At 39.5% G+C, this 56,521-nt stretch carries 66 protein-coding genes, 3 tRNA genes and 3 pseudogenes (1 of these 72 cut by a window edge); 60 read left to right on the top strand and 12 right to left on the bottom strand.

The features are described from left to right. Window positions 1–261: pseudogene (locus COJ96_RS28480) on the top strand (hypothetical protein); the annotation flags it as partial. Continuing rightward, window positions 258–872, top strand: coding sequence for a M23 family metallopeptidase (locus COJ96_RS06780; protein WP_098572207.1), 615 nt, complete (start codon window positions 258–260; stop codon window positions 870–872). The pseudogene COJ96_RS28480 and the gene COJ96_RS06780, both read left to right, overlap by 4 nt. Before the next feature lie 13 nt (window positions 873–885). On the opposite strand, the gene COJ96_RS06785 is transcribed toward COJ96_RS06780, so the two are convergent. Beyond that, window positions 886–1,107 (bottom strand): helix-turn-helix domain-containing protein, encoded by a 222-nt coding sequence (locus COJ96_RS06785; RefSeq protein ID WP_098572208.1) that lies wholly within the window; start codon window positions 1,105–1,107, stop codon window positions 886–888. Between the two features lie 130 nt (window positions 1,108–1,237). Between COJ96_RS06785 and COJ96_RS06790 the strand changes: the two genes are divergently transcribed. From COJ96_RS06790 to COJ96_RS06875, 22 genes are all read left to right on the top strand, one after another. After that, on the top strand, window positions 1,238–1,510 hold the full coding sequence (locus COJ96_RS06790) for a hypothetical protein (RefSeq protein WP_098572209.1): 273 nt from the start codon (window positions 1,238–1,240) through the stop codon (window positions 1,508–1,510). Between the two features lies 1 nt (window position 1,511). Then, a complete protein-coding gene (locus COJ96_RS06795; RefSeq protein ID WP_098572210.1) occupies window positions 1,512–1,727 on the top strand; it encodes a hypothetical protein in 216 nt (71 codons plus the stop codon). Continuing rightward, window positions 1,727–2,026, top strand: coding sequence for a hypothetical protein (locus COJ96_RS06800; RefSeq protein ID WP_098572211.1), 300 nt, complete (start codon window positions 1,727–1,729; stop codon window positions 2,024–2,026). The genes COJ96_RS06795 and COJ96_RS06800 overlap by 1 nt, the downstream gene beginning before the upstream one ends. A gap of 67 nt (window positions 2,027–2,093) precedes the next feature. Continuing rightward, on the top strand, window positions 2,094–2,333 hold the full coding sequence (locus tag COJ96_RS06805; RefSeq protein WP_098572212.1) for a hypothetical protein: 240 nt from the start codon (window positions 2,094–2,096) through the stop codon (window positions 2,331–2,333). A 1,070-nt stretch (window positions 2,334–3,403) separates the two neighbouring features. Continuing rightward, on the top strand, window positions 3,404–3,622 hold the full coding sequence (locus COJ96_RS06810; RefSeq protein ID WP_098572213.1) for a helix-turn-helix domain-containing protein: 219 nt from the start codon (window positions 3,404–3,406) through the stop codon (window positions 3,620–3,622). A 2-nt stretch (window positions 3,623–3,624) separates the two neighbouring features. Then, entirely contained in the window at window positions 3,625–3,924 is a 300-nt protein-coding gene (locus COJ96_RS06815) for a hypothetical protein (RefSeq protein ID WP_098572214.1), read from the top strand. Between the two features lie 373 nt (window positions 3,925–4,297). Next, the gene (locus tag COJ96_RS06820; RefSeq protein ID WP_098572267.1) at window positions 4,298–5,167 is read left to right on the top strand and encodes a hypothetical protein; all 870 of its coding nucleotides are present in this window, start codon (window positions 4,298–4,300) and stop codon (window positions 5,165–5,167) included. Window positions 5,168–5,184: 17 nt separating this feature from the next. After that, window positions 5,185–5,469 carry a hypothetical protein gene (locus COJ96_RS06825; RefSeq protein ID WP_098572215.1) on the top strand — a complete coding sequence of 95 codons (285 nt, stop codon included), beginning with the start codon at window positions 5,185–5,187 and terminating at the stop codon, window positions 5,467–5,469. A gap of 50 nt (window positions 5,470–5,519) precedes the next feature. Next, window positions 5,520–6,560, top strand: a complete 1,041-nt coding sequence (locus COJ96_RS06830) for a hypothetical protein (protein ID WP_098572216.1) — start codon at window positions 5,520–5,522, stop codon at window positions 6,558–6,560. Window positions 6,561–6,628: 68 nt separating this feature from the next. Further along, the gene (locus COJ96_RS06835) at window positions 6,629–6,841 is read left to right on the top strand and encodes a helix-turn-helix domain-containing protein (protein WP_098572217.1); all 213 of its coding nucleotides are present in this window, start codon (window positions 6,629–6,631) and stop codon (window positions 6,839–6,841) included. A 35-nt stretch (window positions 6,842–6,876) separates the two neighbouring features. Next, window positions 6,877–7,053 carry a hypothetical protein gene (locus COJ96_RS28485; RefSeq protein ID WP_180230004.1) on the top strand — a complete coding sequence of 59 codons (177 nt, stop codon included), beginning with the start codon at window positions 6,877–6,879 and terminating at the stop codon, window positions 7,051–7,053. Next, entirely contained in the window at window positions 7,040–7,177 is a 138-nt protein-coding gene (locus COJ96_RS28490) for a hypothetical protein (protein WP_180230005.1), read from the top strand. The genes COJ96_RS28485 and COJ96_RS28490 overlap by 14 nt, the downstream gene beginning before the upstream one ends. Window positions 7,178–7,289: 112 nt before the next feature. Further along, the gene (locus COJ96_RS06840) at window positions 7,290–7,859 is read left to right on the top strand and encodes an HNH endonuclease (protein ID WP_142332970.1); all 570 of its coding nucleotides are present in this window, start codon (window positions 7,290–7,292) and stop codon (window positions 7,857–7,859) included. Next, window positions 7,837–8,061: a hypothetical protein gene (locus COJ96_RS06845; protein WP_098572218.1), complete on the top strand. Its 225-nt coding sequence runs from the start codon at window positions 7,837–7,839 to the stop codon at window positions 8,059–8,061. The genes COJ96_RS06840 and COJ96_RS06845 overlap by 23 nt, the downstream gene beginning before the upstream one ends. A gap of 283 nt (window positions 8,062–8,344) precedes the next feature. Continuing rightward, window positions 8,345–8,524 carry a hypothetical protein gene (locus tag COJ96_RS06850; RefSeq protein WP_098572219.1) on the top strand — a complete coding sequence of 60 codons (180 nt, stop codon included), beginning with the start codon at window positions 8,345–8,347 and terminating at the stop codon, window positions 8,522–8,524. Then, window positions 8,525–8,677 carry a hypothetical protein gene (locus COJ96_RS28495; protein WP_180230006.1) on the top strand — a complete coding sequence of 51 codons (153 nt, stop codon included), beginning with the start codon at window positions 8,525–8,527 and terminating at the stop codon, window positions 8,675–8,677. After that, window positions 8,674–9,072 (top strand): hypothetical protein, encoded by a 399-nt coding sequence (locus COJ96_RS06855; RefSeq protein ID WP_098572220.1) that lies wholly within the window; start codon window positions 8,674–8,676, stop codon window positions 9,070–9,072. Before COJ96_RS28495 ends, COJ96_RS06855 begins: the two co-directional genes overlap by 4 nt. Next, window positions 9,065–9,199, top strand: a complete 135-nt coding sequence (locus tag COJ96_RS29165) for a hypothetical protein (protein WP_257148456.1) — start codon at window positions 9,065–9,067, stop codon at window positions 9,197–9,199. The genes COJ96_RS06855 and COJ96_RS29165 overlap by 8 nt, the downstream gene beginning before the upstream one ends. 1 nt (window position 9,200) lies before the next feature. Continuing rightward, window positions 9,201–10,079, top strand: a complete 879-nt coding sequence (locus tag COJ96_RS06860; protein ID WP_098572221.1) for a hypothetical protein — start codon at window positions 9,201–9,203, stop codon at window positions 10,077–10,079. 179 nt (window positions 10,080–10,258) lie between these two features. Then, on the top strand, window positions 10,259–10,564 hold the full coding sequence (locus COJ96_RS06865) for a hypothetical protein (RefSeq protein WP_098572222.1): 306 nt from the start codon (window positions 10,259–10,261) through the stop codon (window positions 10,562–10,564). Next, the gene (locus tag COJ96_RS06870; RefSeq protein WP_098572223.1) at window positions 10,554–12,008 is read left to right on the top strand and encodes a hypothetical protein; all 1,455 of its coding nucleotides are present in this window, start codon (window positions 10,554–10,556) and stop codon (window positions 12,006–12,008) included. Before COJ96_RS06865 ends, COJ96_RS06870 begins: the two co-directional genes overlap by 11 nt. A 140-nt stretch (window positions 12,009–12,148) precedes the next feature. Then, a complete protein-coding gene (locus COJ96_RS06875) occupies window positions 12,149–12,478 on the top strand; it encodes a DUF4064 domain-containing protein (protein ID WP_098572224.1) in 330 nt (109 codons plus the stop codon). 28 nt (window positions 12,479–12,506) lie between these two features. On the opposite strand, the gene COJ96_RS06880 is transcribed toward COJ96_RS06875, so the two are convergent. The 3 genes from COJ96_RS06880 to COJ96_RS06890 all read right to left on the bottom strand — a co-directional run bounded on the left by COJ96_RS06880 (window position 12,507) and on the right by COJ96_RS06890 (window position 14,732). Continuing rightward, the gene (locus COJ96_RS06880) at window positions 12,507–13,541 is read right to left on the bottom strand and encodes a tyrosine-type recombinase/integrase (RefSeq protein WP_098572225.1); all 1,035 of its coding nucleotides are present in this window, start codon (window positions 13,539–13,541) and stop codon (window positions 12,507–12,509) included. A 175-nt stretch (window positions 13,542–13,716) separates the two neighbouring features. Then, window positions 13,717–13,790: transfer RNA gene (locus tag COJ96_RS06885), tRNA-Arg, on the bottom strand. A 198-nt stretch (window positions 13,791–13,988) separates the two neighbouring features. After that, window positions 13,989–14,732: a YwaF family protein gene (locus tag COJ96_RS06890; RefSeq protein WP_098572226.1), complete on the bottom strand. Its 744-nt coding sequence runs from the start codon at window positions 14,730–14,732 to the stop codon at window positions 13,989–13,991. Between the two features lie 206 nt (window positions 14,733–14,938). Here COJ96_RS06890 and mutS point away from each other — a divergent pair, with 206 nt between their 5' ends. After that, a complete protein-coding gene (mutS, locus tag COJ96_RS06895) occupies window positions 14,939–17,539 on the top strand; it encodes a DNA mismatch repair protein MutS (protein ID WP_180230007.1) in 2,601 nt (866 codons plus the stop codon). A 12-nt stretch (window positions 17,540–17,551) separates the two neighbouring features. Beyond that, the gene (gene mutL, locus COJ96_RS06900) at window positions 17,552–19,483 is read left to right on the top strand and encodes a DNA mismatch repair endonuclease MutL (protein WP_098572227.1); all 1,932 of its coding nucleotides are present in this window, start codon (window positions 17,552–17,554) and stop codon (window positions 19,481–19,483) included. 91 nt (window positions 19,484–19,574) lie between these two features. On the opposite strand, the gene COJ96_RS06905 is transcribed toward mutL, so the two are convergent. Next, window positions 19,575–19,796 (bottom strand): hypothetical protein, encoded by a 222-nt coding sequence (locus COJ96_RS06905; protein ID WP_098572228.1) that lies wholly within the window; start codon window positions 19,794–19,796, stop codon window positions 19,575–19,577. A 297-nt stretch (window positions 19,797–20,093) separates the two neighbouring features. Next, window positions 20,094–21,101 carry a rod-share determining protein MreBH gene (mreBH, locus tag COJ96_RS06910; protein ID WP_098572229.1) on the bottom strand — a complete coding sequence of 336 codons (1,008 nt, stop codon included), beginning with the start codon at window positions 21,099–21,101 and terminating at the stop codon, window positions 20,094–20,096. Between the two features lie 307 nt (window positions 21,102–21,408). Here mreBH and miaA point away from each other — a divergent pair, with 307 nt between their 5' ends. The 3 genes from miaA (at window position 21,409) to spoVK (ending at window position 23,773) form a co-directional block, all read left to right on the top strand. Next, complete coding sequence (gene miaA / locus COJ96_RS06915; protein ID WP_098572270.1) at window positions 21,409–22,365, top strand: tRNA (adenosine(37)-N6)-dimethylallyltransferase MiaA; 957 nt, start codon at window positions 21,409–21,411, stop codon at window positions 22,363–22,365. A gap of 26 nt (window positions 22,366–22,391) precedes the next feature. Then, window positions 22,392–22,622, top strand: coding sequence for an RNA chaperone Hfq (gene hfq / locus COJ96_RS06920; RefSeq protein ID WP_026566590.1), 231 nt, complete (start codon window positions 22,392–22,394; stop codon window positions 22,620–22,622). A 203-nt stretch (window positions 22,623–22,825) separates the two neighbouring features. Continuing rightward, entirely contained in the window at window positions 22,826–23,773 is a 948-nt protein-coding gene (gene spoVK, locus COJ96_RS06925; RefSeq protein ID WP_098572230.1) for a stage V sporulation protein K, read from the top strand. Window positions 23,774–23,828: 55 nt separating this feature from the next. Here spoVK and COJ96_RS06930 read toward each other — a convergent pair whose 3' ends face one another. Further along, complete coding sequence (locus COJ96_RS06930) at window positions 23,829–24,434, bottom strand: trimeric intracellular cation channel family protein (protein ID WP_098572231.1); 606 nt, start codon at window positions 24,432–24,434, stop codon at window positions 23,829–23,831. A 168-nt stretch (window positions 24,435–24,602) separates the two neighbouring features. On the opposite strand from COJ96_RS06930, the gene hflX reads away from it, so the two are divergent. From hflX to COJ96_RS06955, 5 genes are all read left to right on the top strand, one after another. Further along, on the top strand, window positions 24,603–25,889 hold the full coding sequence (gene hflX / locus COJ96_RS06935) for a GTPase HflX (protein ID WP_180230008.1): 1,287 nt from the start codon (window positions 24,603–24,605) through the stop codon (window positions 25,887–25,889). Window positions 25,890–25,900: 11 nt separating this feature from the next. Next, window positions 25,901–27,172 carry a methionine gamma-lyase family protein gene (locus COJ96_RS06940; RefSeq protein ID WP_098572233.1) on the top strand — a complete coding sequence of 424 codons (1,272 nt, stop codon included), beginning with the start codon at window positions 25,901–25,903 and terminating at the stop codon, window positions 27,170–27,172. 153 nt (window positions 27,173–27,325) lie between these two features. After that, window positions 27,326–27,703 (top strand): MerR family transcriptional regulator, encoded by a 378-nt coding sequence (locus tag COJ96_RS06945; RefSeq protein ID WP_180230015.1) that lies wholly within the window; start codon window positions 27,326–27,328, stop codon window positions 27,701–27,703. 37 nt (window positions 27,704–27,740) lie between these two features. Then, a complete protein-coding gene (glnA, locus tag COJ96_RS06950) occupies window positions 27,741–29,075 on the top strand; it encodes a type I glutamate--ammonia ligase (protein WP_098572235.1) in 1,335 nt (444 codons plus the stop codon). A 514-nt stretch (window positions 29,076–29,589) separates the two neighbouring features. Next, window positions 29,590–29,844 carry a hypothetical protein gene (locus tag COJ96_RS06955; protein ID WP_098572236.1) on the top strand — a complete coding sequence of 85 codons (255 nt, stop codon included), beginning with the start codon at window positions 29,590–29,592 and terminating at the stop codon, window positions 29,842–29,844. Between the two features lie 69 nt (window positions 29,845–29,913). On the opposite strand, the gene COJ96_RS06960 is transcribed toward COJ96_RS06955, so the two are convergent. Together COJ96_RS06960 and lexA are read right to left on the bottom strand one after the other, a co-directional pair. Then, window positions 29,914–30,204 (bottom strand): DUF4257 domain-containing protein, encoded by a 291-nt coding sequence (locus COJ96_RS06960; protein ID WP_098572237.1) that lies wholly within the window; start codon window positions 30,202–30,204, stop codon window positions 29,914–29,916. Window positions 30,205–30,403: 199 nt separating this feature from the next. After that, complete coding sequence (gene lexA, locus COJ96_RS06965; RefSeq protein WP_098572238.1) at window positions 30,404–31,027, bottom strand: transcriptional repressor LexA; 624 nt, start codon at window positions 31,025–31,027, stop codon at window positions 30,404–30,406. A gap of 159 nt (window positions 31,028–31,186) precedes the next feature. On the opposite strand from lexA, the gene yneA reads away from it, so the two are divergent. From yneA to COJ96_RS07005, 8 genes are all read left to right on the top strand, one after another. After that, entirely contained in the window at window positions 31,187–31,513 is a 327-nt protein-coding gene (gene yneA / locus COJ96_RS06970; RefSeq protein WP_098572239.1) for a cell division suppressor protein YneA, read from the top strand. 12 nt (window positions 31,514–31,525) lie between these two features. Beyond that, a complete protein-coding gene (locus tag COJ96_RS06975; RefSeq protein ID WP_098572240.1) occupies window positions 31,526–32,173 on the top strand; it encodes a YneB family resolvase-like protein in 648 nt (215 codons plus the stop codon). A 78-nt stretch (window positions 32,174–32,251) separates the two neighbouring features. Next, the gene (locus tag COJ96_RS06980; RefSeq protein WP_098572241.1) at window positions 32,252–32,482 is read left to right on the top strand and encodes a DUF896 domain-containing protein; all 231 of its coding nucleotides are present in this window, start codon (window positions 32,252–32,254) and stop codon (window positions 32,480–32,482) included. Window positions 32,483–32,659: 177 nt separating this feature from the next. Continuing rightward, the gene (tkt, locus tag COJ96_RS06985) at window positions 32,660–34,666 is read left to right on the top strand and encodes a transketolase (protein ID WP_098572242.1); all 2,007 of its coding nucleotides are present in this window, start codon (window positions 32,660–32,662) and stop codon (window positions 34,664–34,666) included. A gap of 246 nt (window positions 34,667–34,912) precedes the next feature. Then, window positions 34,913–35,353, top strand: a complete 441-nt coding sequence (gene sirA / locus COJ96_RS06990; RefSeq protein ID WP_026566602.1) for a sporulation inhibitor of replication protein SirA — start codon at window positions 34,913–34,915, stop codon at window positions 35,351–35,353. A gap of 71 nt (window positions 35,354–35,424) precedes the next feature. Next, entirely contained in the window at window positions 35,425–35,637 is a 213-nt protein-coding gene (locus tag COJ96_RS06995) for a YneF family protein (RefSeq protein WP_373561664.1), read from the top strand. Between the two features lie 229 nt (window positions 35,638–35,866). Next, entirely contained in the window at window positions 35,867–37,618 is a 1,752-nt protein-coding gene (locus COJ96_RS07000) for an ABC transporter transmembrane domain-containing protein (RefSeq protein ID WP_098572243.1), read from the top strand. Window position 37,619: 1 nt separating this feature from the next. Further along, window positions 37,620–39,410, top strand: a complete 1,791-nt coding sequence (locus COJ96_RS07005; protein WP_098572244.1) for an ABC transporter ATP-binding protein — start codon at window positions 37,620–37,622, stop codon at window positions 39,408–39,410. A 55-nt stretch (window positions 39,411–39,465) separates the two neighbouring features. On the opposite strand, the gene COJ96_RS07010 is transcribed toward COJ96_RS07005, so the two are convergent. Continuing rightward, window positions 39,466–39,642: an aspartyl-phosphate phosphatase Spo0E family protein gene (locus COJ96_RS07010; protein ID WP_098572245.1), complete on the bottom strand. Its 177-nt coding sequence runs from the start codon at window positions 39,640–39,642 to the stop codon at window positions 39,466–39,468. 280 nt (window positions 39,643–39,922) lie between these two features. On the opposite strand from COJ96_RS07010, the gene COJ96_RS07015 reads away from it, so the two are divergent. Further along, window positions 39,923–40,630 (top strand): cytochrome c biogenesis CcdA family protein, encoded by a 708-nt coding sequence (locus COJ96_RS07015; RefSeq protein WP_098572246.1) that lies wholly within the window; start codon window positions 39,923–39,925, stop codon window positions 40,628–40,630. Window positions 40,631–40,806: 176 nt separating this feature from the next. Then, complete coding sequence (locus COJ96_RS07020) at window positions 40,807–41,286, top strand: CcdC family protein (RefSeq protein WP_098572247.1); 480 nt, start codon at window positions 40,807–40,809, stop codon at window positions 41,284–41,286. A gap of 73 nt (window positions 41,287–41,359) precedes the next feature. On the opposite strand, the gene COJ96_RS07025 is transcribed toward COJ96_RS07020, so the two are convergent. Continuing rightward, window positions 41,360–41,785, bottom strand: a complete 426-nt coding sequence (locus COJ96_RS07025) for a DUF2621 domain-containing protein (RefSeq protein WP_098572248.1) — start codon at window positions 41,783–41,785, stop codon at window positions 41,360–41,362. Between the two features lie 300 nt (window positions 41,786–42,085). On the opposite strand from COJ96_RS07025, the gene COJ96_RS28500 reads away from it, so the two are divergent. From COJ96_RS28500 to COJ96_RS07065, 10 genes and pseudogenes are all read left to right on the top strand, one after another. Next, window positions 42,086–42,182: transfer RNA gene (locus COJ96_RS28500), tRNA-Sec, on the top strand. Between the two features lie 169 nt (window positions 42,183–42,351). After that, window positions 42,352–42,630 (top strand): type 2 periplasmic-binding domain-containing protein, encoded by a 279-nt coding sequence (locus COJ96_RS07030; RefSeq protein WP_098572249.1) that lies wholly within the window; start codon window positions 42,352–42,354, stop codon window positions 42,628–42,630. A 167-nt stretch (window positions 42,631–42,797) separates the two neighbouring features. After that, window positions 42,798–43,088, top strand: a complete 291-nt coding sequence (locus COJ96_RS07035) for a site-specific integrase (RefSeq protein ID WP_180230009.1) — start codon at window positions 42,798–42,800, stop codon at window positions 43,086–43,088. Between the two features lie 420 nt (window positions 43,089–43,508). Further along, a complete protein-coding gene (locus tag COJ96_RS07040; RefSeq protein ID WP_098572271.1) occupies window positions 43,509–45,047 on the top strand; it encodes an NADH dehydrogenase subunit 5 in 1,539 nt (512 codons plus the stop codon). Beyond that, complete coding sequence (locus tag COJ96_RS07045; RefSeq protein WP_098572251.1) at window positions 45,044–47,656, top strand: DUF2309 domain-containing protein; 2,613 nt, start codon at window positions 45,044–45,046, stop codon at window positions 47,654–47,656. The genes COJ96_RS07040 and COJ96_RS07045 overlap by 4 nt, the downstream gene beginning before the upstream one ends. A 193-nt stretch (window positions 47,657–47,849) precedes the next feature. Continuing rightward, on the top strand, window positions 47,850–48,215 hold the full coding sequence (locus COJ96_RS07050) for a Na-translocating system protein MpsC family protein (RefSeq protein ID WP_098572272.1): 366 nt from the start codon (window positions 47,850–47,852) through the stop codon (window positions 48,213–48,215). 99 nt (window positions 48,216–48,314) lie between these two features. Beyond that, window positions 48,315–48,806: a carbonic anhydrase gene (locus COJ96_RS07055; RefSeq protein WP_098572252.1), complete on the top strand. Its 492-nt coding sequence runs from the start codon at window positions 48,315–48,317 to the stop codon at window positions 48,804–48,806. A gap of 362 nt (window positions 48,807–49,168) precedes the next feature. Next, window positions 49,169–49,279 (top strand): annotated as a pseudogene (locus COJ96_RS29170) (hypothetical protein); the annotation flags it as partial. A 105-nt stretch (window positions 49,280–49,384) separates the two neighbouring features. Continuing rightward, window positions 49,385–49,561 carry a hypothetical protein gene (locus COJ96_RS29175; protein ID WP_251456045.1) on the top strand — a complete coding sequence of 59 codons (177 nt, stop codon included), beginning with the start codon at window positions 49,385–49,387 and terminating at the stop codon, window positions 49,559–49,561. 189 nt (window positions 49,562–49,750) lie between these two features. Then, the gene (locus COJ96_RS07065; RefSeq protein WP_180230010.1) at window positions 49,751–49,963 is read left to right on the top strand and encodes a hypothetical protein; all 213 of its coding nucleotides are present in this window, start codon (window positions 49,751–49,753) and stop codon (window positions 49,961–49,963) included. A gap of 102 nt (window positions 49,964–50,065) precedes the next feature. Here the strand turns inward: COJ96_RS07065 and COJ96_RS07070 are convergent, their stop codons facing one another. Continuing rightward, entirely contained in the window at window positions 50,066–50,350 is a 285-nt protein-coding gene (locus tag COJ96_RS07070) for a hypothetical protein (RefSeq protein WP_098572254.1), read from the bottom strand. A gap of 255 nt (window positions 50,351–50,605) precedes the next feature. Between COJ96_RS07070 and COJ96_RS28505 the strand changes: the two genes are divergently transcribed. The 6 genes and pseudogenes from COJ96_RS28505 to COJ96_RS07095 form a co-directional block, all read left to right on the top strand. Then, window positions 50,606–50,687, top strand: a tRNA-OTHER gene (locus COJ96_RS28505). 434 nt (window positions 50,688–51,121) lie between these two features. Beyond that, window positions 51,122–51,825: pseudogene (locus COJ96_RS07075) on the top strand (SAM-dependent methyltransferase). 691 nt (window positions 51,826–52,516) lie between these two features. After that, on the top strand, window positions 52,517–54,169 hold the full coding sequence (locus tag COJ96_RS07080; RefSeq protein ID WP_098572255.1) for a type 2 periplasmic-binding domain-containing protein: 1,653 nt from the start codon (window positions 52,517–52,519) through the stop codon (window positions 54,167–54,169). 71 nt (window positions 54,170–54,240) lie between these two features. Then, window positions 54,241–55,131 carry an ABC transporter permease gene (locus COJ96_RS07085; RefSeq protein WP_098572273.1) on the top strand — a complete coding sequence of 297 codons (891 nt, stop codon included), beginning with the start codon at window positions 54,241–54,243 and terminating at the stop codon, window positions 55,129–55,131. A gap of 44 nt (window positions 55,132–55,175) precedes the next feature. After that, window positions 55,176–56,090, top strand: coding sequence for a carbohydrate ABC transporter permease (locus COJ96_RS07090; RefSeq protein WP_098572274.1), 915 nt, complete (start codon window positions 55,176–55,178; stop codon window positions 56,088–56,090). 22 nt (window positions 56,091–56,112) lie between these two features. Further along, on the top strand, window positions 56,113–56,521 hold the 5' portion of the coding sequence (locus COJ96_RS07095; protein ID WP_180230011.1) for a YesL family protein. The gene runs 293 nt beyond the window's last position; 409 of the gene's 702 nt are visible here — the first part of the coding sequence; it begins with the start codon at window positions 56,113–56,115; its stop codon lies beyond the right edge, outside the window.

Consider the following 56,521-nt stretch of genomic DNA (forward strand, 5'->3'; position numbering starts at 1 on the left):
GCAGCTTCATCAAATGCAGCCGTTACAACAAGTGCGATTTACGATAAAATGCTCCATGCTTTTGACCCGTTAATCACGTTAATTCAGGCCATAAGTTATCCGATTGCAATGGTCGTTGTTTTAGGCGGTGCTTTATTCATAATGATCGGTAACAAAGAGAAAGGCTTTACGATGATGCAAGGGGCTGGTCTTGGTTATGTATTGGTCCAATTAACACCGTTATTCCTGAAGATACTTGTTGAAGCGATGAAAGCAATATGATTGTACGAATAACAAGCAAGTTCGGCTCAGTTGATGCGGTGCATAAAACGCCACATACTGGCGTCGACCTGGCTATGCAGGAAGGAACGAAACTCAGGGCGCTAGGTGACGGCATAGTCGATCGTGTTTTTGACGGTACTGGAAACATCGGCAAAGGGTTATCGATTAAATTTGAAGACGGTACACGGGCCATTTACGGCCATATGTCGGAGGTTAAGGCGCGGATAGGCGAACATGTTAACGCTGGCGAAATAATCGGGCTCAGCGGCAATACAGGCAATTCAACTGGTCCGCATTTACATCTCGGAATGAAAGGCGCAGACGGTAGCTGGCTCGATCCGACCCCTATGGCGGAGAACGCGGTTAATTATGTCGGTCATATAAACTGGTGGGACGGTCCTATAACGCAATTGAAGGGGTGGTTAGGTGAGAAATTTACGGAAATTACCGTTGACGGTATTATTGATTGGATTGCGGATATTGCTGTGGCGCTGCCTGTCATCGCCGTTGTTGGCGGTTGCGTGTATGCTCTTATTAACATGCTTAGTAAGAGGGCTGCTTCATGGGCTGCGATAGGGACGGTGATCTATGGCTTATTTATCGTAAAATAAAAAGGCGCCTGGCTTATTGCTGGGCGTCTTCTTCGTTTACCAATATTAATATATCGCTTATCTCAACGCCTAGCACCTCGCAAACTCTTCCGATTGTATCCCGTTGATACTGCTTAGTCTCGTCGTTATAAAGTCTCCGTAAAGTTTCAAACGGCAATCCAGTATCTTCAGCTAATTGTCTGATCGACATCTTTCGTTCATCTAAAATTGCCTTTAAATTTGATTTGATTCGCATGATATCTCCTCCTTCTTAATCTTATTATACACTGACTAAAAAAAGTAGTCAAAAGATGTTGACAACGGAAAGTAGTCGGGTTAATATAAGAGTGTAGACAACAAAACGTAGTCAAAAGGAGGTAAAAAGTATGAGCAGTGCAAAAGTAAAGAGGGAAATTATCGGTTTGGCGCTGTTGCTAGATGAAGTTAGTGATTACACAGTGTTTTTTGATTATTCACCGCATGTAAGTGAGCTTTCAGTATCAGTCAGAAAAAATAAGGAAGAGTGGAAACTGAAAGTTTTTGAGGGTAAATTTTACTACGATTTTCACCGTGAAGAAGATGAAGGAAAATATTTGCGGATTAAAGAGTTTTTAGAAACAGAAATTAAAAACTTAACCGAAATTAAGGGCGGTGTGTAAAGTGATGCAGGTACGTTATGTAAAAACAATCGTCGGATGGTGGAATTTATATCTCGTAAGTCATAATCCGCAAGCACCAGTAACAGTTCCACCAGCAAGAATGACGGAATTGTTTGCAGAAATATCTCCGAAAGCTAAATTCGGTTGCGGTGAAATCAGCGCAGCTCAAGCGAAGGAATTATTCGGTGAAAATTTAAAGGAGGTGAGAATAGCGTAATGGTGCGGAACATACGAGTTATTTACACTGACAGCGTTGATCCTGACTGGACACCGTTGGAAGTAGACGAAATTCTATTAGCGCCCGACATGGTCTTGGAAAGTACCGAAGAGGAACCGTTTATCTTTTTACTGGATTATCCGGTGAAAGAGGATCAATCTTTCGTTTATATCGACCGAGAGACATGCAAGAGGTTTTATGCGGAGTTCCTTGATTCCGAAATGGACCTCGATTGGCTGACGAAAGCTTCGTTCTTGCAGGTAGTGAGAGGCTTTGCTAAGGGACCTAGAGAAAAGTAAAAAGCCCGATGATATTCGTAGTATCACCGAGCTACAAAAAATAAATCTTTGGAGGTTTGATTATATCATGAAAATTGTAACTGTTGAATACCGTTTCGAAGGTGAAATCCGTGAAAGTGAAAACGAAAAAGGTTTGCTTCTAGGAAATAAAGTATTAGTTTTCCCGAATGATAAATGCGCTGAAACCGGTCTTTATAACGCAATCATTTCTGGCAATGATGCGAAGGTACTCGTCGACCTTGACGCTGATGCTACCGATTACTTACAAGAGCGACCGGGCACGTTGCTCAACTTAATTTTCGCATAAATGTGACAAAATACCTTAACAAATGCGGCGGCAACCGCTAAAATCATAAAGGGTACGGCAATACTCATCGGTAATCGTTACGTTCGGGTGTCAAGGGCAGAGGCATCCGAGCAAGCGATTTTAAATAATAGCGCGACTCCATGCGGAGCTCCTTCAACGGCACGAAGAAATTGTGCTTGGAGCCGTCACAAGACTGTTGACCGAAGCTCAGTGACGGGCGGCAACCCATTATAGGCAGCGCTGAGTAATTTACGGCTTGATTCGTTGGTAGCGGATCAGGCCTTTTTCTATTTTCATAATAACACACCGAACTAATGTTCGCAACAATAAATAATAAAAATTGAGGCAAGGTGCGCGAAAATGCAAACTCGCTCCTATAATTACACGTAAGGATAAAATATTTTGTCCGAAACAGCCCGTTTTCGAGACATATTTTAATAAGAGGGTGCGCAGTTTCCGATTCTCAAACGACATACTTTATAGAAAGACTGCGCGGGTATGCCTGCTCATCCTTATTATAAGGTAGGAGGTATTTTATTTGTCCGAAAAAGGGCCGCAATAGTGGCATACATCCTGAAGAGGCTGCGCGGTTTTAATTTTTGAAACGTTTAATAAGGTAAAGGAACTATTTTTTCGCAAAGAGCGTCCCGTTTTGGTAGTTACTGCGTCATTAATTATATAGGGTATTTTTCTAGCGGACTATAAAAATGTAACACAATTGTAATATTTGTCCATTGGAGTCGTCAGACCTAGAGCCCCAACGCTTTGAAAGGTTTCGAGAGCTATGGTGAGCATGAATTAGTATTCGTAAGTAATACGGAGATGAGCGCCTAGAATCGCTTAATATGACGTTAAATCGGGTTTGACAACCTGTGGTATAATCAGGGTATATAGAGGTATTTTATGCAGAATTAACCTATAATAACATATTACTTCAAATTTTTTTCGCTGTCAACCCTAAAATCGGGGGATTGAGTCCAATTATTATAGAAGGCTGAAGTGCCCCATGACTTCGGATTCTCTTTTTATTTATCAAACTAGTAATAAAAAATTACGAAGGAGGCAACACAATGCACACGATCACACCAGCGTTACTAAAATTACTCCGCAACAGTTACGGCATGACTCAAGCGGACGTGGCGAAATTATTACGGATAGGACAGTCGTATTACGCGCAGATGGAAACGGGAGCTAAACCGATACTTCCGAAATATAACCGCGAGCTAAACGGACATTTCAGCGATCAGACTATTACGCTATGTAAACAGATTGTAAACGGAGGGAAATAACGATGAAAAAATACGAAGTCACTTACGCGCCATCAATTAGATTAGCGAAGGAGGTTGCAAATCCTTACGATATGTTTGACCTCGCTAATATAAGCGTCTCTTATCTCTACGTTGATGCAAATAACTATCACCGAAAGTATACCGAAAAAGTCATCGTAGAAGCACCGAACAAAGAAATAGCGAAAGCGATGTTTGCGGTCGAGATATATAAATACGGAGAGTTTCGTCATATTAAAGGCGGAATAGAGCCGCTAGTTTATGATGCAGTAAGGAACATTAAAGAAATCGTTCAAATCGGATAATAAGCGCCTGGTCTTACGACCCTTAAAAGCGTTGCAATCCGGGGGAAAAACGCCCCGTCTTGCTATCTATTATTGTACTTTTTCGGTGGTCTTAAGAAGCGTAAGCAATATAAAAGAAACGTCGTGGCGGCACGACCTGGAGCCCTGGTTTTGGGCGGAAGGTCGGGGCGCAAGGTTTTAGGAGTTTTTCTTTATAGAAGATAAGAAGTAATAACTAGCAAATTGATTCAAAAAGGGGTGGAAAACGGAGAAAAACGGCGTAAAATCAAGGTTTTTCAGTGTTTTTGGTGATTTTTAAAACGTGCAAAAAAGGTGACACATCTACCGCAAAAAGTGCAAAAAAGGTGACACATATTTGGAGGGGTTGAGGAAATTGAATGAAGATATAAAACAAAACGTAGGTAAATTATTATCAGAAAGGCCGGTCGGCGACATAACACCGATAGGAAACAACGGATACGGAAAGGACGAAGCTGGTCGATTATACGCTTACGAACCGATTGAAGAAAAAGAAAGACGCAGGAAACACGCCGCAAAGAAATCTGATAATCGCCATTTTACCTTTTCGCATATGCGCCACATACGCGACTTAACGGACAATTTATCTAGTAAACTTTGCGGCTACGTTCTGATGTTACAACCGCATATTCAATTCAAGTCTAATGTACTCGTATGCAAAGGTCAAGACGAAGTTCCTCTTGACATGAAAGAATTAGCGAAGGTTTTGGGCGTTAAACTGAGGTCAGCAAAGACGGTTATAGAAGAGATGGAGTTACATGACATTCTTGAAACGACTGCCAACGGAAACTACAGAGTAAACGAGCGATATCATTTCAGGAAAAGAGCGGGGAGCGAAGCTGATATGTTGATTAAAACGTTTCATACCACACTTAAAGAGTTGAAAATAAGCGCAGCAGAGGCGGGCTTCCTTTATAAATTACTGCCTTACGTCCATTATGAAACGAATTTAATTTGTGATAATCCGTTTGAAGATGATCCGACGCAAGTGCGTTTTTTGAACGGTACGGAAATAGCTGAAAAGGTCGGGATACCACGTCAAAAAGCTAATGCAGTTATGCTTAAATTGAACGAAGTCGGAGCCATCGCCCAAGTACAGCGCAAACTATTCAAACAATTGAGCGGAGATAAACGCGACACGCTAGTTATTTTAAATCCGTTTATATTCTACCGCAAACAAGGAAAGCCGGATGCGTTATTAATGCAAATTTTCGGATGTAAATAATAAGGGAGGGAATCGCGATGAACTGTCCATATTGCGAACGAATAGGAGTTGAAATCGAAATCTATGAAAACGGTCCGGTTCGAAGGTGCTACCGCTGCGATAACGATATGGAACCGCGGAGGAATATAGGAGTAAAATCGAAAGTCGCTAATTTAGATGAATGGATTATCAGGATAGCTAAAATCCGTGGAATGACGGCCGCAGACTATTATGCTGAATTTAAGGTAGACGACTCGCATTTTAGAATGATGATAACACGTTTAAAAGAAAGAAAGCACATAAGTCCGCATTTTAAATTATAGAGAAAACTAGCGGATATTGCAAGCGAAATAAAAAACATGGGGGAATTACAATGACAAGCATTCACAAAAAGGTAATCGCTGATGCGGAATTAAAGGTTAAAATGGCGGAAATAAAAGAGTCTTACGGAAAAGCACCGGGCGAGGATACGACTGTCGACGAGCTTCAAATGCGCTTCGATACGCTTTCTACAACTCTCGAAGATATGCTCGTTGGATATGTAAAGTATGTAGGTGAACGTCCTAGCCGCATGAGAACGATTGATAAGGCGGGCAAAATGGCTCCTTATGCAAACGTAGAGGACGAAAAGGTGCGCAAGGCTCCGTTAACAACGCAAGAGGGTATCGGAAACCTTCTCGACATGAATGCGGAGTATTTAATCCGGGCGCAAAAACGAAATGAAATTAAAACACGACCGGCTGCTGAATGGCGTAAGCTTGAGCGTGAGCATGTAAATAAAAGCGACTATACTATCACGGACCTATACAGCGATTTTAAAGAGATTATCGAATTCAATGCGTTAAGGTATCTCGCTTTGCTGAAAACGTTCGGAATGGACGCGCTGGAATGTTACGAAGAAGTAATCGTCACCTGGGCGGACTACCGTGAGGAGCGTAAGAAGTGGAAACGTTGCAAACACCGCTTTTGTCTGTGTGTATTTCCGATTGATGCGGACAATTTCCAAGGGAAAAAGAAGCGGAAGAGAGATGCGAAGTATTGCTGCCGTACTTGCAATGAAAACGAAAAGTACAGCCGCGACTGTTATGATCGCACGAAAAAGATCCTTGATAATCCGACTTATTTGCCAGACTGGTTTTACGGTGAAGTTACGGAGGATTGGAAACGAAAATTAAATGTCCGAAATGAATTTCCGATGGAATCGAAAGATATCGAGAGGCAAATCAACAAAGCGAATCCGATTTACTTCCCGAAAAAGGTAAAAAGCGAGCCTGTTATTGGTGAGTGCGTAACGAGGAAACTTGCGGATTTAACTTCGGAACAATTAGAAAGTGAAAAGTGGAAAAAAGCGAAAAATATTCGGAAAATCGCCCAAGAATCGGGGGACGGACTCCCATTATTTATAGGAAGGTAAAGAGCGGATAAAAGCCCGTTATTTTTAGGGCTAATAGTAATTAAACAATATTAAAGGAGGTCAAAAAAATGAATGGTGAGAAATTTCGTTTAATCCGTTTATACTCCTCTATGAATCAGCGTGATTTTGCTGAATATATTGGAGTCAGTACGGCTACCGTGGCTCATATCGAGCTAGGAAACAGGGCAGTAACACCGATGGTAAAGTCCAAACTTGCGGCTAAATTCGATCTTACTGACGATTTTTTGTCTTACGTTGAAAAATACCGTAGATTATCCTAATTATAATTATACGTCAATAGAAAGGCGGTTGTCAAATGGATATTTTCGAAGAGTTGACGGTGCATGAATATTTCGGTAACGATGCGACATCGTCGAGAAAAGCGAAATATTGCGAAGCTACCCGCACGATTGAGTATGAGCCAGAACCCGACTACCCTGATTTTGAAGAAGAAACGCAAGAAGAAGAGGATGATCTGAATGACGACGAATGAAGAAGTTAGCGCCTTAATTTCGTACCTGCAAGCGCTGGTCGAAGTTCAAAAGGGCGGAGAAATCCGTGTGTTTGCTGAAATGAGACGCACAATTGCTAAATTAGAACGACTACTAAACGAATAGAAGGAGCGAATGAACGAATGAATGATTTAAAAAAGGAACTCGAATTGTTAGCGGCAGATTTAAAGCGACTGAACGATAAAATGGACGTTGCGTTATACGGAGGTGCTCGCCGATGAGTGAGACGCGCCAGTGTAGAATCTGTAAGCAGACTAAGGGACTAGATTTATTTGAGGTTGATAGCCGTCGTAAAGATAAGTATACGAACAGGTGCAAATCCTGCAAAACTAAAATCGAGGATAAGGCCGTTCGAGCATATCGAAGGTTAAGGTTAAGGTCCAAAAAACTGGGCATTCCGATGGAAGTTACCACGAAAGAAATAAGGCTATTACTCAACGTTTTTGAAGGATGCTGCGCCTATTGTTCAAAAAGACCGGAAAAAGCGAGAAACTTACACCTTGACCATATTGTCCCTCTGTCCGAAAACGGCCGCAATACGCTTGCTAATTTAATTCCGGCATGTAACCGGTGTAATTCATCAAAAGGCACTAAGCCAGTCGCTACCCACTTTTTAGATAAAAAGGTACCAGAAGAAAACATGGCGTTAGTCATTGAGTACCTAGCGTTATTATCAGGGAGTAAAAAGGAAGATATCGCCTCAGAAATGACTGATGATCACATTTCTTACGTTAAAAAGCAAATCGCATTAGAGGAAGCAAAGTATGAATCAGATATGGAAGCTTGAGCCTGGATGGTTAGCAGTTTATTGCGAAGACAGAGATGTCATTCGACGCATCAAACGTTCCAAGAAGGACTGGGCCATAATGTGCGACTACTTTAAAAACGACCGTTTAATTGCGGTTCAATTTAAGGTACCTGTTGTGCAAAGAAGGGTTGCAGAACGGATGCTTGGAATAGCAGAAAATCGTGATAATGAGGCTGTTTAAGGTGCCTGGCGCCTATACCCTTCCTAGATTATTCGGAACGGAAAACAGGCCCTAAAAACAGCCATTCTGTGCTAAAAATCTGTTGAGGGTGTTATGAATTCAACTACCTTAGGAGGAATCAAGATGAAGACATGCAAGGCGTGCGACGAGCCAATCAGTAACGGCAAATATTACTGTACTGACTGCCTGGCGGAAGTTGAACGCGAAAAAGTGATCGCAAAGGAACAGAAGGAGCGACGAAAAGTGTCCAGAGATTGAGGCGCTTGACATGGAGGAGATAACGATGACGGCTAAGCTAGTATGTGAAAATCGTTTTATTGTCGCTTACGTGACATTTCAAGGAGAAGAGTTCGAATATAGATTCGGTCGGAACTGCTCTAAATCGCATATATCCGCAACCCTTCCGAAGCTAGTAATGGATACGCTCTTTGACCGAAAGATTAGAGAAAGGATGGCTGCGTAAGTGGGACGACGAAGCACTAAAGAACTAAGGCTTGACGGAATGACCCAATGGCAAAAACGAAAATTTAAAAAGAAGAATAGTCCTCAAGGTCAGAAGGAAAAGAACTGGACTCAAAATCTTCTGGAACGTCTAAAAGGGACTGAGAGCGGATGAGTCGCATTACGACAATTTCATTAGCTATATACGAGAAAGACCCGGAAGCCTGGGCCGTTGGTGCTGAGCTCCTGGAAGATAATGAGGTTTACCACATATTCTCATATTTCCTTCCAAGGTCCGAGTTTCCAAGCAAGCGTCAAATAATTCATTACATGTTTGCGGAACTCCTGCCGAATGTAAAGCCTGAGGCTGAAGGTGTAAGGTTCATCTCTACGTTGCCACACTTCAGTAGTAATTTCGCAGAGTTAAAGAGAAAAGCCGGCATTTATGCGGAAAATAGATGGCTGGACTTTCGAATGACATCAAGCACAAGAAAATTCACGGTAATCCTTGCGATTGATGCGGTTCAAGAAAATAGAAGAGATTCAATTGAGGAGCGATTATATGAATAAGCGTAAGAAGGAACCGATTAAAGCGATGGCAACAACCATTCATGACCTACTACCTGCTGAGGTACAGACAGCGTTGTACTACTTATCTATTAAAACAAAAAACAATAACAATAAAGGGGATAAATAACATGAAAACAATTGAACAGGCTAAAAAATACTTTGAAGATGCAATGGATATTAGAAGGAGTTCTGCAACATATTTAAATCAAAATTGGAGCCATCTTGGTAAAGAAATAGCGGCAATTGAAAGCGATAATTTACTTTCGGCGGAAGGAAGACAGGTTAAAAAGACAGAGTTCAAGGAAAAGGCCACTCGGGCATTTTTATCGGACGTCAGCCTCCGCAAACAAAAGTATGTGAGCGACCTTAAAAAAGCTTTTGATATCGCTGATAAAATCGTCCACAATCCTTTAAAGCGTCCTGATGAGGAGACCGTTAGAAGATTTGAGAAGTCATTAAGAGAGATAAAAACGCAAGTTTCGTTATCAGTAGACGCGAAGTATGCAAAACAAAAACTTGTAAGTTTCGTAGAAGGGATAAAAGACCCTTACTTAGCCGATTTATTACGGGATGAATTCGGTGAACTGTCCGGTGCTATTTTAAGGATGTCGGGTGACGACAAGGCTTATCGTGTTGAGCTATCACAAATCTATAATGATTTAGACAATAATTTTAAAACAGATGAGGCAAGAGAAGCCCAGGCGATCATGCAGGCAGCGAGAGAAAACTTAGAGAACCCTAGAATATTTCCTCCAACAGAAATGTACGGCACTAATAGTATTGAAGCTAGTTTCATAGCTAATACATTCAACCGTGAAGCACTTGTTTACTATCATAATCCGGAACAGTATTTCGTGGCTAAGAATGAAAATCCACCGGTTTACGAAGATCCGGAAGCGAAAGTGGAGAAGAAATCTAGTACACCGGTTGACCCTGAATATGTAGATTTTATGAAAAAGGCTGAGGAATTGCGGAAGAGAATAGAAGCATTTGGAAAAGAGGAATAAGGCGCATTAGCGCTTTTTATTTTGCGATGAAACGGAGACTCTGCCATTGTTGGTCCCGTGGAGCAAATGGTTCCCTCCTATTTGGCGCTCGGTTTCGGCTGAGCGTCCTTTTTGCGTACATAGCTGCAATGAACCCCGGCAAACCGGGCGGGAGCGGACAAAAGACAGGGGGAAAACATATGAACGAGTTATTACGAGCGCGGAGGCTCTTCCGTTTGCAATGCTTCATTAACGACGTAACCGCGTTGTTTAACGAAATGGCAGACGGTAAAAATCCGAGAGGGCGCCTGAAAAGGATCAAGGGGTACAAATTATCGTTTGCTACGACCAAGAAAGAAGATCCGGAACTGGTGCCATTAGTCGAGACATGCGAACGACTGCGCATTGAGTTAACTGACGGAAAACCTTATGACCAGCGCAAGAGTGACGAGATTGACCGTCTATTTGCGGAATTTGAAAGAGAGGTGAAACAGTTTGAGCTTTAATTTACAGGCGACTCTCCGGCTTCACGACGGCTTCAGTTCGCCAGCACGTGGTATTATGCGTTCTGCGTCGAGTATGGCGGGAAATATTTCGAAATTGACTGGGATGTTTGCTGGGCTCGGAGCGGCAATCGGATCAGCCGCAGCTGCAAGGAAGATATTCGATTCCACTGTGCTCGAAGCCGCGAAGTACGAACAATCAACTGTGGTAATTAACGCAATGCTTAACGACAAGGAACTCGGAAAGCAATATATGGACTTAGTAAACAAGTTCGCGATTGATTCACCAATTTTCAATTCGCAGGATATGCTCGGTAACTCTAAATCTTTTATTAGCATTACAAAGGATATGAAACAACTAGAGCAACTTTGGTCGTTAGCAGAACGCCTCAGCGCTGTGGATCCCGTTCAAGGGTTGGAAGGAGCAGTCTTCGCGTTAAGGGAGCTTGCAAGCGGGGACTCCATTTCGATGGTACGTCGTTTTGAGATGCCGAAGAAAATTATGAATGATATCAAGAAGATGGAATTACCGGAACAGTTAAAGGCATTAGACAAGTATTTTTCTAAGATTGGGTTAACGCAAAGGCTCATCGATGATATGGGTGGGACGACGCTTGGAATTTTTGCACAAATAAAAGAGAAGCTAGCCGTTATATTCCGGGACATGGGTGCACCGGCATTAGGTGTCATTAAAAAGTTCCTTGACGGACTAAACAACGGCATATCTGGCGGATCACTTAGCGGATTCCAAAAAACAGGCGCCAAGATGCTTGAGAACGTTGCGACCGGATTCGTTAATGCGTCAACTGGTATCGGAAAGTGGATCGATAGAGTTCGGAATAACGAGGAATTTAAAAAGAAATCCACGATATTTGGTCAGGTAAAGTGGGTGATGTCAGATATTTTTAAGACTTTCATTAAGTGGCTGGATGGAGGCGGCAGCAAACAAATTGCCGATACAGTAAACACGTTATTTCAGTCATTGTCGGCGGTTATTGAGGCAACTACCGAAGTTCTTTTACCAGTTGCAACAAAGGTAGGTGCTGCGATTGGCTCAGGAGTAATTGCCGGATTTAACGCGGCAGTCAAGGATTCATGGATGTTGCAGATTCTATCGGGGGATTCAGTCGGGGCTGCCATAAATAAAGTAAAAAGTATGGGCGTAAAAAAAGCGGTAGGCTCTCTTATAGATAAGAAGAAAGGCGAATCGAGAGCCGGTGGACTATCATACGTGCCTCACAATGGCGCGCAGTATACGCTCCATAAAGGCGAGAGAATTCTCACGCCGGAAGAAAACAAAGAATATACCAACGGTAATGGTCGCGCTATCACGTTTGAGGGCGGCATTCACATTCACGGAGTTGGCGGTAACTTAGAAAAGGCTGCGGATAAACTGATGGATATCATCGCAAATAAAATACAAGCTGCTGGCGGTGCTGGGGCATAATTAACGACCGGTCCTTCGTGGGTCCGGTCTTTTTTTTGTTTATTGACGCAAACTGACGCAATACACACGATAGAATATTTTTCCAATTTAAACTATTTCGCTTTTAAATGCAGTAGAATAGTACTAGGAGGCGATAAAGGATGAAAACGGAAGGGATTCTCGGACTTATTGGCGGTATTTTCGGTTTACTGGGCGGAATGTTAGTTTTTGTAGGCTTCGGTTTTATTGATTCGTCAATTGCTTGGAAAGGGTTCGCAGGCATTTTATGCGGGGCTGTCGCAATAGTTGGCGCAGTGATGTGTAAAAAGAATCCGCATACAGGTGGCGCTCTGATGATACTTTCCGCGATTGCTGGTACATATTTTACCGTGTGGGCTTATTTTATCGCGGACGTTTTATTGATTATCGGGGGAATAATTGCGATTGAGAAAGGCGATAAAATCGTCGATGAAGAAACGCTTGGTCAATAAGGCCGCCCTTTTTAGGACGGCTTTTTTATTACGTACGGATACCATTGCGCTTCATAATATTGCGTACAGGCGAAAACTTATTGTGCTGCTCGCGAATATGCTCGCTATCCATTTGGACATATTTACGAGTGGTTTGTATATCCGCATGATCGAGTATCTTTTGCAGGGTGAAAATATCTCCGCCATTCAATACATAATTCCTTGCGAAAGTATGGCGGAACATATGCGGGGCTAACTTCTCTATATTTAACTTACGCTTCAGGCGATTCAATCTCCGACGAAAGGCACCGTCAGTAAAGTCCTCACCATAAGCGTTCATGAACAACTGAGCGTCCTCTCCGAAATATTGCTGCGTTTCATCGAGCAATTGGCGCATTCTCTTCGCAACCTCACGGCTAATTGGTATCTCGCGTGATTTCCGATTCTTTGCAATCTGAGACGGCACAGTGACCGTTAAATCTTTGAAATCAATTTGAGACACGGTCAATGATAGCGCCTCACCGATTCGAAGGCCGGTATCCAATAACAATAGAATAAGAGTCTTATCGCGCCATTGTGCGAATTGCCGATCGTCATAAGAGGCGAGTATGGCATCGATTTGTTCGTCCGGAATACCTGGCACCTCTTCGTGAGCATCGTCCCGAACCTGCGAAATATTCTGCATGGGATTATTCGGAATCATTCCTTCATTAAATAGAAAACGAAACATCGTACTCAGTCCGCGAATCCGTATATTAATAGTATGTACCGATAATCCTTTACCGCTACGTTTCCGTTGAGGGTCTTCGGCATAAGGCGTCCTTTCAGTGCGCAGGTAATTAATATAGTTGCGAATAAGGTCCGCGGTAATATCATTTACATTCGTAATATCCTCGTCTAACCATTGCCGGAAGTAACGGAAAATATCATGGTAGCCAGTGATCGTTCCCGGCCGAACTCCTTCCGCTGTTTTAGCGCGAATAAAGATTTCGATGGCCTCCTCGAGGGTATATAGGACCTCCCGAGGCTTTTGGACTTGGGGCGCTGATGTTGCTCCTCTTTCGCCAATAAACTTACGTTTCATACGGTTTTAGCTCCTTTGTAATAAAGCCGCAAGTGTCCTACGTTCACCATTCGATGTCCCACAGCGTCAAAAATCACGTCCTACAGACTACAAAAAAAAGCGCCATGTCACCGCATTGTCACCGTATTGATTGACGGATGACAAACCGCGATACATAGCGCTTTTCTAACGTTGACGTCCCGAAGAGGATTCGAACCTCCGACCTACAGTTTAGGAAACTGTTGCTCTATCCTGCTGAGCTATCGAGACAAGTTGTAATATTATTTTACTCGTTTCTAATAATAAATCCCGTCCTGATTTCAGAAAGCATATTCAAGAAGCGGTTCAATCAGTACGCTGAAGTAAAAACTTGGCAGCATATTCATTCGTGCTGAGCTATCGAGACAAGTATTAGGAACGTTATTTATTATAATTTGTTAATGACAAAAGGTCAATAAAAAGTTGATATTATTGGAACGGTAGTTCTCTGGCCATTTCGGTTCCTTTCGAAGTTTTTTCACGGAATATCAACCAAACGATTAAACTGAGCCCAATTAATAAACCTTCCAGTGATAAAATGTACCATGGATAGGGGCCTAGTACATCTAATAAACTCGCACTGTCAGGCTTATGACTTAAGAACATATAATTTCCGCCCACCAGCTTATTGATCAACATAATGATTGGCATAAGCACATTTAAAAAGATACATAATTTTAAGACGGACCAAATTGTCGGCCGGTAACCTTTTGCCCATGTAAAATAAAGCGGCACCCAGATTTCCATCAGATGTGTATAAAAGAAATGGAAAAACCGAAAATGTGGGAAGTCATAATTTAAAGCTGGAGTGAATAATGCCTGTGATGCGCCTAATAAAGCAGTAAATAATAATATCTCGTAGATAATTCTTTTCCTTGTCAGCAACAGAAGGACGGTTAATATTAAACTAATGCTGCATAACTCCAATGGAATAGCGTGACTAACATTCCAACTGCCATTTATAATCATCCAAAAATGATAGGTCAATTCCATGATGATGAGAGTGATAGCGATACCGATCTCGGTTCGCCGTCTTTGCCTAGCATTCAGTTTATCTCTATTAAGATAGATTATGCTGGAACCTAGGATTAAGATGGTAATAATTACAAAATGACTGGTTGAAAACATGTCAAAATCATAGTTTGTGAAACTGCGGCCAAACACCCCATCCATAACTCCACCACCTAATTCGGCTAATGTACCTTTACCTTTTCTAATTATATTCGATGGAATTGCTTTTACACCTCTTCAAAAATATAAAATAGTTCCATTTCACTCCGTTCTATAATTAGGATTTTTCTTCCTAATAAAGTCCTCTAGAAGTATGGTATAATGATTTGTCGAAGAAAATCGAAAGTCTTTTTTTAGTGGAGGTCATTATGGCTGCATATACGCCGATGATACAACAATACTTAACCGTTAAGGCAGATTACCAAGATGCCTTTTTATTTTTTCGCTTAGGCGATTTTTATGAAATGTTTTTCGATGATGCCATTAAAGCATCACAAGAATTAGAAATAACTCTAACAAGCAGACAAGGTGGCACGGATGAACGGATTCCGATGTGCGGCGTTCCCTATCATTCTGCACCTAACTATATTGAACAGCTCATTTCAAAAGGCTTTAAAGTGGCGATTTGTGAGCAGGTTGAAGACCCGAAGCTGACCAAGGGTATGGTGAAAAGGGAAGTTGTCCAATTAATCACGCCTGGTACAGTGATGGAAGGGAAGGGGTTATCGGATAAAGAGAATAATTATATTGCCTCAATTACCCAATTTGATGATGAAACCTTTGGTTTCGCCTACAATGATATCTCAACTGGTGAAAGCCGAGTCACACTCCTATCGAAAAATTTTGATGAGGTCCTAAATGAGTTAGCCGTTCTAAGTGCGAAGGAAGTAGTTGTTGCGAGCAACTTTGACGGTGAATGGCAAAAGAAACTTCGGGAACGTGACGTCTTAGCGATTTCATTTGAAGATAATAGTTCAATAGATATGAATTTTTCTCATTTGCTAAAAGATTTGAATCAAGAAAAGCTAAAGCAAACAATGGCGCGGCTTTTTCATTATTTATACCGGTCGCAAAAAAGAAGTTTGGATCATCTACAGCCAGTCACCACCTACCAAATCCATCAATATATGAAAATTGATTACTATTCCAAACGTAATCTTGAATTAACAGAAACGATTCGTTCCAAGGGGAAAAAAGGTTCATTATTATGGCTTCTTGATGAAACGATGACCGCAATGGGCGGCAGGATGTTAAAGCACTGGATCGACCGGCCGTTAATTAGCCAAACTGACATTGAATCTCGTCAAGCGATTGTGGAAGTCCTAATATCACATTATTTTGAGCGTCAAGAACTTCGTGAAAAGCTAAAGGAAGTTTATGATTTAGAACGATTAGCAGGAAGGGTTGCCTTTGGGAATATCAATGCCCGTGATTTGGTTCAATTAAAGCGCTCATTAATGCAGGTTCCCTTTTTACAACAAATTTTACAAGGCATGCATAATGAACAAGTGAACAAAATCGCCGAACTGCTGGATCCTTGTGAAGAAATTACAGATCTGTTGGAGCAGGCGATTGTTGAAAATCCACCGCTTTCCTTAAAAGAAGGGAATATGATTCGCGATGGGTACAATGCCCAGCTCGATCAATATCGTGATGCCAGCCGGAATGGAAAAACGTGGATTGCTCAGCTGGAACGGGAAGAACGTGAGAAGACCGGTATTAAGTCACTAAAAGTTGGTTATAACCGTGTATTTGGTTATTATATTGAGATTACACGTGCAAACCTCCATCTGTTAGAAGAAGGACAATACGAACGGAAACAAACATTATCCAATGCGGAACGGTTTATTACTCCGGAGTTAAAAGAAAAAGAAGCATTAATTTTACAAGCAGAGGAAAAAAGCAGTGAACTGGAATATGAATTGTTTACGGAGATTCGCGAGATTGTAAAAGAACAGATTCCGCGTTTACAAGCATTGGCAAAAACGATTAGTGAAATGGATGTCCTTCAGTGTTTCGCTCAGGTAAGTGAAGACCGCCATTATGTTAAACCACAGTTTTCCATGGAGGGTCGTGTCGTTGTTAAAGAAGGCCGTCATCCCGTGGTAGAAAAGGTATTGAACGCCCAGGAATACGTCCCAAATGATTGCTTCATGGACAACGACCGGGAAGTTTTATTGATTACAGGCCCGAACATGTCGGGGAAAAGTACCTATATGCGTCAAGTCGCTTTGGTTGCGATACTAGCGCAAATCGGCTGTTACGTCCCAGCCTCCGAAGCGGTCCTGCCCATTTTTGATCAAGTATTTACCCGGATTGGTGCAGCCGATGATTTAATTTCCGGACAAAGTACTTTTATGGTTGAAATGCTTGAAGCTAAAAATGCGATTTCAAATGCTACACAAAACAGCTTAATCTTATTTGACGAAATCGGGCGTGGTACCTCCACTTATGATGGGATGGCCCTTGCACAAGCAATCATTGAATACATTCATACCAATATTGGGGCAAAGACTCTTTTTTCCACCCATTATCATGAATTAACGGTTTTAGAGGAAGAACTATCTAAGCTGCAAAACATTCACGTTAGTGCGATTGAGCATAATGGAAAAGTCGTCTTTCTTCATAAAATAAAAGAAGGACCAGCTGACAAGAGTTACGGAATTCATGTCGCTCAGCTGGCAGGACTGCCTTCTGACTTAATCAGCCGTGCGAATGAAATATTAACTGCGCTAGAGCAGTCAGATTCCCAGGAGGTCAAGCCGAAAACAGAAGTAGTGGAGGTAGTTCACGTAGAAGAACAGCCTGCTCAACTTTCTTTCTTTGACGAACCGAAAGATGTGAAGAAGCAAGAGTTATCTTCTAAAGAGAAGCGTGTGATTGATAAAATGAAGGAATTAGATATATTGGATTTAACACCACTTCAAGCAATAAATATGTTGTATGAGCTCCAAAAAAAGTTAAAGTAGGGGGTGAATGGAATGGGGAAAATTATTCAATTAGATGATGCCTTATCGAATAAAATCGCAGCGGGAGAGGTAGTCGAGCGCCCTGCCTCCGTGGTAAAAGAGTTGGTTGAAAATTCAATTGACGCGGGCAGTACGGTGATTGAAATTGAAGTGGAAGAAGCCGGACTTGCCAAAATCCGCATTACTGACAATGGATATGGGATTGAGGAAGAAGATGTGTTACTCGCCTTTCAACGCCATGCCACCTCTAAAATAAAGAATGAAAATGATTTGTTCCGAATCAGGACCCTCGGATTCCGGGGAGAGGCTCTGCCAAGTGTCGCCTCTGTTTCACGGCTCGAGATGAAAACTTCTACGGGTGAAGGGGCAGGAAATCGGGTGGTTATCGAGGGCGGCAAAGTGGAAATATTTGAGAAAGCATCGAGCCGAAGAGGAACCGATATTACGATTACCGATTTATTTTTCAATACACCTGCCCGCTTGAAATATATGAAGACCATTCATACCGAGCTTGGAAATATAACGGACGTTGTGAATCGATTGGCCCTTTCCCATCCAGAAGTAGCCTTCCGCCTCATCCATAATGATAGGAAATTATTGCAAACCAATGGAAACGGAGATGTTCGCCAGGTCCTAGCATCGATTTATGGTTTGGGAATCGCCAAGCAGCTGGTTCCCATCTCCGGGACATCGCTCGATTATTACATCACGGGTTTTGCTTCCATGCCTGAGGTAACCAGAGCTTCACGAAACTATATTTCAACGATGATTAATGGCCGTTTTATCAAAAACTATCCATTAGCCAAGGCGATCCAAGAAGGCTACCATACCTTGCTTCCAATCGGCAGGTTCCCAATTGTTCTCCTGAACATTGAGATGGACCCATTGCTTGTGGACGTCAATGTTCACCCTTCCAAGATGGAGGTCCGTATTAGTAAAGAAGCAGAGTTGAATGAACTTGTCACAACGATGATAAAAGAGGAGTTTAAATCGAAAATCCTCATCCCGACAGCCTATACAGCCGTGAAAAAAGAAACGCCAAAGGAAGAACAAACTTCCTTGGCCCTTGATGAAGGAACCATAACGCCTGTCGAGAGGAAAGAGTTAGAGTGGTTCCGACCAGAAGCCACGGCAATCGTCCAAGAAAAACGTCCGTCGCTGGGTGATGGATCAACGGAAACACCTATTTCCAAATGGCCGATTCAACCCGAAATCGAAGAGGAAGAAACAATGGTGCCTGACACCTGGTTCGAGACGAATCCATTTAGTGAGGCGCCGGCTAGGTCTGATTCATATGTAAGCACTACTGTTCAACCCAACCCTGATATAATCGAGACTAAGTGTGACACACCTTCAGAAAGTAGAGTCCCCCGGTTATATACAATTGGGCAAATGCATGGGACCTATATTTTTGCTCAGAATGAAAATGGCTTATATATCATTGACCAGCACGCAGCCCAAGAGCGGTTAAAGTACGAGTATTTCCGGGAAAAGGTAGGTCAGGTCCAATCTGAGTTACAAGAAATGCTGGTACCCTTAACGTTTGAATATTCGACGGATGAATTTTTGAAAATAAATGAATACCAACACGAGCTCGAAAAAGTTGGAGTTTTTCTTGAGGAGTTCGGGATTAATAGCTATATTGTTCGTTCCCACCCGCAGTGGTTTCCAAAAGGGGAGGAAAAAGAAATCATTGAAGAGATGATTGAGCAGCTATTATTAATGAAAAAGGTAGATATAAAGAAACTGCGTGAAGAAGCCGCGATTATGATGAGTTGTAAAGCATCCATTAAAGCGAACCGCCATTTACGAAATGACGAGATCCAAGCACTCTTGGATGATCTACGTAAGGCCTCCGATCCATTTACGTGTCCGCATGGAAGACCGATCATTGTCCATTATTCGGTTTATGAAATGGAAAAAATGTTTAAACGGGTGATGTGATTTTCAATATGTAGAAAGTGAGCACAGAACCTATGAGAAGAGCAAAAAGCCTTACNNGTAAGGCTTTTTGCTCTTCTTTAATTCCGTAGCATCAGCCAAGTTCTTGACGGCGTTTTTGTCTATTTCTCTGCAATTCTCCCTGTTTCCACGTATATTTTTGCATATACAACTTTAAAACATCATTAATTGTCTTTCCGCTTTTTTCTACTGCTTCCAAAAATCTGTCTCTAATATGTGGTGGAACGTCGATACTTACTTGAACCGTTTCGGTCAAATTCTTCTCCTTTAGTTCCTCTTTTCTTAGCTGCTGCATTAATCATGCCTCCCCTGTGCAATTAAAAAAAAAAGAATAGTTTAAAAACAAAAAAAATTATAAATATTTATGATAAAATAATTTTAACAAGTGGAAGCGGATACAATGAAATAATATTTTTCAACAAATTTCGACATTTTCTGTCATGTAGGCTTTCTGTATCCGATTAATTAACTCTTTGAAACTAACAAACATTAAATGGCGATCTAATAATAAAGAAAAAGCTGCAGAATTCTACAGCTTTTTTCAAAAAGTTTTTATATAGGGGAGTATCCCTGGTTTCGCTCTTGAATTGGTTTATTTCATTGCGGCTTGCACTTTACTCATGTACTGCAGGGCCCTGCCAGTACCCATTGCTACTGATTCTAGCGGGTTTGGGGCAAGCTGGACGGGAACGACGATCTCTTGGCTTAGCCATGCCTCCATTCCATTTAATAAAGCACCACCACCTGTCAGAATCACACCACGGTCGACAATGTCCCCGCTTAGTTCGGCTGGACAATCTTCTAGAGTTGCACGGATGGCTTCTAAAATATGCAAAAGTGCTTCCTTGATAGCCACACGGATTTCATATGATGATAGTTTAATTGTTTTTGGCAGACCTGTTACAAGGTCACGACCGCGGATGTCCATGAAAATTTCCTCGTGGTCAATGAGGGCATATCCAATTTCCATCTTGATGTTTTCCGCTGTTCTTTCGCCAATGAGGATATTATATTCTTTTCGAATATGTTGAATGATATCTTCATCCAGACGGTCTCCACCGATTTTAATTGAATGGCAGGCAACCACACCACCAAAGGAGATAATGGCAACTTCCGTATTACCGCCTCCAATATCAACCACAACATTGGCAACAGGTTCATCAACTGGCATTCCTGCCCCGATTGCTGCTGCGACCGGTTCTTCGATTAAGCTGATTTTCTTTGCACCAGCTTGTCTTACCGCATCTTGGATCGCTCTTCTCTCCACACTTGTAGAACCAGATGGGATACTAACGACAACATTTGGTTTCCGGACGGCAAATCCAATCTTTTTGGATGCCTTGCGCATGATATGTTTCAGTAATTCAGTCGTTACATCATAATCGGCGATTACCCCATCCTTCATCGGACGAATAGCCACGATTTTTTCAGGAGTTTTTCCAATCATTTCTTTAGCTTCCTGACCAACTGCTACTACATTTTTGGTGACCGTATCGATTGCTACCACCGCTGGTTCATTTATCGCAATTCCTTTATTTTTACTATACACAAGTATATTTGCAGTTCCTAAATCAATTCCAATATCAAAAGTTGATAACATCTTTTTTCACCTTATTCCATTATTTTTGGTTACTAGATATGCTACGGGTAGTCTATCATAAAGTTGGGGGTAGTAAGCGGTTTGTAAATGAACCGTTATCCTTTTGTAAAGTTACAAGAAAATTATTCCTTTTTGGTAATGAAAATGAAAAATTATGATTCATGTGGATTAGGAGCATAGAAAAGAACTTTTATGTATATAATAGTTTGATGTTCAACTGCTTTTTAAATTTATGTTACGATAAAGGGGTGAAAGTGGAATCGAAAGCGTGCTTTCACTGAAAATGGGATAAGGCAGTGTGAAAATATTGGATTTAAAACAAAAGTTATTAGTAATCATCGGACCAACTGCTGTCGGAAAAACAAAGTTAAGTATCGAAATGGCTAAACGCTATAATGGAGAGATTATCAGCGGGGACTCGATGCAGATCTATCGTGGCATGGATATTGGTACAGCAAAAATTAAACCAGAAGAAATGGAAGGAATTCCACACCATCTAATTGATATTAAGGAGCCAACTGAAAATTTTTCGGTTGCCGAATTTCAACACCTTGTTCGGGCTAAGATTGATGAGATTGTCCAAAAAGGCAAGCTGCCTATCATTGCTGGTGGAACAGGGTTATATATACAGTCTGTCATTTATGATTATCAATTTTCAGATGTGCCCGGTGATGAGACATATCGTCTTATGCTGGAGGAAAGAGTAAAGGAAATCGGAAATGAAGCTCTGTATAAAGAATTAATGGAGGTGGATCCTGAAAGTGCTTCACAAATCCACCCGAATAATATAAGAAGAGTCATTCGTGCTCTTGAAATTTTCCATCTGACAGGGAAGACAATGCAAGAGTTTCAAAGTACGCAGCAACCAGACCTTTTGTACGATACTGCGATTATTGGGTTAACAATGGAACGAGAGAAACTTTATGAGCGGATCAACTACCGAGTGGATATCATGGTTGAGGAAGGGCTCATAGAAGAAGTAAAACGTCTATATCAACAGGGTTTACGTGATTGCCAATCCATCCAAGCGATAGGCTACAAAGAGATTTTTACATACTTTGATGGTAAAATGTCGTTAGAAGAAGCAATAGCCAATTTAAAGCAAAATTCGAGAAGATACGCGAAAAGACAATTGACATGGTTTCGGAACAAGATGGATGTTGTTTGGTTTGATATGACCGATGTGGAGAATATATCAAAAAAAATAAAGGAAATTTCACATTGTGTTGAAGGAAAGCTTAAAGTAAAATCGAATACATATTAGTAGAGATAAAAGAGGAGGAAATACAAATGAAAACAACAATTAATATTCAGGACCAATATTTAAACCAGTGCCGCAAAGATAACATACATGTGACCGTCTTTTTATTAAACGGATTCCAATTAAGAGGCCAAATTAAAGGCTTTGATAATTTTACAGTCCTTTTTGAATCAGAAGGAAAGCAGCAATTAGTATATAAGCATGCCATCTCAACCTTTGCACCGCAAAGAAACGTTCATCTTGAATTGGATAACCAATAAGTTTTTAAGAGCCCATCTTAAGGGCTTTTTTTTATTTTTGTGAAAACTTTTTTAATGAAATTCAACGTGTATGAATACATATTAGTTGAAGGACTATGCATTTCTCCTAAGTATATTTGAGGTCGGAATTTAGAGGATAAATTCTGAGTGGCCATAAAAAAGCATCCTTTGTAATCTGTTGGCGAAAATGAGAGGTGAAAGCTTTGGACCAACCCATTCGAATGAAAAGTAACGGCCAAATAAGTGTTGTCCTCAACTCACAAAAGGGAAAAACCATTTCAAAAGAGTTACCTGAATTTCAAGTGGTTCCGAAGGATATTCCGCCTGAACACACGGCTCTTAAAGAAATTGAAGACGAGCTTGGGGCATTGGTTGGGATGGAAGAAATGAAAATGATGATTAAGGAAATTTATGCTTGGATTTATGTAAATAAAAAACGTGAAGAAATGGGTTTGAAAGCAAGAAAACAAGCCCTTCATATGATGTTTAAAGGAAATCCAGGTACAGGAAAAACGACAGTAGCAAGACTAATTGGCAAGCTTTTTCAAAAAATGAGTGTATTAACAAAAGGTCATTTAATTGAGGCTGAGCGTGCTGACCTCGTCGGCGAGTATATTGGCCACACCGCACAAAAGACTAGAGATTTAATCAAGAAGGCCCAAGGGGGAATCTTGTTTATTGATGAGGCGTACTCATTGGGCCGAGGTGGTGAAAAGGATTTTGGCAAAGAGGCTATTGATACCCTAGTAAAGCATATGGAGGATAAACAGCATGAATTTATTCTGATTCTTGCCGGATATTCTCGGGAAATGGATCATTTCTTAACGCTTAATCCTGGGCTGCATTCGCGCTTTCCGTTAGTGGTAGATTTTCCTGATTATAATATCGATCAATTAATGGAGATTTCAGGTAGAATGCTAATTGAAAGAGAATACGCATTCAGTCGTGAAGCGGAAAAAAAGCTTAAAGAACATTTAATATGGGTGAAAGCAGTATTAAGCCCAAATAGTTTTTCAAACGGTAGGTATGTTCGAAATATTATTGAAAAATCAATCCGTGCTCAGGCGATGAGGCTGCTTATGTTAAATAGCTATGACCGTCATGAATTAATGACACTTAGAAGTAATGATCTTGTGTTTGAAGAAGATTAACCATAAAAAAACGACAGATTCTTGATAATCTGTCGTTTCTATTTGGAAAAGAATCTTAATTTGCTTCGAGCTTACGAATGGGCAATTTCCAATTAAAGGTATAAGAAAGTACTCGTAACACAGTTACAATAACAAATAAGGAATATAACTCCAATGGCTGTTCAGCAATACCCAGCCCGAGAAATAAGCCTGTCAAAATAGCCCAGAGCGCATAAATTTCTGCTCTTAGTACAATAGGCTTTCTTCCGGCTAATAAATCACGAATGATTCCGCCGCCAATTCCAGTTAAGACCGAGGCAACGATTACAGCACTAAGAGGGAGGTCCATTTTTACGGCGTAAATGCCACCTTGAATGGCAAAAGCAGAGAGGCCGATCGCATCAAATAAGTTCCCCCATTTTTGCCAGTGTTTGAGAAGATTGCTTGGAAATAAAAACACAGCAGTAATTGATAACAAGGCAATTTGAAAAAATAATCCTTGGTCCCAAAGTGCAGATACCGGTACGCCAATTAATAAATTTCGAATTGCTCCGCCTCCGAAAGCAGTAACGATTCCTAAAATATAAACCCCGAAAATATCATATTCTTCCTCCATCGCCACAATTGCTCCACTGACAGCGAAGGCTATGGTTCCAATCATACTTAAAACATCCCATGTCATTTTTGCTATCCCCTTGATGTCTATTTTATTTTTACACTATTAATATAGTAAATATGTAACGGGTTTCAAACATTAAAATTTTATCATGTTGTAGAAAAAAAACAATAAGTTTTTTGGGAATTGGAGAAAATAGAGATTATATATATTTTTTGTTATGATGAAAGCTAGATGTTTAGAAAGGAAGGATGCCTTTTGGAGCAGAAAGAAACGAAAGAGAAAGTAATCCTGGTTGGCTGCCAAACCAGCGGGGACGATGACTTACGTTTTCACTATTCAATGGAGGAGTTAGAGGCATTAACTGAAACCGCTCAGGGGGAAGTGTTGGTATCTGTGGTTCAAAAACGAGAGCGCCGTCATCCAGCGACATACATAGGTAAAGGGAAAGTCGAAGAACTAAATGCACTCGTAGAAGAACTTGAGCCTGATATCGTCATTTTTAATGATGAACTCTCGCCAAGTCAAAAGAGAAATCTTGCTACAGAATTAAATGCCCGGGTGATTGACCGCACCCAGCTGATCTTAGATATCTTTGCACAGCGAGCGAGGTCCAAAGAAGGGAAACTGCAAGTGGAACTTGCTCAATTGCAATACATACTACCGCGGCTTGCCGGTCAGGGGACCGCTTTATCTCGTCTTGGTGCCGGAATTGGGACTAGAGGACCTGGTGAAACGAAATTAGAATCGGACCGTCGTCACATCCGGCGAAGAATCGATGATATCAAAAGTCAGCTTTCTGTCATCGTTCAGCACAGGGATCGATACCGAGAAAGAAGGAAGAAAAATAAAGCCTTTCAAGTGGCGATTGTTGGATATACCAATGCTGGTAAATCAACCTTGTTTAACCGTTTATCCGAAGCCGAGTCTTATGAGGAAAATCAATTGTTTGCCACCCTTGATCCAATGACACGAAAATTGATCCTGCCCAGTGGTTTCTTTGCTTTGATTACGGATACAGTTGGCTTCATTCAAGATTTACCGACAACGCTGATTGCTGCCTTCCGGTCCACCCTCGAGGAAGTAAAGGAGGCGGATCTGCTGCTTCATGTAGTGGATATGTCCAACCCGGATTATTTCCATCATGAGAAAACGGTAAAAAGACTGCTAGATGACTTAGAAGTGAAAGATATCCCGCAAATAACGGTATATAATAAGAGGGATATTCAGCATGCCGATTTTGTCCCAACTGCGGATACACCAACAGCATTTATCAGTGCTTTTGACGAGAATGACCGCCATTCTTTAAAAGAAAAAATAGAGCAAATTGTGATGGAATTGATGGTTCCTTATGAGGTAGCCGTTCCTTCTACGGAGGGAAAACTGCTTTCTCAATTAAAAAATGAGACCATCTTAAGAGGACTTTCTTTTGATGAAGATAGTCAGTTATATCACTGTAAGGGATTTTCGCTACAAGATCATCAAATTACAGGCCAATTACAGAATTATAAAAGTAGATAGGAGATTCATGCATGTTTCAACAGTTAAAAAATGGGGAAAAACTCCAGCCAATCGTTAGGGAAGTCGAACAACAAATTGCTGGGGTACATAAGGAAATTGATGAAAGAATCGAAACCAATCAATTTAGGGTTTTACAGAGTTTTCAAAAACATCGGGTCAGTGACTCTCATTTTATCCCGTCAACTGGATACGGCTACGATGACATAGGAAGAGATACGTTGGAAAATGTCTATGCAGATGTCCTTGGCGGTGAAGCAGGACTGGTTCGCTCGCAAATCATTTCTGGTACCCATGCCATTTCCATTGCATTATTTGGTGTTCTTCGCCCTGGGGATGAACTCCTTTATATTACAGGCAAACCGTATGATACCTTGGAAGAAATCGTCGGTCTTCGTGGAAATGGGGTTGGTTCTTTAAAAGAATTTGGCATTTCTTATGATAGTGTTGCCCTGACAAATGAAGGGCGAATTAACTGGGATCAAGTATCTGAAAAAATAAAACCGAATACGAAGATGATTGGGATTCAACGTTCCAAGGGCTATGACCCAAGACCTTCTTTTACAGTAGCTGAAATTGGCGAAATGATTAAGTATGTAAAAGAAATTAAGCCAGATGTCGTTGTATTTGTGGATAACTGCTACGGAGAATTTGTAGAAGAACTGGAGCCCTGTCATGTCGGTGCGGAATTAATGGCTGGCTCGCTGATTAAAAATCCTGGCGGCGGAATCGTGAAGACTGGCGGATATATCGTTGGGAAAAAAAAGTGGGTAGAAGCTTGTTCATATCGGATGACTTCACCTGGGATTGGAGCTGAAGCTGGTGCATCCCTCTATAGTCTTCAAGAAATGTATCAAGGCTTTTTCCTAGCTCCTCATGTGGTGGGCCAGGCCTTAAAAGGTGCTGTGTTCTCGGCGGCAATGCTGGAGAAATTAGGTATGAATTCCTCGCCAAAATGGAATGCTAACAGGACTGACTTAATTCAATCTGTACAGTTTGATGACCCTGATAAAATGATTGCTTTTTGTCAGGCCATTCAATTTGCGTCGCCCATTAATTCATACGTGACTCCCCATGCGAGCTATATGCCAGGGTACGAGGACGACGTGATTATGGCTGCAGGTACCTTTATCCAGGGAGCAAGTATTGAACTCACCGCAGACGGGCCGATTAGACCGCCATATGTTGCCTATGTACAAGGTGGTTTAACATATGCCCATGTAAAAATGGCTGTTTGCCTCGCGATTGATCATTTAACTGAAAAAGGATTAATAGACCTTATTTAGTGCATTTATTGGTTTGTACAATTCTTTAAGAAAATTCCATGTAAGAATATCTAACATATCATTGACAACTTTTCTAACACGAAATATAATAGCATTATAAACAAACCCGAAGGGAGGAGTAATTAGGTGAGTGGAAAGGAAATTCGCCGTTCCATGCCGCTGTTCCCAATTGGAACGGTCATGCAGTTAACGGAACTTACAGCCAGGCAAATTCGCTACTACGAAGAACACCAATTGATTTCTCCAGCTCGAACCGAAGGGAATAGACGTCTATATTGCTTAAATGATATTGATAGGCTTCTAGAAATTAAGGATTTGATTGATCAAGGTGTGAACATGGCAGGTATTAAACAATTATTCCTAGTAAAAGAGCAACAACAATCTAACATAATCGAACAACAAGCAGAGAAGGCTAAACGCGAATTAACGGATGACCAACTTAGAAAACTACTGCGCAACGAAATGATGCATTCTGGCCGAAACAACCGATCATCATTACGTCAAGGAGATATGTCAAGATTCTTCCATTAAATTGGCAGCATCTTTTCAAAAAATAGGGGGTAAGAAAATGGCAAAGTATTCAAGAGAAGATATTAAAAGATTAGCTGTTGAGGAAAACGTAAAATTTATTCGTTTACAATTCACAGACATCCTTGGAACTATTAAAAACGTGGAAATTCCAATTTCTCAATTAGAAAAAGCACTTGATAACAAAATGATGTTTGACGGATCATCAATCGAAGGTTTTGTACGAATTGAAGAGTCTGATATGCTGCTTTATCCTGACCTTAATACATGGGTGGTATTCCCATGGACAGCAGAAAAGGGGAAAGTTGCCCGCTTAATTTGTGATATTTATACTCCAGAAGGAAAACCATTTGAAGGGGATCCTCGAAATAACTTAAGAAGAGTATTAAAAGAAATGGAAGAGTTAGGATTTACAAACTTTAACTTAGGACCTGAGCCGGAATTCTTCTTATTTAAATTAGATGAAAAAGGCGAGCCAAGTTTAGAGTTAAATGACCAAGGTGGTTATTTTGATTTAGCACCAACAGATTTAGGTGAAAACTGCCGTCGTGATATCGTTCTTGAATTAGAAGAGATGGGCTTTGAAATTGAAGCTTCTCACCACGAAGTAGCACCAGGTCAGCACGAAATTGATTTTAAATATGCTGATGCATTAACAGCATGTGACCAAATCCAAACGTTTAAATTAGTTGTTAAAACCATCGCTCGTAAACATGGCTTGCACGCAACATTCATGCCAAAACCTTTATACGGAGTTAATGGATCTGGAATGCACATGAACCTTTCATTATTTAAAAATGGAGAAAATGCATTCTATCAACCAAGCGGCGACTTAGAAATGAGCGATACAGCTCGTCAATTTATCGCCGGAATTCTAAAGCACGCTCCAGCCTTTACTGCGGTTACCAACCCAACAGTAAACTCTTATAAGCGTCTTGTTCCTGGCTATGAAGCGCCATGCTATGTAGCTTGGTCAGCTAGAAACCGTTCACCATTAATTCGTATTCCTGCTTCACGTGGATTAAGTACTCGTGTGGAAGTAAGAAGCGTTGATCCATCTGCTAATCCATACCTTGCAATGGCTGTTCTTCTAAAAGCTGGTTTAGACGGAATTAAAAACCAATTAACTCCTCCAGCACCAGTTGATAGAAACATCTATGTAATGAGCAAAGAAGAAAGAATCGAAGAAGGCATCATCGATCTTCCTGCTACATTAGCTCAAGCATTAGATCAATTAAAAGCTGATGAAGTAATCGTGGCTGGTCTAGGCGAGCACATTATGGAACACTTTGTTGAGGCAAAAGAAATCGAGTGGGATATGTTCCGTACAGTCGTTCACCAATGGGAACGCGATCAATATATGAGCATGTATTAATATCAGTAAACCCTGTCGCTTGAAGTGACAGGGTTTTTTTGTTGGTTTGTGGGGAACTAGAAGAGGGGATTTGCCGAGAAGACAAAAAAGAGGCAGAACGGTAAATGAAAGAGGTCTGGATTTACTGAGATGAGGAAAAAGCAGACCAGCGGTAAATGAAAGAGGGCTGCATTTACCGGTAGGAGGAAAAAAGCAAGCTAGCGGTAAATGAAAGAGGTCTGGATTTACTGGAAAGAGGAAAAAAGCAGGCTAACGGTAAATGAAAGAGGACTGGATTTACTGGTAGGAGAAAAAAAGCAGGCTAGCGGTAAATGAAAGAGGACTGCATTTACCTGTAGGAGGAAAAAAGAGCCCCAACGGTAAATTACATTTAATCTGTACATCAAACTACAGTAGTCAATCCCCACACATGCTAAAATAATTTCCTTATTTCTTGAAAAATTCACAATTATCTTCCTTCTGCTACTCATATATATTATATGATTAACTTGAAAACATTTGGGAGGTGCTCTAATTGTATAAACTGCAAATTTGTAATGCTCAAACCCAAGAAATACTTCGTGAAAAGACGTATAAGAAACCGGACCTTATATTAAGTTTGCTAGAGTCAGGAGCCAAAGGTCAGGAATGTTTTCTATTTGATGAGGAACGTAGAACGTTAAAAGGAGATTATGTGAGCCATTCCGTATTTAAGGAAGCGGATACAGAAGTTTACAAAGCGTTTTTTAAGGTGAAATTATCTGATATTCAGGCACGGATAGCAAAATAATCAAATAAACAGTCTTCATTGGTAAGAGAAACGCCTTAATACGAATAGTATCATGGCGTTTCTCTCGATTTATTCATTATTCTTTTCACTCTGATTAAGTAGCTTAATTTTAGAAAGAACGGCATCACCACCAATTCCTGCGATGATTGAAAAAAGGATATTTTCAACCGTTGAATTTGGAGCTGTATATAGAACGAGGAGAAGCGCAGCAACCGCACCTAGGAGCAACTCTTCTAAAAAGCCGAGATAAATGAATCTTTTTGTTTTCCTTGGCATGATAATTTTTCCGTTCTTACGAACATGTCCAACAATGCCAACAGTTCCACCAATTACAATAGAGAAAATAATGTCGGCTAACACTGTTTCTCAACCTCCTTAAGCCTAATTTTTTGGACCTAAGGTAAATCTTGGTGTAGTTCAATTATATCAAACATTTACAACATGGACATGAGTAAAAATACTGAATTTTCACTATATAATATACATGATATGATAAAAATGAAAAATTTTCCCAATAATGTGACGTAAAAAAAGCATGCACAGTTGTGCAAGCTCCCTATTAATGAATATGCCGATAAACGCCGATAACTTTTCCTAGAATTGAAACATTCCTTAGAATAATAGGGTCCATTGTAGAATTTTCCGGCTGCAGGCGTATGTAATCTTTTTCTTTAAAAAATCTCTTACAGGTGGCTTCATCTTCCTCGGTCATTGCTACAACGATATCACCGTTATTCGCGGTTGGCTGCTGTTTCACAATGACGTAGTCCCCATCTAGTATCCCAGCTTCTATCATACTCTCACCCATGATTTCTAGCATGAAAACCTGTTCATCTGCAGGTGCAAGACTTTCTGGGAGCGGGAAAAACTCTTCGACATTTTCAATAGCTGTAATTGGTAATCCTGCAGTTACTTTACCTACCACGGGAACATTTACAACTGCATTTCTTGGTATATGTGCTGCAGCATCTGCTTCTAATATTTCAATTGCTCTTGGTTTGGTTGGATCCCGTCTAATCAGTCCTTTGCTTTCCAGCCTTGCTAAATGACCGTGAACAGTGGAGCTGGAAGCAAGTCCAACTGCTTCTCCAATTTCTCTTACGGAAGGGGGATATCCTTTACTCTTAACCTCACTTTTAATGAAGTCTAATATATCCTGCTGCCGCTTTGATATTTTAGCCATGATAAAATCCACCTCGTCTGGTTTTTGTTGTCTTTATTATACCATGTTCGTATTTTTTATACAAACATAAGTTCGAAAAATAGTTGACAACAAACAAACGTTCGATTTATAATCATATTAATAAAACGAACATATATTCTTAGTAGAGGTGTTTTTTATATGAAAAAATTATGGAACAAATACTCCTATGCTATTATTCTAATTATTTTAAGCTGTTCACTTTCCTTCATATTATCTTTTCAACATCATTCAAATGATCAAGATAAGTATTTAAAGATTACGATTTCAGAAGGGGATTCACTTTGGGATATCTCTGACCAATATTCCGAACAACATTCATTATCAAACCAGGAATTTGTTTCTTGGATAAAAAAGCATAATGAAATTGATGAAGACCTAATTTTTCCTGGTGAAGAAATTATCATTCCAGTGAGTAACGAAAAGGGTTTAACAACACAAGAATTAGCTAGTGCTGTGAGTGAATAGAAAGGAATAACAATGAAAGCAATCATATACTGCCGTGTCAGCACCAACAAAGAAACACAAGAAACATCATTAAAGCGCCAAGAAGAGGAATTAACACAACTTGCTCATTCCTATCAATTTGAAGTTGATAGTGTAATTAAAGAAAAGGCAAGTGGCTACGAATTCGACCGAGAAGGGATCTTTCAATTATTAGAGCGTATTAAAGATGATCAAGTTCATGCGGTATTAATCCAGGACGAAACCCGACTTGGTAGAGGTAACGCTAAAATAGCGATTTTGCACTGCATTTTAAAAGAAAATATTAAACTTTACAGTATCTCTCAAAGTGGAGAATTACAGCTGTCAGAATCAGATTCCATGGTTTTAAAAATTGTTGGCATGGTGGAAGAATATCAACGTAAACTTCATAATGCAAAAATTAAGCGCGGCATGAAGCGAGCTGTACAGAATGGTTATAAACCTGAAAAAAACTTAAAAAATCTTGGTGAAGGTTCCGGACGTGAAAAAATTGAAGTACCAGTAGAAGAAATTGTCCGGCTAAGAAAGAATGGATTAATTTTTGCTGAAATTGCTGCCACTTTGAGAGGTTTTGGCTATAACATTTCAAAGGCAACCGTACATAGAAGATACCAAGAATATATCGAATCACAAGAAGAGTAAACCTTTTGCCTTGTCATTAGTTTTTTTTTTTAGTAAAATCAAGTGTCATGTAAACAGGTAGAAAGGAAGGTTTACTCCATGCTATCCAAAGAAAAAATGGCTAGAATTAACGAGTTGGCAAGAAAAGCAAAAGCAACGGGATTGACTGAAACAGAAGCCAAAGAACAATCAAAATTAAGAAGCGAATATTTGGCAGCATTTCGTTCTAATATGCTTGATACCCTTACCAACACTAAGTTTATTGATCCTAAGGGAAATGATGTCACACCAGAAAAAATCAAAGCTAGGAAAAAAAATACACTTCACTAAAAATTCAGGGATACAATTTTCGTATCCCTTTTTTACATAGAGCGGCATTTTCTGAGTCAAACTAAAAAATAAAGCGGATTTTGTTCTTTATTATTATGCTATTTGTTGAATAAACCACAGTATCAATATAAAATTGAAATGTACTTAGTACCTAGTCATTAGGAAAGGATGTAATTCATGTTTAATACTATTGATGATTTATCAGTTACCTCGATCCGAACTCTTTCGATTGATGCAATCGAGAAAGCTAACTCTGGACACCCAGGGATGCCAATGGGTGCAGCGCCAATGGCGTATACTTTATGGACTCGTTTCATGAACCAAAATCCGAAGAATCCACGTTGGTTTAACCGTGATCGTTTTGTTTTATCTGCTGGACATGGGTCAGCGTTGTTATACAGCATGCTTCACTTGTCTGGTTTCAATTTAAGCATGGATGACTTAAAACAATTCCGTCAATGGGGCTCAAAAACACCTGGTCACCCTGAATACGGCCACACAGAAGGTGTAGAAGCAACAACTGGTCCACTTGGACAAGGGATTGCAATGGCAGTGGGAATGGCAATGGCAGAACGCCATGTTGCAAGTGTTTATAATAAAGATAAGTATGAACTTGTGAACCATTTTACATACAGTATTTGTGGAGATGGAGATTTGATGGAAGGTGTTTCTGCAGAGGCAGCTTCACTCGCGGGGCACTTGAAACTAGGAAGATTAGTGGTCCTTTATGATTCAAATGATATCTCTCTAGATGGTGATTTAAATAAGTCTTTTTCAGAAAGTGTCAAAGATCGCTTCCTATCCTACGGCTGGCAATATCTTCGTGTGGAGGACGGAAACAATCTAGAAGAAATCGCAAAAGCGCTTGAAGAATCAAGAAATGATTTAGAACGACCAACAATGATTGAAGTAAGAACAGTAATCGGTTATGGTTCTCCAAATCGTGCGGGTACATCAGGTGTTCATGGTTCACCACTTGGTGCTGATGAATTAAAACTTACTAAAGAATCCTATAAATGGACTTTTGAAGAAGATTTCCATGTACCACAAGAAGTCTATGATAACTTCCAAAAGCTTATCGTTGAAAATGGTGAGAAAAAGGAAAAAGAGTGGAATGACCTTTTCGCTCAATATAAAAATGAATACCCTGAATTAGCAGCTCAGCTTGAGCAAGCATTAAATAATGAACTTCCAGAGGGTTGGGACAAGGATATCCCTGTTTATAGTGAAGGGAAAAGCCTTGCAAGCCGTGCCTCATCAGGTGAAGTAATTAATGGCATTGCTAAAAATCTACCTATTTTTATTGGGGGCTCAGCAGATCTTGCAGGCTCTAACAAAACGATGATCAAAGGTACGAAAGACTTTATGCCAGGTTCTTATGAAGGCCGCAATATCTGGTTTGGTGTTCGTGAATTTGGAATGGGTGCTGCAATGAACGGGATCGCTCTTCATGGCGGAGTAAAAGTTTTTGGCGGAACATTCTTTGTTTTCTCTGATTACTTACGTCCGGCGATTCGACTAGCTGCGTTAATGGGATTACCTGTTACCTATGTATTTACGCATGATAGTATTGCTGTTGGGGAAGATGGACCAACGCACGAACCGGTAGAACAATTGGCGGCATTACGTGCAATGTCAGGAATTTCAGTCATTCGCCCAGCAGATGGAAACGAAACAGCGGCAGCTTGGAAGCTTGCTGTTGAGTCAACAGACAAACCAACTGCACTTGTGTTAACTCGTCAGGATTTACCTACATTAAAAAATACTGATACCAATGCTTATGAGGGTGTTTCTAAGGGCGCCTATGTGGTATCTCCTTCTGAAAGAGAAACTCCAGATGCATTGCTTTTAGCAACTGGATCTGAAGTAAGTCTTGCAGTGGAAGCTCAAAAAGCACTTGCTGGAGAAGGGGTTCATGCTTCAGTCATAAGTATGCCTTCATGGGATCGCTTCGAGCAACAATCCCAAGAATACAAAGACTCTGTCTTACCAAGAGGTGTGAAAAAACGTCTTGGAATTGAAGTTGGCTCATCGTTTGGCTGGCACAAATATACAGGTGACGAAGGCGATGTATTAGCGATTGATCATTTTGGAGCTTCTGCACCAGGAGAAAAGATTATGGAAGAATTCGGATTTACCGTAGATAACGTTGTGGCACGTGTGAAGGCACTTTTACAAAAATAAAATCGTAATTTTAAGGAGAGCGGATTTATCCGTTCTCTTTTTTTGTTGGGGCAGATAATCTTTGCACAAATATGCACAAAGATATTGCTGCAGGAAAATTCATAAAATCTACCGAAATATATAAAAATAGCTTGCAATTCTTACAATCGACAAAAATAGTGGAAGTTTTTGGCGCCGTAAGACAAAAGTTTCGCTTGTCTTTTTTTATAATAGTAAAAAGGGTAACCAACGAAGGAGAGAACAGTGGTGAGAAAATATCAACTATATTTAATAGAAGATGAATTTGCGACCCATTACTTCGGAAGAGAGCGATTGTTTTTTCAGCTTTTTCAAGAGAATCATAAAGCAAACGGTGAATTTAAATTTATAACCCAAAAACAAATTTCCTATATAACCAGAAAAGTCGAGGCGCTAAAGATTCATCAGCTTATTCTAAAGCAACTTGGAAAAATCAAGGGTTTTAAAGCTGAAAATGGTGCATATTCGATGGAATTAAGCGGAAAACTAAGTACGGCAAAGTTAGAGGTATTCCAAGACTTAATTACTATTGATGCACAAGGAAGCTATGAAGCCGAGACTGCCTTTTTTGAAGTATTAAGAAAATGTGAGTCTTCTTTTTTAGCGCTTGACCTTGAACATCAAAGATATGGCTGGTTAAAACCGATAAAAGAAAGAAAATTTATCTGATTGCAGATATTGTCTAATCGTGTTTTATTTAGTACACTGTATGGTAGACAACACGAAGGAGGAAGTTGAATATGTATTACGTTCTAGTTGGTATACTGGCACTAGCAGCTGGTGTAGCACTAGGATTTTTCATTGCTCGTAAATATATGATGAGCTACTTAAAGAAAAATCCGCCTATCAATGAACAAATGCTGAAAATGATGATGATGCAAATGGGACAAAAACCATCACAAAAGAAGATCAACCAAATGATGGCTGCCATGAACAAGCAACAATCTAAATAAACGGACAAGCGAACACGATCCGATCAGACAATAATTAACCACCTTTCTGAATTTATTAAATTCCGACAGGTGGTTTTTATTTTCATAAAGGAAGATCCTTATGTTTTTTCGTCCTCAATAAGTATTCTTAATCTTTCTTATCTTGATAATATTTGGTAAAATGAAACTCCAGTAAATGGATTATTTTACCTGACAACAATATATTTTTTTGTGTTTTGGGGGCGGTTGGATGAAAGTATTTTTAGACTTAGCATGGTATTTTAAAAAAGAGAAAAAAGCTTATATTTCAGGGATATTCATCTTAATGCTTGTAGCTGTCCTTCAGTTAGTGCCGCCAAAGGTCATTGGAATCATCGCTGACGAAATTAAGGATGGGACTATGACAAAGGGAATCCTCCTTCAGTGGATAGGGGCTCTTGTTGCAGTAGGCCTGGCTATGTATGTTCTCCGCTATTATTGGAGAGTGATGATTTTTGGGTCATCTGTAAAGCTCAGTAGACTGCTTCGGAATCGACTGTATCAGCATTTTACAAATATGTCTCCATCATTCTACCAAAAGCGTCGAATTGGCGATTTGATGGCTCATGCTACAAATGATCTGCAAGCAATTCAGCAAACAGCTGGTGTTGGCGTGTTAACGTTGGTTGATTCGCTGTCAACTGGTGGCTTTGTGATCTGTGCGATGGCATTTACAATCAGCTGGAAACTTACCTTAATTTGTTTGATTCCTATGCCTTTTATGGTCATCCTTACGAGTTGGTTTGGAACAATGCTTCATCGAACCTTTTATCAGGCACAAGAAGCTTTCTCGTCCTTAAATGATAAAACACAGGAAAGTATTACTGGGATTAAAGTGATTAAGACGTTTGGTCAGGAAAACGAAGATATCGAGGATTTTCGGAAGAAATCAGAAGATGTTGTCAAAAAAAATATTAGTGTTGCTAAAATTGATTCACTGTTTGATCCAACGATATCAATTATTGTGGGGATTTCTTTCTTTTTATCGATTGTATTTGGTTCTAGATATGTCCTTAATGGGGAACTAACGATTGGACAATTACTCTCGTTTACTACATATTTGGGGTTACTTATTTGGCCGATGCTTGCATTTGGCTGGTTGTTTAATATTGTTGAGCGAGGCAGGGCTTCCTATGACCGTGTCACCTTGCTCCTTCAGGAAAAAGTAGATATTACCGATCAGGAGGATGCTTTAAACGTAGTGCCGGCAGGAAAAATAAAATTCGACCTTGAGAAGTTTACCTACCCAAATGAAACGGAACCAGTTTTAAAGGATATTAACTTTTCTCTACATGCCGGGGAAACACTCGGTATAGTGGGTAAAACGGGAGCCGGGAAAACAACACTATTAAAGCTGCTCATTCGTGAGTTTGATAGTTATCAAGGGGAAATTACTTTTGGTGGAAAGAAACTTCAGGCCTACAAACTTGAAAAATTACGTGAGGCGTTTGGTTATGTACCGCAAGATCACTTTTTGTTTTCGGCTACAGTCGGTGAAAACATCGCCTTTACAAATCCTAACTCCACGATAGAGGAAATAGAGAATGCCGCAAAGTTAGCGAATATCCATGATGATATCCTTCAATTTGCGGAAGGGTATCATACGGTTGTTGGGGAGAGGGGGGTGTCATTATCTGGCGGGCAAAAACAGAGGCTTTCGATTGCCCGGGCTATTTTGATGAATCCAGAAGTATTGGTCCTCGACGATTCTTTATCTGCAGTAGATGCAAAAACAGAAGAAGCCATTCTTTCTTCGTTAAGAGAAAACCGGGAAGGAAAAACAACCATAATTACATCCCATCGATTAAGTGCGATTCAACATGCCAATCTCATTCTCGTTCTCGAAGAAGGTAAGATTGTCGAAAGAGGCACCCATCAGGCATTAATGGAAATGGGCGGATGGTATAAGCAAATGTATATACGCCAGCAGCTAGAAGAGCTGGTCGAGCATGGAGGACATTAATATGGAAGAGAAAATACATCTTTCTGACCGTGAACAACGAAATATATTATTTCGGCTGCTGTCCTACACGAAACCACATAAAAAACTGATAGGAATGGCATTTATCTTTCTATTATTAACGACCATCGGTGATATTGTCCTTCCGATCCTAGTCAAAATTTTTATCGATGATTATTTAACACCCGGAAAGCTTGAATTTCAGCCTCTATTAATCCTTGGCTCCACATATATGGGGATTCAAATCATCAAAGCCATTCTAATGTTTTTTCAATTTGTAAAATTCCAAGAGCTAGCTTTAAAAATTATTCAACAGCTTCGAATAGATGTTTTTTCTAAAGTTCAGTCACTTGGGCTGAAATATTTTGATCAAACACCTGCCGGAAGTATTGTCTCTAGGGTAACGAATGATACCGAAGCGATTAAAGACATGTTTGTCACAGTCATTGCAACGTTTATCCAAGGTGGGTTTTTATTATCGGGGATTTTTATCGCGATGTTTATCTTGAATATCAAACTTGGATTATTATGCATTATTATCCTTCCAATGCTGTTATTTGTTATGAACCTCTATCGAAAGTTAAGTTCACGATTCTACCTTGATATGCGTGAACGACTGAGCCAGTTGAATGCCAAGTTAAGTGAATCTTTATCAGGAATGGGCATCATTCAAGTGTTTCGTCAGGAAAAAAGACTGCGTGCTGAATTTGGAATGATAAATGACCAGCACTATGAGGCAGGAATGAAGAATCTTAAAATTGACGGCCTTCTGTTAAGGCCAGCGATTGATTTGATTTACGTTTTAGCATTAATCATTGTGTTATCATATTTTGGGCTCACTTCTTTGAACCATGTGATTGAAATCGGAGTTTTATATGCCTTTATCAACTATCTGGATCGTTTTTTTGAACCGGTTAATCAAATGATGATGAGACTTTCCTTGTACCAGCAAGCAATTGTCGCTGGATCACGCGTCTTTAAATTATTAGATGAATCTGAGTTAGCACCTGCCCAAAAGGAAGAGAACATTCTAGCGATTGAGCAAGGAAAAATTGAATTTAAAGATTTGAGTTTTTCCTATAATGGGAAACAGGATGTGCTTAAATCTATTTCATTCACGGCTAAACCTGGCGAAACCGTCGCCCTAGTTGGTCATACCGGTAGCGGGAAAAGCTCAATCATTAATTTGTTGATGCGGTTCTATGAATATGAACGGGGAGACATATTCATTGATGGTCATTCTATCCGAAATTTCACCAAAACAGAGCTCCGAGAGAAAATGGGCCTCGTTTTACAGGATCCATTTTTATTCTTCGGGACGGTAAAGGACAATATACGCCTGCATGCCAATGACATGTTGGACGAACAAGTGGAAGAGGCGGCGAGGTTTGTCCAGGCCCATACCTTTATAGAAAAATTGGACGATGGATTTGACCATAAAGTAGTAGAGAGAGGGACCACTTTTTCTAGCGGTCAAAGGCAATTAATCGCCTTTGCTAGAACGATTGCGACCAATCCTAAAATATTGGTCCTTGATGAAGCAACAGCCAATATTGATACGGAAACAGAGGAAGCTATTCAAACGGCCCTCTCCAAAATGCGAAAAGGGCGAACCACCATTGCGATTGCTCATCGGCTGTCAACGATTCAAGATGCTGATTTAATCTTAGTTTTGCACCAAGGAGAAATTGTTGAAAGGGGAACACACCAGGAACTCCTCGCTCTAGGTGGGTTATACCATAAAATGTTCCTTTTACAAAATGGAGTGGTAGAGAGTATGGATGTTGTGAATTAATGAAGAAAGCCTGGCAGCGCTGCCAGGCTTTTCGTATTTTTATAGGAGTTTTTTCTTAACAAGCTGATGATGGAACCTTTTTTATATATATACGATGATATTCATTTAAGAGGTGGTCAAGCTCCTGGCTGTAGCGAATCGCAACGGAGGATGTCAAGCCGTTGCTAGTAGCGACTTGAATTAATTCAGCTCGTTTTTTTTCAATTAATGTAACTAAATCATCCTTTGTCACGGCCGATTTCCTTTCCAGAGTAACCCCTAAATTTTGGTTAAAACAGAATACTAATATACCAAATTTCAATTGGTTTTACTAGTATAACCTATGTTGTAAATTTTTTCAAAGAGAATTGTAAATAAATACCCATCCAATTTATGCATATAAATAGTTAGGAGGAATATTGGAAAGGAGAAATAAAAAACGAGTGCGACACAAAATATTCAAGGTCAACATTATCATTTACAACAAACATTTGTTAGAATAGAAACGTATCGACTATAGTGGGAGTGTTAATATGTCAGATGTAAATATATTTTTAGCATTAGGGGCAGGATTTTTAAGTTTTATTTCACCCTGTTGTTTGCCGCTTTATCCTGCATTTCTCTCATATATCACAGGGATGTCTGTTGGGGAGTTAAAAAGTGAAAATGCCATGCTTCAAAGGCGGAGTTTACTCCACACCTTATTTTTTCTACTAGGCTTTTCAATTATTTTTATTGCAATTGGATTTGGAACTTCGTTTCTAGGAAGCTTTTTTTTACAGTATAAAGATCTAATTCGTCAACTCGGCGGAATTTTTATTGTTTTCTTTGGTTTAGTGATCGTTGGAATTTTAAATCCGAAGTTTATGATGAAGGATCGCCGTATTGAATTTAAAAATCGTCCTTCTGGCTATTTTGGTTCCGTTTTAATTGGGATGGCGTTTGCAGCTGGATGGACACCTTGTACCGGACCAATTCTTTCATTTGTTATCTCCTTAGCAGCGACTAATCCTGGTTCTGGGATGATGTATATGATTGCATACTCGCTAGGTTTTGCGATTCCTTTCTTTATTCTTTCATTTTTCCTTGGCCGCATGAATTGGATTAAGAAGAACAGCGGGAAAATCGTCAAAATTGGTGGTTACATAATGATTGTCATGGGGATTGTCTTATTCTTTGACTGGATGACAAAAATCATTTCGATTTTTTCAAATTTGTTTGGTGGCTTTACAGGGTTCTAAATATATAAAAATATAAATATTGTATGTAAGGGAAAATTCCTGAGGAGGTTTTTCCCTTTTTGTATCAATAACAAGGTTGGTAAAAATGGGTTCTATTTTATTGAGATAATTTTTTTCAAATCCATTTATTTGAGTTATAATGGGGTAGTAAATAAATTAGATAAGGAATGAATCTAATGAACATAGTTCTTGCTTCTTCAATTGGAGCGGTGTTTATGGGTAGTCTGGCCCTAGTAGTCCGGATGAAAGCCGCAAAAAAACCCACCAATGCTCGTAAAATAATTCTACCGCCTCTGTTCATGTCGAGCGGGGCATTAATGTATATTGAACCGCAATTTAGATTAACTGGAGCAGAAATGATCGAGGCAGCAATTGTGGGGATGCTATTCTCTATTTTACTTATTAAAACCTCGAAGTTTGAGATTCGCGATAATGATATTTATCTAAAACGCTCCAAAGCATTTTTCTTTATATTAGTTGGGCTATTAGTTGTACGTCTTGTCATGAAGTCGGTGCTAAGTGCAACCATCGATATTGGAGAACTAAGCGGTATGTTCTTCCTTCTGGCCTATTCAATGATTGTGCCTTGGCGGATCGCGATGTATTTGGACTATAAAAAACTGTTCAAACAGCTGCATGGTGGGAAACAGATATAGTAAAGAGAGAGACTGGTCCTTTATTGGATCAGTTTTTTTATTGAAAATAAATAACCGTCTATTATCTAGACGGTTAAAATAGGTGCTCAAAGGGAGCGACATCAATCCGATTTTCAAACAGCTTTTTGCGTAAGAATTTATGATCTCTCTTTGGTGTTGCTTGAATATAGCCCCGAATAACTAAATCTTGAGTAATTTTTGGAGCTTTTTCTTTTAAGGCGATTTCGCCAATTTTTCCTGCAATCTTATGTCTGGCCACATCACGGAAAAGTTCGGGAACAGGGCTGACTAAATCCTCAAGGAGCACTTTCTCCTCGGGTCCCCACAAATGACGGGATTCATTAACATAATGTTCTTCCCAATCCATAACTGACTTGCCATCTTCTTTCGGCATCTTTTTCAAAAACTTCCGGAACATAAAAAATCCACCGATGGCAAAAGAACCAACTAGGAAAACTACCCAGAACAGGATAAACCATAAAAACCAACCATGAAGCATTCTATTCACCTACATAAATAACTATTTTTCATCTTATTATAATCTTTTTTTATAAGGATAGACAAGTATTGGACGTAATTGTATAAATTTTACCTGATGTTCTTCTGCTGGTATAGTAATCTCCAATCAATTTATGAATTCCTTATTGACAATTGAAAAGCTTGTCGAAAAAATGACAAAAACGCGGTATGTATTGATAATAATCATTTTCCATTGTAATATGATAACAAATGATGAAATCTATTGGATAAGATAGCTTTTGTTGATATAGTTACAACTATATTGATATATTAAAATCTTGGGGCTGAATGGGGTACTGGTGTCCTCCACAGTCTTCAAAACTGCTTGAGACCTGCGTGCCAGGTCTGGTGGGTTCGATTCCCACGCAGTCCCGCCAAAAAGTTGATGTATCAAGGGTTTTCTTAATTTTATTTTAATGATAGTTTATACATATTCCTTCACAGTCATACCCCTATCTACTGACAAGACTGTAGAGGGGCTGTAACAGAGACTGTAGGGAACGTTTCCTTCAACCTCCAAATAATTATTTATTGGAGGTTAAATTTATGCAATCAAAGGTTATTCCAAAGAAGGTAAAGCCGAAACTAGGTAAGATTAGAGAGGGAAGCAAAACGAAAACAAAGGCAAATTCCAATATCCTGACATTGGATCAGATGTTTAATAAGTTTATGACCGCTAAGAAAACAGAAGGATTAGCACCTAGGACGCTTGATGAGTACTACAATAACTATGCCTATCTCAAAGGTTTTCTTGGTGAAGAAACGACGAATGAGAACGTTGCTGCAGAGGATTTCCAAGGATATGTAGGGTATATGCTTCATTGATAAGGAACTTTCCCCTATGACAGTTAATATTCGCATTCGTAATATAAGGGCATTCATTAGGTAAGTCATAAGAAGGAATGGATTACTGAGCCTATCCATGAGGATTTCAAGCCGAAGAAATACCTGAGGATACGTTAGAATCATTCACACCCGCTGAAGTTATGAGGATGATGGATGTCATTGACGATTCAACATATACAGGATTCAGAAATAAGGTAATCATTTATGTACTTTTAGATTCGCTAGTGCGCATTTCAGAGCTTTGCGCAATGAAGCGGGAGAACGTTAATATAGATACGGGCGAAATTTTCCTTGAAGCAATGGATACAAAGACTAGAAAAGCCCGTATTGTGCCAATAACAGATCCTACAAATGAATTACAATCGGGTTGGTGGAAGGTAAATAGCTTTATCTTCGTGGACAGTGATTGGAAAGAAAGTATGTATGTAAATGGATAGGATGAATTACTCGGAGACCCAGTAAGTTTGAACCAAATTACAACTTGACATAATTTTTCATTAATAGTAAAATTCATTTCATAAATAAATTGATTAAATGATTTCCCTAACTAAATAGATTACTTTAGCATAAGGTTAATAACTATCTATTGATTCAATGAAAAAGTAAATCTATAACAAAAGGGTAATCTGTAAATATACCTCTTAAGTATGAATACTATATTACATAATTAGGTAGACTATTAAAAGGCCTGAATGGCCCGTTAAAAGTAAACCGACAATTTTCAAAGTTTAATGGTTTTGACCATTATGCTTAAAAATTGTCGGTTTTTTTTATTAATAAAACAGAAAGGAATGCAGCGTAATGAAGGAAATCGGTCAAAGTCATATTTTCATAATGTTGGTTTATACTATCCACGGATGGAGGGAAGTAAAATGTTAAATTCCCTGCCAGAAATATTTTTTGTATTGCTTGCGATATCGGTGCTTAGTGCACTGTTCCTGTTATATCCAAGGGTTCCACTGTCTTTTGTTCGGCTTCACATCGGTATCACATTGTTGCCTCCACTGGCTGCCCTAATGGTCCTTGTTACTACCAAGGAGACCATAATTTATGGTCCCTGGTGGCTTGATTCCTTATCATGGATGCTGGTATTGTTTGTCCTTACCATCGGTTTTATCGTGCAGTGCTATTCTGTTCGTTACTTCCTTGGTGATCGTTCCTATCGAAAATATTTTGCCTTGCTGACTATTACTATTACTGCTGATTCAGTTGTCTGGCTAAGTAATGATCTTCGCCTGTTGCTGATTTGCTGGGGGGTTACACTCCTGGGGCTAATACTACTGATAAGATTAAAAAAGGAGTGGAGTGTTGCTAGAAACGCAGCTAAACAATCAGGACGACTATTTGCAATAAGCTGGCTTATACTGTTTGGAGCTGTAATCTGGGTAACCCAATCCACTGGGCATTGGCAGTTGTCGCTTGTCCTCACAAAAAGCAGTCTTACACAGCTTGATTTATGGGAAAGGACTTGTATTAGCCTGATGCTAATCTTGGCTGTCGTAATTCCGGCAGCACAGTGGCCTTTCCAACGCTGGCTATTGAATTCAGTAGTAGCTCCAACTCCTGTATCCGCGGTAATGCATGCGGGATTAGTGAATGCTGGCGGAATTATCTTGACTCGGTTCTCTCCGCTTTTTAGTGGAGATATTACCCAAATCGTTTTACTTTTAGTGTCTAGTGTTTCAGTCATGACAGGTACCGGAATTATGCTGGTCCAGGTTGATTATAAACGACAGCTTGTTGGGTCTACGATTGCACAGATGGGGTTTATGTTAATCCAATGTGCATTAGGTGCTTTTTTGGCTGCCATTATCCACGCTGTCTTACATGGTCTATTTAAGTCAACTCTTTTCTTACAGGCTGGCTCTACGCTTCAACATCACAAGAAGCCAACATCAGAGTCATACCAGCCATTGTCATTATTATGGACAATCACAGGAGGGATTTTAGGCCTCCTGGTGGCAATTGGTCTTTGGCTATCTTCATCTGGAGAGAATTATCAAATCATAAGCGCTCTTACCTTAGGGTGGTCAGTTTCATTAGCCTGGACCCAGCTCGTGGCTTTTGGTTCTGGACATATCGCGCGGATTGCAGGATTTTCTTTATTTGCAGTAGCGGCAATTGTATATAATTTCGTACATGATGCTTTTTATGGTGTATTACAAAATTCAATCCCGAAGGGAATGCAACCACCGGAACCGGCGGCAATTTTACTTCTGATTATTTTATTGGCCGGAAGTGCTGCAGGTGCATGGCTTGCTCGTAATCGTTCATCAGCTGCCTATTTTGTTATTTATCTTTGGCTTGTACGATTGGGTGAGCCTCAAAATAATTTGATAGAAAGTCATCCTAAATATTTGACACAATCATTCTTTAGAGGAGGTCATTTACGATGAATACAACATTAGCAAAAACATTACATTGGGAAAAGCTGCCTGATAGTCTTGATTTTGATCTTATTGACTTAGTGAAATCGGCCAGCAGGGTTATTGTACCGCTCGGGCCAATTAACACATTTGCAGCACGTAACCCCTGGGTAGGCTTGGAGGGACAAACGTTTGAAAAAACGGCTTACTGGCTCAAAGATACTTGTGATATAGATATCTATCCTAATGACTCCGTATTTCAATCTGCTTGGGAACGAGGCGAGATTCATCAGGATTTTTTAGAAAATGGACTTCAACATTGGCTAAACACACAATCTTTGGAGTTGCCGTATGAGGTCGCAGAGCGGTTCTGCCGAGCTGCACTAATGCAAAAGCAACTACCTTCCAGCACTATGGAAGAACCTAAGTTAAAAAGTATGGCAAGAAAACTAAACCGTTTTACATCCCAAATGACCGAAAAACATTCGGTCAAAACCTATAGCCAACGCTTGGAACAGCTGGGAAGGGTAAATGCAGCTCACGATCTTAACTGCAATATTATCAAGTGGTGTAAATTGTTTCTTGATGAGTCCCAAGCTGTCTGGTCGATGCCAAATCGTGAAGAAGGTTTCTATCGTGCGTGGCGGAAATTAGTCCAGCACGACCCGGCACTTAGCCGTAAGGTCCGTAAACAATTAAGTGATTTGCCGGAAGAAGCTGATGCTGCATTAATGGAAGTTTTGTTCGCACTAGAAATTCGATTTTCAGAAATTCAAGAATATTTTGAAGGCCATTTCCTTGCATTACCGGGCTGGAGTGGCATGATGCTTTGGCGTTCGCAGCAATCGACCGAAGAAAGTTCGCTACTACTTGAGTATTTAGCCGTCCGAATATCGATGGAATGGGCTTTAGTTAAACCCTTTCTTCCCTTGCCTGAAAAAAGAAACAATAAAGTACATTTAGAACCATTGATTACGGCCTGGGCCGAATGGGGGAACCTGTCAATCAATGCTTGGTCTCAGTTATCGTCTACAGAAATAAAGGCATGTTTGACCCTTGCATATCGTTTTGATAAGATTCAACGCAATCGACTATGGCTTGAAGCATGGGAAAAAACATATGAGGACCAATTAAAGAAGATGCTTATATCCCAACAGACGGCAGAAGAGGCGGAAAACATAAAGCCGGAACTGGCTCAGTTTGTATTTTGTATTGATGTTCGTTCAGAGCCTTTTCGCCGCAAACTTGAAAAAGGAGGAGAATTTAAGACTTTTGGAACAGCAGGCTTTTTCGGATTACCGATAGAAACCTACGAGCTTGGCAGTAACCATACGCATAACTCTTTGCCTGTAATGTTTAAACCGCAATACAAAATAAAAGAGTTTTCACCGGAGTCTGAATCCTATCAACAACGGCATCATGTAGTCAATTCAATAGGTTATACATTTAATGCGATGAAACATAATCTGATTTCCAGTATGGTATTGCCGGAAATTAGCGGTCCTTGGCTCAGCTTGCAATCTCTCGCTCGCAGCTTTGTGCCTAGGAGTGCAGGACGGACATTAAGGAAATTGCACGAAAGATGGCTACATAAACCATCCACGGAACTCTTGCTTGACCATACGCAAACATTTGAAAAAGCTTTGCCAACTGGCTTTTCGGTGAAAGAAAAAGTACACTACGTAAGGCAGGCACTAATAATGATGGGCCTCACCGATCATTTTGCACCACTAGTGGTTATTTGCGGACATGGAAGTCACAGCACGAACAATCCATATAGTTCCGCACTCGACTGCGGTGCATGTGGAGGAGCCTCAAGCGGATTCAATGCAAGAGTACTGGCAGCATTGTGCAATCTGCCAACCGTAAGGAAGAGCCTTGAAACAGAGGGAATAATTATTCCTAAAGATACCGTTTTTGCAGCTGCTGAGCATATTACCACACTTGATGAATTGCGTTGGCTTTACATTCCAGAACTATCAGATGAAGCTAAGAAAGCATTTTATCGTGTCCAGGCCGAGTTGCCAAAGGTGAGTGAGGAAGCCAATTCTGAGAGGATTCCGCAATTGCCAAATATCGGACCCCATCTTAAAAGTCCAAAGGCTGAGGCTCAACGACTTTCAGAAGATTGGAGTGAGGTGCGTCCGGAATGGGGTTTAGCGCGCAACGCTGCGTTTATCATCGGGGAACGTTGGCTGACCCAAGGTTGCAATTTGGGTGGAAGAGTTTTCCTCAATAATTATAACTGGAAGAAGGATAAAAACGGTCATATTCTAGCAAACATTATTTCCGGACCTGCAACGGTAGCTCAATGGATTAATCTGCAATATTATGCATCTACTGTTGCCCCTCATTATTATGGAAGCGGGAATAAAACAACCCAAACCTTGACAGCTGGGCTCGGGGTCATGCAAGGGAACGCTAGTGACTTACTATCCGGACTTCCCTGGCAATCTGTGATGAAATCAGATGAAGAGGCATATCATGAGCCACTACGTTTGCTGGTGGTCATCCAAGCGCCAAAGGAATATGTAAAAAGGATGCTCGACCACGATCATGCCTTTCAGCAAAAAGTGAAAAACGGATGGATTCGGCTTGCGTCCATTGACCCGGAAGGACACTGGGAGAGTTGGTCTTAACAATTCCTGGTTTTTATATAATGTCCTTGATTGGGCTGCTTTTCTTTTCAGTTCTTAAAGCAATGGTAAATAGCTTTCTAAAAGATAGTGTTACGTTGATAAAATAGATTGTTTTTTGAATATTATAGGCAATGTTTGGCCATGTGTTTGGCCATCTATGAATGTAACTTTGAATAAAGGAAAAGGAATCGGTATGGAAAAATCAAAAGGAATTCTTGAAGCTGAAATAAGCAAAGCTTTAACACATTGGGAGAAAAATTATCTTGGACGAGGCTCCGTATCAGTTAAATCAGATATATTACGGGATATGGTGATTGTGATTCTTGGAGCTATTTTAACTCCTGCAGAATATGAAGTATGTCGGGATAAAGAAGGATTGTTATCAGTAAAAGAATATCGCAACAGTTTGGTGGAATCCGGTCTGGCTGATTTAAAGGAAATTATCTTAACGATAACAGGCGAAGAAGTAATTAGTTTTCACACCGATATTAGTACGCATACTGGAGAACGATCAATGGTCTTTAAGCTTTCCAGCAATCTGCAAAGCAAATTATGTTAGAAATAAAAGGATATATTCAAGGCTTAAATATCTTTTTCTAAAGGAAAGCATCAGAATCTTATTTAGAATACAATACAAATTAATAATGAGGTGAATTTGATGTCTAGAGATGAAAAGAAAAAAGTACTATATGTGATTGGTATGGATCATAAATTAGAACGTTTTATTAAAGAAGAAACCAACAATCAGGAAAATATGATTATCTTGCAAAGAAATCAACTGGTCATTTCACACCCCTTCGACGAATTAGTGAGGGACATAATCATTACGGTCTTTCAGGAAAATGTTGAAGAAATCGTTGTTGCCTTCACAGATGATTATCAAAAGAACACTGAGGATATACTGATCAAAATTAATAAAAACAAAGAATTAAAGGATAAGATTCAAACACTGGATTATCTTTTTAGTAATACCAAGCCGGAATTTCCTAGGGGTACGGTAAGTGAATGGTTACAGGGAGGAAAAACTTTAATGGATTGTGTCCAAAAAACAGTCCACATCATTCGCCATCATCCGCTGCTTCCGTCGCATGTAAAGGTCAATGAATTATTTATTAAAAAGGAGAATGAAAAGCTATCTGGAATTGTCTAATAAACTATTTATCTAAATATTAATGAAATCAGAGTCTTAATTCCTCAAATTAAAAGAAAATGGACATTTTATTTTTTATTTTAATATCTAAAGAGGCATTCAATGATAGATTTTTTATACATATCTTACTTGCCAAAAAAGTTGATAAATTAAGTGTTCGCTCATTAAGCAGTCACCTTAAACGGTGGCTGTATTCCTTTTTTCATGTTATTTTTATTTAATATTGCTTACAAAAGAAAGACTTCCCGAAGGAAGCCCCTATGTACACGTTTATTTCCCTTTTCTACGAGAAGATACAACTATAAATTGTCCAATATTGTAAAAGACTACTTATATTCAGGATATTTACTAACTATTTCTTCATAAGTTCTTTTACCTTTAATAAATTAGGGTTTGTACATACGCAAGACCTCGAAGGAATTGTTCTAAAACGCAAAGATTCACGTTACGAAGTCGGCAAGAGATCGCACTCCTGGCTGAAGGTTATCAATTACCAGTACGCTGATATAATCGTTGTTGGCTACCGTAAGCAACCGAAGGATTTCGGCTGGCAATTAGCTGACACTGATGGAAAATACATGGGCGTGATGGAACTCGGTGTGCTAACGCGTGAAAAAGCGAAAGTGTATCGCGCTCCAATCATAAAGGAAACAGATGATTTTGCGTATATAGCTCCGATTGGTTTACGTGTGAAATACCGAAATCTAACTAAGGCTGGCTTATTACGGCTGCCTAGTTTTGTAGAGTGGGTTTAACGACCTACTCTTTTTTAAAGATCTGTTATACAATAACCTTGATAATTTACCAAAAGAAAAAGGACTTTTTTGATGACATCTTATTTAACAAAGCACTCGTTAGCTGAATAAGAAAACTCGAGAAAATTATTGGTATCAAAGGAGAAAACCTCCTTTATGTCGAAAATTATAGATAAAGGGGATGACCCAATGAATAAAGTTGGTTTATTAAAAAATCTACACAAAGCAAGTCGAGGTAATTTCTTTTCAACAGAGATTCCTAAGGCTACAAAAGAAGATGAAAAAAAGATTGAAGAATGGGTTGGAGAATTAGAAAGTGAAGGAAAAATCAAGTTAAGAGAGTGTATACAGCGAGAATACTCGGTTTATTTACATGGAATAATTAAGTACGCATCCGAATAATCGGGTGTTTTTTATTGGGGTGAAACGAAATAGGATATTTCAAACCAAGAAAACCGAGAGTAACTATTTCAGCTAAAAAAGCCACGGCAGGTACGCCAAGGCTTAATAAAATGGGCGGTTATGATACGATTCATTTTTCCGTTCTTTCGCGTCGTAAGTGTAGTCGGTGAATTTCTTTTCGACGAAGCTCGAGGCAGCGACCGACATTAGACCGGTTGGCATTGTGACTGCGAGGACTAGGGAAGCGTATAGCCAGCGATAAGGGTGCGGTGATTGATAGTCAATTGCGTTTATGTCGATTACCTTTAACGAAGTAATAAGGTAAATGGCGATGATGATTCCGGTAATAATGGCGAAATAGCCCGCCCATTTTAATGCGTTTGACATGCGAATCCCCTCCAACACTCTTTTGGTTAATTTTACGATTTTTTACTTTTTGTGTAAATGCAAACTAGCGAATTCAAAATTTTTATATTTGCGGACATCGTTGGCGTACGGTTTTCGAATCTTGACATTTTCGCTACCTTTCAACTATTATAAGACCGTAAAGGACGAACGAAAACTGTAACGGTGATTGACCGAAAACTGTGTAAAGCGTTGATTTAACGTTGAGGTTAACGCTGATTGAACGGAATGATTAAGCGGATTGTATTACGTGGTCTTCAAAACTGCTTGAGACCTGCGTGCCAGGTCTGGTGGGTTCGATTCCCACGCAGTCCCGCCAACTAAACCCAGATATATCAAGGGTTTCGACTGTTTTTCATCTTTGTTTTACCGACTGTTTGAAAAATGAGTTAAAGTTAAAAAGTCACCAGTATTTTTTCTAAAAATTACATAGTACAAGTGCGACTGATTTTGTGTGTACCAGTGTGTCAAATCCACCAAATTCTTGTAAGAAGGGTGGATTTTTTTATGCAACCCGTAAGGAAAACTCAGCGAAAAGGTTCAAGAAGTAATCAGAATATTAAACGGTTCAAACAAACTGAGCAAAAGATGACTCTGTTTGAAATGTTTGAGCGATTTATGGCCTTCAAACAAACTGAGGGTTTGGCAAAACCTACAATTCAAGGATAATTTAAAGGTCACAGCAAAATAATTATAGGAACCAACTTGGTTATGAAACTGGGAATGTAATGCTTTTTGATGAGGTGAGTTTAGTTGAGTAATGTAGAGCAGAGTATAAAGTTCGGTTTAGAAAGAATTGTTTTTATTGGGAGAACATTCGAAGAGTATTTTGATATGTTTTCTCTTTCAGAGGAAGAACTAAAAGGAAAGAAAATACTTGATTGTCCAGCAGGAGCTTGTTCATATACTGCTGTTGGTAACAAATCAGATTTAGATGTAACAGCGTGCGATATTGCTTATTATCACTCAGGTGAAGACCTAAAAAATAAAGGTCTTCAGGATATTGAACACGCGATGGAGCATATGGAAAAAGCCCATAACAATTATAAATGGGATTATTTCAAGGATATAGAAGGACTTAGAAATAATCGTTTAAGTGCCTTACAAGATTGTACCAACCATATGATAGAATCCAGAGAAAGATACATTCCCGTTCCTCTACCTATTTTACCGTTTAAGGATGAACAATTTGATATTCTTCTATCTGCACATTTTCTATTTATGTATGCGGATCGTTTAGATTATCAATTCACATCGAACCGTTAACTGAGTTCTTAAGGATAACGAAAGAGGAAGTTCGAATTTTTCCTTTAGTTGATTTACAGGGAAACAGATACGAGAAATTAGATGAAATAATAGGTTATTTGACTGACAATGGCTGTATGGTTGAAGAAGTCAAAGTACCATATGAATTTCAGAAAAATGCTAACTCGATGTTAAAAATAAAAAAAGCTTAGAAAAGAAAGGGGTAACGTGTAAGCGTTGCCCATTTTTAAAAACACATCTTACTAAAAATATGGGAGTTAAAGTCAAGATCGCTGCGGCGATCTTTTACTTATTTGGGGCAGTATTACTTGTATAACCACAAGACCTTGGGAAATAGGAAATACAATCTTTTATGGAATGACTGTTTTACAGAAGAGCGTATTATGCATTAAAGCATTTCATTCATCAAGTGTATGTATTTGAACCCCAAGAAACCTAAGTTTATTCAAAGCCTTCAAATTACATAGTTTGGAGGCTTTTTCTTATGTAAAATTTTATGTTTTTTACAATTCCTACTAGAAACGAATAAAAAAAGGAGTTTTTTATCTCTATTAAATTTAATAAAAAACACTAAATCCTTTTTATGGGAAAACGAGGTAGAGATGTTCGTAATATAAGACACCTTCTCTATGATGGAAACGGTTTCCTGAATGGGGTTTTAGAATCATAATTAACTTATAAATACATAGTAAGGGGGAACCGAATGATAAAGTTAAATCCATTACATTTGTACTAGTGTTATTTTTATGAAGCTTTGTAAGCGGTACATTATTGGACTAAGTTGAATACCGCAAATTTTTTCTATTAGATTTAAGGGAAGATTCTCTAAAAAGCTAGCAGTTTAGTTAACTGATTTGAAACAATGAGTTGGAGGAAACAATCATGAAAAAAGTTTTTTCAATTGCTGCAGTAACCATGATGTCATTTGGAATTTTGGCAGGATGCTCGGTTGGCTCAAGTTCTTCTAGAGATACAGATACAAAACCAATAGCCACCAAAGAAGAATTAAAACCATTCGGGAAATATAAAGAAACAGTCAATTATACGGTAGGGAAGTCCACACCTGGTATTGCAAAATTACCTTCAGGACAAACATACGAAGACAATGCTTATACAAAATACTTAAAGGAAACGCTTAATATTCAAAGTAAAAATAAGTTTGAGGCACAAGATGGAGATGCCTACAAACAGAAAGTTTCCATGGCTGTTGCATCAGGTGATATACCTGACATTATGGCTGTTGATGCTGCAACATTACGTCAGTTGGTCGATAATGAATTAATTGCCGATCTAACAGATGTGTATGAATCAAGTACTTCTGACTTAGTAAAAGATATGTATGATTCATACGATGGTCGTGCATTGGAAGCTGCTACATTCGATGGTAAACTAATGGCCCTGCCATCAACACAAAATGCAAACATCCCAACTATGCTTTGGCTCCGCCAAGATTGGTTGGATAAGCTTGGCTTAAAAGGACCAAAGACGTTGGATGACGTAGAGAAAATCTTAACTGAATTTACCCAAAAAGATCCAGGTGGTAATGGGAAAGGAATTACAGTAGGTTTAGCGCTATCCCCAAGTATTGGTGGAATGTACGGATCACTGTTCCAAGCGGACAATATCCTTCAAACTTATGATTCATTCCCGCGTCAATGGATTGAACAAGATGGCAAGGTAGTTTATGGATCAATTACAGAAGAAACAAAACAAGGGTTAGGCAAACTGGCTGATTGGTACAAAAAAGGTCTAATCGATCCTCAAATAGCAGTACGTAAAAGTATTGAAGATTTGATCATTGGAGGTCAGACAGGTGCGTACTTTGGACCATGGTGGACCCCAGATTATCCTTTGAATTCTGCCAAACAGAAAAATCCAAATGCTGAATGGGCACCATTTATCATTTCAAAAGATGGTAGTGGCACCATCACAGCTTATACACAAAACCCGGCATCTGAATTCTATGTTGTAAGAAAAGGTTTTAAACATCCAGAAGTACTTCCTAAATTAGTTAGTGCATTAGATGATAAGCTGCGTCAAGAAGACCGTAATTACCAGCCTGTAGTAGATTTCATTAAATTTGGCGGAGACCGTGGGGCACCAGTAAATATCATGGTTAACTTTAATGATGCAACAGCACAAATGTATGAAAATATTAATGCTGCCATTGAAGGTAAAAAAGATCCTAAAACATTATCACTAGATGATCTATCATCCTATCAAAAGATCACAGATTATTTAAAAGACCCAGCGAAGGCAGACGCTAATCAATGGAGTGCTTATAATTCCAGAGTGGTAGCGGGTAAGTTAATGGCTGAAACAAAAATAAATGAGGTAAATCCAGTTTTCTTTGGCCAGACCAAAAGCATGAAGTTAAAATGGGCTAATTTAACAAAGTTAGAAGATGAGGCGTTCTTAAAGATTGTAACAGGTGAGAAAGACTTAGATTACTTTGATAAGTTTGTTGAAAACTGGAAGAAAACAGGCGGTACTGAAATTACGAAAGAAGTTTCGGAAGCCATTAAAGAAAAGTAATCTACAAATGGGTACAAATCTTGATTTGTACCCATTTAAAATCATTATTCTAAGAAGAGGGTGCGATGGACATGAAAAAACGTGGTGGGCAGCTGGAGTATCATCTAATGTTGGCACCAGGCATGATTTTTTTGATTATTTTTAGTTTTATACCAATGTTTGGAATCATTATGGCATTTGAAGATTATGTTCCTGCTAAAGGTGTTTTTGGATCCGAATGGGTCGGTTTTGAAAACTTTAAATATATGCTTGAAATTCCAGATAGTATGAAGATACTAAGGAATACTCTTGTGATAGCAGTTGGTAAGATTATTCTAGGAACGCTGGTACCCATTATATTTGCCTTACTATTAAACGAAATTAGATTGAAATGGGCAAAGAAATCGATTCAAACGATTGTTTATTTACCAAACTTTTTATCGTGGGCCGTTTTAGCAGCCGTTTTTATAAACATTTTTGACTATCATGGACCAGTAAATAATTTCTTACAGGCGTTTGGACATAAGCCAATTTTATTCTTAGGGAGCAACGAGTGGTTTAGAAGTATCATTGTTTCAACCGATGTATGGAAAGGTTTTGGCTATGGTGCCATTGTTTATTTGGCCGCGTTAACGGGGATTGACCCAGGGCTATATGAGGCATCTTCAATGGATGGTGCGAATCGTTTTAAGCAATTATTGCATGTCACCTTACCAGGTATTTTACCAACCATTATGTTGATTACCGCACTCAATTTGGGGAATATCTTAAACGCTGGTTTTGACCAGATTTTTGCCTTGTATAATCCGATTGTCTATGAAACTGGGGATGTCATTGATACTTATGTTTACCGAATTGGTCTCATAGGTCAACAATATAGTTTTGCAACAGCCATTGGCTTATTAAAATCAGTGGTAAGCTGCGTCCTCATTTTATCAGCCAACGAATTATCTAAAAAACTTGCAAACATGAGGATTTTTTAAAAGGAGGGTCAGATCCAATGAAACCAAAAACAGTCTCCAGTCAGATGGCTATTACATGGGGGAGAGGGTTGAAAATATCTAAACGCTCTAAACCACTTGGAAGCAGGATTGCTGATATATGTATCTGGGTTACTCTTTTATTAGTGACAGCCCTATGTGTATTACCTTTACTTAACATGGTATCTATCTCTTTTAGCGACCGAGTTGCGGCCCAAGCAAATGAAGTGGGGTTACTGCCTGTCAATTTTAATGTCGGTGCTTATAAAGTGCTCTTAGGTGATACACAGTTTTGGAGATCGTTTATGATATCGGTAGAAAGAGTGGTCCTAGGGACGGCCCTTAATATGTTGTTAACAATTTTGATGGCTTATCCATTGTCAAAAAGTAAGCAGCAATTTAGATCACGTAATATTTATATGAATTTATTAATTTTTGCAATGCTTTTTTCCGGTGGGATGATCCCAACGTTCTTAGTTGTAAAGAGCTTAGGATTGCTTGATACCATTTGGTCGCTTGTATTGCCAGGTGCAGTACCAATCTTTAACATTATCCTACTTATGAACTTTTTTAAGAGTATTCCAAGTTCATTGGAAGAAGCGGCAATTATGGATGGGGCGACAAAATTAAAAGTCTTATTCAAAGTTTATTTACCTATTTCACTGCCAGCGTTGGCCACTATTTCACTTTTTGCAATTGTAGGTCATTGGAATGACTACTTTAGTGGTTTGCTTTATATTAACAAAGCGGCTAATTATCCATTGCAAACATATATTCAACAACTAAACATCGACGTAACAAAAATTACAGATGTGTCTCAATTAAAAGCTGTAGCTGAAATTTCAAATCAAACATTAAATGCCGCGAAGATTGTGGTTTCTACAATTCCTGTACTATTAATCTATCCGTTTTTACAGAAATATTTTACAAGCGGATTAGTAATCGGTTCTGTTAAGGAATAGCCTTTTTTAAGGGGACATGCAAATGAACTTATTTCAACACAGTAACCATTTGATGAATTCGCTCTATACGATTCTAAAACTGACGGGGATTTGGTGGCTCTTAAATGTCCCATATATATTAATAGGAGCGTATCTCTGGGGGGCACCTGATGTAGCTACCGTTCATATGATGGGCATCACAGGCCTAATCCTTTTTCCATTTGTGGCAATCCCAGCGACTGTGACAACCTTGGCACTGGCAAGAAAATATATAAAAGGTTACGATGAGCTTCCGTTTTTTAAGTTTTTCTGGAAGTATTACACAAGGGAATACGTAAAAAGTATGATCTTTGGGATTATTAATACCGCAGTATTAACTGTATTTTACTTATCCATAAGGTATTATGCAGGGCTTTCTCCTATATTGGCGACCTTCTTTTATGCTCTGGCCA

The organism is Bacillus sp. AFS073361, assembly GCF_002567005.1.
Lineage (GTDB): Bacteria > Bacillota > Bacilli > Bacillales > Cytobacillaceae > Neobacillus.

Coding starts and splice junctions, on each gene's coding strand:
- COJ96_RS06815 (WP_098572214.1), top strand. CDS start 3,625: ATGAAAAAATACGAAGTCACTTACGCGCCATCAATTAGATTAGCGAAG.
- COJ96_RS06805 (WP_098572212.1), top strand. CDS start 2,094: ATGAAAATTGTAACTGTTGAATACCGTTTCGAAGGTGAAATCCGTGAA.
- lexA (WP_098572238.1), bottom strand. CDS start 31,027: ATGGCTAAAATATCAAAGCGGCAGCAGGATATATTAGACTTCATTAAA.
- hfq (WP_026566590.1), top strand. CDS start 22,392: ATGAAAACAACAATTAATATTCAGGACCAATATTTAAACCAGTGCCGC.
- COJ96_RS07065 (WP_180230010.1), top strand. CDS start 49,751: ATGAATAAAGTTGGTTTATTAAAAAATCTACACAAAGCAAGTCGAGGT.
- COJ96_RS07005 (WP_098572244.1), top strand. CDS start 37,620: ATGGAAGAGAAAATACATCTTTCTGACCGTGAACAACGAAATATATTA.
- COJ96_RS07000 (WP_098572243.1), top strand. CDS start 35,867: ATGAAAGTATTTTTAGACTTAGCATGGTATTTTAAAAAAGAGAAAAAA.
- COJ96_RS07025 (WP_098572248.1), bottom strand. CDS start 41,785: ATGCTTCATGGTTGGTTTTTATGGTTTATCCTGTTCTGGGTAGTTTTC.
- COJ96_RS06780 (WP_098572207.1), top strand. CDS start 258: ATGATTGTACGAATAACAAGCAAGTTCGGCTCAGTTGATGCGGTGCAT.
- COJ96_RS06880 (WP_098572225.1), bottom strand. CDS start 13,541: ATGAAACGTAAGTTTATTGGCGAAAGAGGAGCAACATCAGCGCCCCAA.
- COJ96_RS06930 (WP_098572231.1), bottom strand. CDS start 24,434: ATGACATGGGATGTTTTAAGTATGATTGGAACCATAGCCTTCGCTGTC.
- COJ96_RS07020 (WP_098572247.1), top strand. CDS start 40,807: ATGAACATAGTTCTTGCTTCTTCAATTGGAGCGGTGTTTATGGGTAGT.
- COJ96_RS06810 (WP_098572213.1), top strand. CDS start 3,404: ATGCACACGATCACACCAGCGTTACTAAAATTACTCCGCAACAGTTAC.
- COJ96_RS06855 (WP_098572220.1), top strand. CDS start 8,674: ATGAGTCGCATTACGACAATTTCATTAGCTATATACGAGAAAGACCCG.
- COJ96_RS07055 (WP_098572252.1), top strand. CDS start 48,315: ATGTCTAGAGATGAAAAGAAAAAAGTACTATATGTGATTGGTATGGAT.
- mutS (WP_180230007.1), top strand. CDS start 14,939: ATGGCTGCATATACGCCGATGATACAACAATACTTAACCGTTAAGGCA.
- COJ96_RS07090 (WP_098572274.1), top strand. CDS start 55,176: ATGGCTATTACATGGGGGAGAGGGTTGAAAATATCTAAACGCTCTAAA.
- COJ96_RS06830 (WP_098572216.1), top strand. CDS start 5,520: ATGACAAGCATTCACAAAAAGGTAATCGCTGATGCGGAATTAAAGGTT.
- COJ96_RS29175 (WP_251456045.1), top strand. CDS start 49,385: ATGGGCGTGATGGAACTCGGTGTGCTAACGCGTGAAAAAGCGAAAGTG.
- COJ96_RS06860 (WP_098572221.1), top strand. CDS start 9,201: ATGAAAACAATTGAACAGGCTAAAAAATACTTTGAAGATGCAATGGAT.
- COJ96_RS28485 (WP_180230004.1), top strand. CDS start 6,877: ATGGATATTTTCGAAGAGTTGACGGTGCATGAATATTTCGGTAACGAT.
- COJ96_RS06865 (WP_098572222.1), top strand. CDS start 10,259: ATGAACGAGTTATTACGAGCGCGGAGGCTCTTCCGTTTGCAATGCTTC.
- COJ96_RS07085 (WP_098572273.1), top strand. CDS start 54,241: ATGAAAAAACGTGGTGGGCAGCTGGAGTATCATCTAATGTTGGCACCA.
- COJ96_RS06980 (WP_098572241.1), top strand. CDS start 32,252: ATGCTATCCAAAGAAAAAATGGCTAGAATTAACGAGTTGGCAAGAAAA.
- COJ96_RS07080 (WP_098572255.1), top strand. CDS start 52,517: ATGAAAAAAGTTTTTTCAATTGCTGCAGTAACCATGATGTCATTTGGA.
- COJ96_RS06945 (WP_180230015.1), top strand. CDS start 27,326: ATGCCGCTGTTCCCAATTGGAACGGTCATGCAGTTAACGGAACTTACA.
- hflX (WP_180230008.1), top strand. CDS start 24,603: ATGTTTAGAAAGGAAGGATGCCTTTTGGAGCAGAAAGAAACGAAAGAG.
- COJ96_RS07050 (WP_098572272.1), top strand. CDS start 47,850: ATGGAAAAATCAAAAGGAATTCTTGAAGCTGAAATAAGCAAAGCTTTA.
- COJ96_RS06800 (WP_098572211.1), top strand. CDS start 1,727: ATGGTGCGGAACATACGAGTTATTTACACTGACAGCGTTGATCCTGAC.
- COJ96_RS06975 (WP_098572240.1), top strand. CDS start 31,526: ATGAAAGCAATCATATACTGCCGTGTCAGCACCAACAAAGAAACACAA.
- COJ96_RS07035 (WP_180230009.1), top strand. CDS start 42,798: ATGATGGATGTCATTGACGATTCAACATATACAGGATTCAGAAATAAG.
- COJ96_RS29165 (WP_257148456.1), top strand. CDS start 9,065: ATGAATAAGCGTAAGAAGGAACCGATTAAAGCGATGGCAACAACCATT.
- COJ96_RS06835 (WP_098572217.1), top strand. CDS start 6,629: ATGAATGGTGAGAAATTTCGTTTAATCCGTTTATACTCCTCTATGAAT.
- COJ96_RS07015 (WP_098572246.1), top strand. CDS start 39,923: ATGTCAGATGTAAATATATTTTTAGCATTAGGGGCAGGATTTTTAAGT.
- COJ96_RS28490 (WP_180230005.1), top strand. CDS start 7,040: ATGACGACGAATGAAGAAGTTAGCGCCTTAATTTCGTACCTGCAAGCG.
- COJ96_RS07070 (WP_098572254.1), bottom strand. CDS start 50,350: ATGTCAAACGCATTAAAATGGGCGGGCTATTTCGCCATTATTACCGGA.
- COJ96_RS06875 (WP_098572224.1), top strand. CDS start 12,149: ATGAAAACGGAAGGGATTCTCGGACTTATTGGCGGTATTTTCGGTTTA.
- COJ96_RS06890 (WP_098572226.1), bottom strand. CDS start 14,732: ATGGATGGGGTGTTTGGCCGCAGTTTCACAAACTATGATTTTGACATG.
- COJ96_RS06785 (WP_098572208.1), bottom strand. CDS start 1,107: ATGCGAATCAAATCAAATTTAAAGGCAATTTTAGATGAACGAAAGATG.
- COJ96_RS06995 (WP_373561664.1), top strand. CDS start 35,425: ATGTATTACGTTCTAGTTGGTATACTGGCACTAGCAGCTGGTGTAGCA.
- COJ96_RS06905 (WP_098572228.1), bottom strand. CDS start 19,796: ATGCAGCAGCTAAGAAAAGAGGAACTAAAGGAGAAGAATTTGACCGAA.
- mutL (WP_098572227.1), top strand. CDS start 17,552: ATGGGGAAAATTATTCAATTAGATGATGCCTTATCGAATAAAATCGCA.
- COJ96_RS06840 (WP_142332970.1), top strand. CDS start 7,290: ATGAGTGAGACGCGCCAGTGTAGAATCTGTAAGCAGACTAAGGGACTA.
- COJ96_RS06850 (WP_098572219.1), top strand. CDS start 8,345: ATGACGGCTAAGCTAGTATGTGAAAATCGTTTTATTGTCGCTTACGTG.
- COJ96_RS07030 (WP_098572249.1), top strand. CDS start 42,352: ATGCAATCAAAGGTTATTCCAAAGAAGGTAAAGCCGAAACTAGGTAAG.
- COJ96_RS07040 (WP_098572271.1), top strand. CDS start 43,509: ATGGAGGGAAGTAAAATGTTAAATTCCCTGCCAGAAATATTTTTTGTA.
- COJ96_RS07045 (WP_098572251.1), top strand. CDS start 45,044: ATGAATACAACATTAGCAAAAACATTACATTGGGAAAAGCTGCCTGAT.
- COJ96_RS06790 (WP_098572209.1), top strand. CDS start 1,238: ATGAGCAGTGCAAAAGTAAAGAGGGAAATTATCGGTTTGGCGCTGTTG.
- yneA (WP_098572239.1), top strand. CDS start 31,187: ATGAAAAAATTATGGAACAAATACTCCTATGCTATTATTCTAATTATT.
- COJ96_RS06825 (WP_098572215.1), top strand. CDS start 5,185: ATGAACTGTCCATATTGCGAACGAATAGGAGTTGAAATCGAAATCTAT.
- COJ96_RS06940 (WP_098572233.1), top strand. CDS start 25,901: ATGTTTCAACAGTTAAAAAATGGGGAAAAACTCCAGCCAATCGTTAGG.
- tkt (WP_098572242.1), top strand. CDS start 32,660: ATGTTTAATACTATTGATGATTTATCAGTTACCTCGATCCGAACTCTT.
- mreBH (WP_098572229.1), bottom strand. CDS start 21,101: ATGTTATCAACTTTTGATATTGGAATTGATTTAGGAACTGCAAATATA.
- COJ96_RS06845 (WP_098572218.1), top strand. CDS start 7,837: ATGAATCAGATATGGAAGCTTGAGCCTGGATGGTTAGCAGTTTATTGC.
- glnA (WP_098572235.1), top strand. CDS start 27,741: ATGGCAAAGTATTCAAGAGAAGATATTAAAAGATTAGCTGTTGAGGAA.